Consider the following 56,064-nt stretch of genomic DNA (forward strand, 5'->3'; position numbering starts at 1 on the left):
AAATCAACGCACTCTAAAACCGGAAGGGCCGCCATAGCGGGCGCTGATGTGGCTGATTGATTCCTCGGAGTGCCGCGGGTCCACGAGCTCTCGGCGGATGTGCTCGAGGCGCCTGGTTCTGATGTAGCTGCCTACAGAAAGGCCCTGTTCGGAGAACTTGGCGTGGAGGTGGCGCACCGACACGAAGAGTGCTTGGGCGATGGTGCTGGGGCCTAGATCCGGGTCGCCCAAGTGCTTTTCGATGTAGGCGGTGGCCTGGTTGAACAGAAGTGTGCCCGCTGAGGGTTCATCGGCTACGTCGGAGGCGAGGACCGAAACCAGCATGGTGAGTGCGGAGCGGACTAAGGCTGTGGCGTGCGGGCCCTTGAGTAGATCCAAGTTCTTGGCCAGCTGTTCAAAGAGGGGAACCGCCACTGCGCCCAAGCCGTGTGAGCGTGAGATGGGGTTCGCCGTGAGGCGTTGGATCTGCGCTGGTGAAATATCGAGGAAGCTCTGCGGGAAGTGCACGATGAGTGTGTTCTGCTCCTCCGGATAGCACAGCGTGTAGGGCCGCTGGGTCACGTACAGAGCTAGGTCCCCTGGGTGCAGTTCACATGTTCGCCCGTCCTGGCTCATGGTTGAAGAGCCGGTGATTTGCAGGCTGAGCTTGCAAAAGGGAGCCTCGTCGGTAGAAATCTTGTATCGGTTCACCGTGTGGGGCGACGTGCACATATCGAAGAGGGAAATATCCCCCACCTTCGTGGATCGCAGCGTGGCGTGAAAGGAAGCGGGGTCTTCGGTGTCCACGTCGAGTTGGCCAAAAGACTCGGATGACGCGGTGCGCCATGACGCGATATCGAAATGCTCAACGGCTGAAGCAGACATAGCTGGAATCATATCGTGAGAGCTCACACATTTGTGGACAAATTGTATGCACGCAGAGTCAAGCGGCATCGTGTGGTGCAGGTAACATGCCGAATAAAAGTTTCTTCGGGCTTTGTTCGCGGGGCCCACGACTTCTTCACAAGGAGATCTCATGACTCAGTTCGCCACCTACGCTGATCTGCTCAACGCCATCACGGACGAGAACGGACGCGACATCCTCAACCCCGCTACCGGAGAGGTTGTTGGCCGCGCGCCAGAGGACACCGTTGAGGACCTCAACGCTGCGGTTGAGACCGCACGTACAGCGCAGAAGGACTTTGCCAAGCTTAGCGACGAAGAACGCTGCGAGCTTCTCACCAAGGCAGCCGCCGCCATCGACGCTAATGCAGAGGCACTCGTTGAGCTTCTCTCCCGTGAGCAGGGCAAGCCGCTCAATGGCCCGAACGCCCGCTTCGAGGTCGGTGCCTGCTCCGGCTGGCTGAATGCCACCGCCTCCTTCGAGCACCCGAACTACACTGCCGTGGATGATGACATCACCGCCACCGTCAACTACCGCCCACTCGGCGTCGTCGGTGCTATTGGCCCGTGGAACTGGCCGATGATGATCACCATCTGGCAGATTGCGCCGGCACTGCGTATGGGCAACGCGGTCGTCGTCAAGCCCTCCGAGTACACCCCGCTGTCCGTACTGGGCCTGCTCAAGGTCGTGAACTCCGTGCTGCCGGAGGGTGTTCTCCAGGTTGTGAGTGGAGCCGGTGAGGTTGGCGCGGCGCTGACCACTCACGAGGGAATCGACAAGATCATGTTCACCGGCTCCACAGCCACCGGCAAGAAGATCGTGGAGGCCAGCGCCGACAACCTCACCCGCCTTACGCTGGAGCTTGGCGGCAATGACGCGGGCATCGTGCTGGATGACGCTGACCCGAAGGAGATTGCCGGCGACCTCTTCTGGGGCGCGTTCATCAACACTGGTCAGACCTGCGCGGCGATGAAGCGCGTGTACGTGCCGGAGTCGCTATACGACGCCGTCTGCGAAGCCCTCGTCGAGGTGGCCAAGGCCTCCCCGATGGGCGTGGGCCTGGAGGAGGAAAACGTGCTCGGCCCGCTGCAGAATAAGCAGCAGTTCGACATCGTGGACAAGCTCGTCAACGCTGCTAAGGACTCGGGTGCCCGCGTACTGCTGGGCGGCGACCCGGACTATGACGCGCCGGGCTACTTCTACCCCACCACCCTGGTGGCGGACATCGACCCGGATAACCCGCTGGTCGTCGAGGAGCAGTTCGGGCCTGCCCTGCCGATTGTGAAGTACACAGACCTGGATTGGGCCATCGAGCAGGCCAACAAGCTTGACGTGGGCTTGGGCTCCTCCGTGTGGTCCTCCAACCGTGAGCGCGCTCTGGACGTCGCTGCGCAGCTGGAGGCAGGCACTACCTGGATCAATGCCCACGGTGCTGTGGATCCGCGCGTGCCTTTCGGTGGCATCAAGTCCTCCGGCTACGGTGTGGAGTTCGGTACCGAGGGCCTCAAGGGCCTGGCGTACCCGCAGATCATCAACGGCTAGCTCCTGCATGGCGCTGCTATTCTTAGCGCCATGAGCACCGCCAAAGTCCCGGAGATCGAGTACGCAGCCTTCGACGCCATGAAGGAGGTTGCGTCCTCGCTGAAAGCCGCCTACCTCACTAGGGCTGCTGAAGCAGGCAACGATGTAGAATCACAATGGTGGATTCGTCAGAATTGGCTGGTAGAGGACATAGTCAGTGGTGTTGATTCAACCGACATTGAAGCCATCCGCGCCGCTGCGGCTCTCTTTGCGCAGCGGCTTGAAGCCCTCTCCTCCGAGCACAAAGCGGCATAGCTTATGCTTTCCGCCGCTGATTTCCCCGTTGATCCACAAGTTATGGAGCAACGGCTAAAGACTCTGCAAGCCAGCTACTTTGGCCGATCGAATACTCACAGTCCGTCTGTTCCAGAAGTCATTTATGTGGCGGGGCAGCCAGCGTCAGGCAAATCAACGGCTATTGAATCTGTAAAGAATGGTCACGCGGTCCTTGATTCCGATGAGGTTCGGAAGCTGCACCCCGCCCTCGACGAGATCATGGAGCGCGACCCCCTGCGCATGGACGTGCTCACCAATGGACCGGTCCCCTTTTGGATGTCTTCGCTGATTGAGTATGGCCGGCAGCACGGGCACTCCCTCATCATTGAGAACACGCTGTCTAACCCGGAATTCATCGCGGGTGAGATAGCCAAGTTTCGCTCCGCGGGTTTCCGCGTGAAGGTCGTGGGCCTGGCGGTGGCGCAGGAGGTCTCCAGGCTGGGCGTCGTCCAGCGCTATCTGGAGGCGCAGCGCGTGAGCCGCTATCCGCGCTGGACTAACGAGGTCTCCCACACGTCGGGTTTTAAGGCCATCGTGCCGGGGCTTCAGGCTATTGCGCCGCTTGTCGACGACCTCGAGATCCGCACCCGCGACGGCCGTACCTTAAACGGCATCGAAGATATTGAAAGCGAGCGCGCAACCTGGTTCGACTCCCCCGCCATTCGTGCTGACTGGCTGGCCCGCTTCGACAGCTGTGACTTGGCTGGCCTTGAAGCGGAGAAGCTTACGCAGAACCTCGTGGCTGATGCAGAGCGTATCCGCAAACTTTAAGGCTGTGCCCGTGGAACTGCGCGCCCGGTAGGCGGTGAGAGCTTCGTGTCAAAGCGGCTGCTGGCGAGCTGGCGTTCTGCGAGGTCGAGCAGGCTGAGGATGTCGTCTGCGTTGAAGTTAAGTTCAATGTGTAGGTTAGCCGAATAAGAAGCTCTGGCAGATGGTGGGGTAATCCTGCTCTGGCATCTGGATCTAGCTTGGATGTGCTGGGATTAAGACTGGTCACGTGTGAGAAGGTTTCGTGTACAACTAGTGACATGAACTTTTTATTGCTTGGTGGTACCGGTTTCCTTGGAGGACACATAGCGGCTGCAGCAGTCGAGCGAGGACATGAAGTTACTTGCCTTGCACGGGGTAACGGGAAGGTTCCCAACGGAGCCGAATTTGTGAGTTCAGACCGTGACCGTGACGGTGCGTACGATGAGGTTGCGGGGAAAACTTGGGACACCATTGTGGATCTGACGAGTCAGCCGAAGCATGCGCGGGATGCGGCGACGAAACTCCAGGCCAAGCATCGTATATTTGTGTCTTCGAGCAGCGTATATGAGGACCAAGGAAGTATTTCTTCCGAGTCTGATTCCGTAGTCACTCCGCTTGAAATTGACTACATGGAGAACATGGGGCAGTACCCGGCCGCAAAGTCTGCTTGCGAAACGATTTATCGCAACATAAATAGGTCGGTAATGGTAGTTCGACCCGGTCTGATCGCCGGCTACGGCGACGAAACAGGGCGCAGTGGTTACTATCCGTGGCGCTTCGCGCATCCCACGGGTGAGAACGTGATCGTCCCAGACCCGGCGTTTCCCGTCGCTATGATTGATGTGAAAGACCTTGCAGACTGGATAGTTGAGTCTGCAGAAGTTGGAACTTTCGGAACCTTTAACGCCACGGGGTTTGCTACTTCCTTGTCCGAAGTGTTCAAGATTTCGCGTGAGTTAACCGCATCGGAGGCTACGGAGCGACCTTGCTCTGATGAACTGCTTCTCGCTAATGATGTAACCCCGTGGATGGGCCCAAAATCGTTGCCATTGTGGGTACCAGGTGAACAGTTTCGCAACATCGCGCTACTCGATTGCGCCACAGCCTACGAAGCTGGCCTGCAGATTCGCCCGTTGAAAGAAACATTGGCGGATGCGCTGCGATTCGAAGAAGAACAGCAGGGGGAAAGACTCGCTGGGCTCAGCGATGAAGAGGAAGTCGTGCTTCGCCAGCGGTTAGAAGATGGCATTTAGTTTCGGCAGGAACAGTTTTAGTTGCAGTCGGGACCGTACTAAGTTGGTTTTCGTTCCGCGACTGACTGTGAGAATGAGTCCGAATCTGACTTGAGGGGGACTTCGGCGGTGCTAGCTCTTCATGACGCGGAACGATCTAGCCTGCGGAGGCTGCCTTTCCGAGCAGGAAACGCCTTGCGGCACACTTTTCGGCTTCTCGAATCGCTTGCAACTGAGTGAGGTAGCCTTCTTTCGCCACTCCGTCGAGTTTAAGTTCAATTTGTAGCTAGGCCCCGAGGTTGCCCACGCAGAACTCGTTGCCTTCCGGATCCTGCATGACGGTCCACACCAATCCCGGCGCCTCGTGGGTGGTGAGTTCGGTAGCGCCTAGGTCTTTGAGGCGCTCTACCAAGGATTCGCGCTCCGCCCCGCCAACGTCGATATGCATGCGGTTCTTGCCAGGCGTGGGATCCTCAACGCGCTGAAACCCTAGCGCCGGGGTCGAATCGACCATCACGAAATCGCCGTAATCCGCGGCGATTTCGCAGCCGGTTGCGACCGCCCAGAACTCGGCGAGCCTAGACGGATCGTGGCAGTCGAAGGTGATTTGGCGGATGATGAAGTTGGCGTCGCTCATGGTTTCCATTGTGGGCGCGCGTTAGCGCGCCTGCAATAACGAGGGGTGTTTCTGGATGGGGTATCAGAACAGTTCTCTCCGGCCATGTCAGCCCCATACGTCATAATGGAGGCATGGCCGAGCTAGACCCCGAGTGGGCGATCAATGAGATAGACGCGTTCCTGCAAGTCACAGAGAAGGTAGTCCCCGACATGGGCCCGGGCATCGCCTACCTTGGAACCGTTATGAGCGGATCGCCGACTGAGGCTGCGGCACGTGCCCACGTCGTTGAAATGATCCTTGACCGAGCGCTTCCCGGGTGGAGACAAGGACTCCCAGTCCAGGACAAGGAGTATAACTGGCTGAGGGACCAAGCCTCCCGGGCCAAGACAGTGCTTGAACGTAGGTCTGAACTCGCTGAAAAGCTCGGAGACAACACGCCAGACTTAGACGCAGCCAATCTGCATCCGTGGGCGTGGGAGAATGGCAAGGGTTACTGGAATCATGGGCACTACCATCAAGCCGTGATGCAGGCTGCCATCCGCATCAATGCAGAGACCCAAGCGAAACTGAACCGCCTAGACATATCTGAAACAGCACTTTTCAATGAGGCGTTTTCACTCCATGATCCGAAGCGTAATGTGCCGCGCCTTCGGCTTATGGAAAATGATGGCAGTAAGACGTTTGAGAACCTACATCGGGGCGCCCGCGCCTTTGCAGAGGGCTTGTACGCGGCTATCCGCAATCCCGGGATGCATGTTCCACACGACGGTGGTGAGGAGCAAGTCGCGTTGGAGCAGCTCGCGGCTTTCAGTCTATTGGCTCGCTGGGTTGATAAGGCTACCGTCCTGGAGGGGTGACTACATCGGTTTACGGAATAGCAGTCTGCTTTGAGCGAAGGATGTGGAGCACGAACGTCTGTGATGGGGGTGCCGGGCGCTCAGTCGGCAAGGCCGTACCGGGACCATCGCCGTGGCTGTGTGCAAGGTTCATGCCAGCGAGTGGGGTGGGGTCCAGAAATGATCCTCGCACACGTTAAATAGCGACGACACTCCCTCGAGTTCAAGTTCAACGTGTAACGCGAGGCGTTAATGACGTTTCGCGTTATTGGGGGTATGTTGAAGAGCACTGTCTCTAACTCCGGTTTTCGTTCGGCCTCGGTCCATTCCGCTACCTCGTGTGAAGAATCTGCAAGCGTTATCGGGCCGTTGAACTATTAGGTTCACCCACAGTTCCCGTGCCTGCACGCATCGAGAAGGACCAGGTGGTGAACTCGAATGACTCGCCTGGTCCAACGTGTGTGCGCTCGGCGCGTGGTTTAACCCTTATAAGACTTGCCGGTTACAGCCTCAGCGTTTCGCTCGTGCAGCCCGCAGGCCGTTCAAGATCACGATGACTTCGGCGACTTCGTGTACCAAGACGACGGCGGCCAGGCCCAGTACACCGCTGATCGCCAGTGGCATCAACACGATGATGATGGCCAGAGACAGCACGATGTTTTGGTTGATGATCCTGCTGCCTCGGCGGGCGTGCTGCAGCGCCTGCGGGATCAGCCGGAGGTCGTGGCCAGTGAAGGCGACGTCAGCGGACTCGATCGCGGCGTCAGAGCCGGTTGCTCCCATCGCAATGCCCACCGTTGCGCCCGCCAGTGCCGGCGCGTCGTTGATGCCGTCGCCGATCATCGCCGTCGGCGTCTTGGAGGAGAGTTCGGCGACGATGCTTGCCTTGTCCTCCGGTCGCAGCTCGGCGCGCACGTCGTCGATTCCGGCGATTTCAGCTAGCGCCCGGGCGGTGCGAGTGTTATCGCCGGTAAGCATGCTCACTTCTACGTCGTTGTCGTGCAGGGACTGCACGGCATCGGGCACCTCGGGCCGCAACTCGTCGCGCACCCCGATCGCCCCGGCGAGAGCGTCATCGACGGTGACTAGGACGCAGGTCTGGCCTTCGGACTCCATGCGCTCAACGTCCGCCTTCAGTGGCCCGGCGTCGATCCATCGGGGGCTGCCGACCAGCACCCGTCGGCCTTCGACGGTGCCGCCGATGCCTTGACCGGCTTCCTCGCTGATATCCAAGGCGGTGGGCGCTTCGGGCTCCGCTGCCACGATCGCCGCGGCGAGGGGGTGCGTCGATTGCTGCTCAACCGCCGCCGCGAAGGAAAGCACCTGCGCCCGATCGAATCCGTCTGCCGGGACCACTCCGGTAACCTCGGGCTGGTTGCGGGTAAGGGTTCCGGTTTTGTCTACCGCTAGGTGACGGATGCCGCCGAGTCGCTCGAACGCCGCGCCGGACTTGATGACTACTCCGAACTGGCTGGCCGCGCCGATAGCGGCCACGACCGTCAGCGGCACGGAGATTGCCAGCGCGCACGGCGACGCTGCGACCAGGACCACCAGCGCACGGGTGATCCACGTCTCGGGGTCGCCCAACAGCGAGCCGATCACGCCGACCAGCACCGCCAGGATCATCACCCCGGGCACGAGGGGTCGGGCAATCCGGTCGGCGATCCGGGCGCGGTCACCCTTCTCCGCCTGCGCTTGCTCGACGAGGTCGACGAGTGTGGTCAGCGAGTTGTCCGTTCCAGCTGCGGTCGTCTCGACCTCCAGCACACCGGCGGAGTTGATCGCTCCCGCGGGTACCTCGTCGCCGGGCGCAACCTCCTCCGGAATGGATTCTCCGGTGATCGCTGAGGTGTCAAGGCTGGAGCGTCCGGACCGAATGATGCCGTCCGTGGCGATCCGCTCCCCGGGGCGTACGACCATTAGCTCGCCAACCTCAAGGTCCTTCGCAGTGACCTCGGCCGTCGTACCGTCGCGCAGCACGGTCGCGGTTTGCGGTACCAGCTTCAACAGTGCCCGCAGTCCGCCTTGGGCTCGGTCCATCGCCTTGTCTTCAAGCGCCTCGGCGATCGAGTACAGGAACGCCAGCGCCGCGGCCTCTCCGACGAAACCAAGGATCACCGCGCCGACCGCGCTGATCGTCATAAGCAAGCCAATGCCGAGCTTGCGCTTCGTGACAAGGTTCCGGATCGCTCCAGGTGCGAACGTGTAAGCGCCCAACAGCAGGCCAAGCCAATACAGTACCGTTGCGGGCGTCTCCAAGTCGGACCAGTCCAGCGCCAGTCCTGTAATGAGGGCTACGCCGGAGAAGATCGGTAGCAGTAGCTCGGGGTCCTTCCACCATGGCCGATCGAGCTCTTCGATCTCCGTGGCGGGTTCGTGTTCGCATCCACATGCTGAACTCATGCGTCCGTTCCTTTCTCGCCGCAGCCGGGCACCGAGCACTCAGTGTCGATGCAGGGGGCATTCTCGTCGACGGCCAGTGTCGCGTTGACCAGCGCTTCGAGCGCCGCCGCGAGGTGCGGATCGGCAATTTCGTAGCGGGTCTTGCGGCCCTCCGGCTCAGCGACGACGATGCCGCAATCGCGTAGGCAGGACAGGTGGTTCGAGACGTTCGAGCGAGTCAGATCCAACCTTTGCGAAATCTCGGCCGGGTAGCCCGGACCGTCGAGTAGGGTCATCAGGATTCGGGAACGCGTCGGATCAGCCATGGCCCGGCCGAGCCGGTTCATAACGTCGAGGCGTGAAGCAATAGTCAGCATGTGCTGAACAGTACAACGTGTGCTGAACTATTCAAAATGCACTGAACTGACGGTTACGCGAAGGTCCTGCGACCTGCAGGAATTAGTCGATGGGATAGCAGATGACTGGTCCTTTGTGGTTCGGCTGCCACCCAACGCGGGAGCGACGTGCGCGGCGAGGTTCTCCAGAATCTTCACGTTGACGTCCACGCCATCCCGCACAACCTTTACGTGTTTCCATGCGCCCATATGTTCTCTGTGTGCTGACGTAATTACAGTTTTCTGATTGTTGCAGGCTAACGAGAAAGTAACTTTGCAACTACATACCGTGGAGTTCAAATTTAACGCGTAGCGTTATTGACGCTTCGCGTTATGGGGGATAAGGTGAAGCATGATCCAGTCGTTCGCTGACAAGGACACTGAGCGTCTGTGGAATCGAGAGCGGATTCCCCCGGGAAACCGGCTCGAGGCGTTGAAAGGTGATCGGCGGGGCCAGAGGAGGTTGAGATCGTTGACTACCACTGACAAGCTCCCTCCGGTTCACCCCGGTGAGATCCTCATGAAGGACTTCCTCAAAGGAATGGGGATCACCCAGCACAAGCTCGCCGTCTCCATCGGCGTTCCGCCCCGCCGGATCAACGAAATTGTTCACGGTAAGCGCGCTGTAACCGCTGACACGGCCCTTCGTCTAGCGAAGTTTTTCGAGATGAGCCCCCAGTTCTGGCTCGGGTTACAGGCTCAATATGACTTGGACGTGGCGGAAGACAAGATCCTCTCGGAAATCGAGTGGATTCAACCGGTCCAAGCTGTCTCAGCGTAGCGGTTACCCAAACCAGGTCCGTCAGCGTGAGGATATGCATGCGGATGGTTCGAACTAGGGAATTTGGGGCCGCCGTCGCGTGGACTTGAGTTCCGAGCGCCGCTTTTTCGCTTCGAGACGGCGTCGCACCGAGCTCCGCGTCGGCTTGGTCCTGCGCCGCGGGGGAGGAGGCGGAGCGAGCGCCTCGCGCAAGAGGGCGGCCATGCGTTCGCGTGCCTCGGCGCGGTTGCGTACCTGCAATCGCTGGGTCGATGCGGTAACGGTAAGGACGGTGCCGTCTAGGCGGTGCTCGTGGTTGTGGAGGACGCGGCGACGCTGGGCGTCGGAAAGCGATGAGCACGTAGCGATATCGACGGAAAGCTGCACTTTGCTGTCCGTAGTATTGACGCCTTGGCCGCCTGGTCCCGACGACTTCGCGAACCGCTCCGTCAGGTCGGCGGCGACGATGACCAGACCCCCGGGGATCCCTGGGCCAGGCGCGATGGTCAGGTCGTTCATACCGCCCAGCTTAGTTAGAGTTGTTTCCGGATCAGACCCGCCGTGCGAGATCAGGGTAGTGTACGACCACGCCGTCACCGTCGACCTCCAACTCGACGTCGACTCCCCGTGTTCCGCTTTTGTATCGGACAGTTTCAGCATCGACGGAGCTGTAGTACTGGTCTGATGCGATCACCTGGAGGGACGGTATATCAATCCAAGCCATGATCAGCTGCGTTTTCGGGACCTGAGTCTCAAGCAGCGTCAAGCGACGAATAGGCATTGTGTTGGTGAGAGGGCACAGACCGAGATCGCAATCGAGTGCGGCTTTCAGGTCGGCTGACTGGACGATACCGGGGGAGGGCAGATCTTCAGGCTGGGCGCCCTCTTCATTGGTTTCCGCCGACCACACGCCTTGCTCGGACCTAAACAGCTCGAGGCTTCGTCCCCATCCGTCGCCTTCAACGTTCACCGACACACGTTCGGTCACCCAGTTCTCCGCGGCGCGCAGCTCCCACGTGGCCTTGTATCCATCGCCGTATTGCACTCCGGAAGCGGTCAAACCGGCTCCTAAAAAATGAACTGCGGCCTCGTTCCGGATGAGGGGAGTCTCGACATGCTCCCACTTATACGTGCGCTCCATGGTGAGGATTTTACCACGCTTGATGGTGCGAAAAGGCAGGTAGCTTTCGATTTGGACCACGTATCGAGGACGAGGCTTACCGGCAGAATGGTGTATTCAGTAGGTCCGCGACGCAGAAGAATCCCATGAATGAGAGCACGGCCCACACGGCCGTTGCCATCTGCAAATGGGTGAATCGTTTCGAATTGAGCGTGAGCAATCGCGGCCTGGATGAGAGCACCGTGCGAAGCGCCATCGAGGTAAAGACATAAGTCGTCCACGAGGTCATGGACTAGACGTGGGGGCGCTGGGATGAACTCGGCCCCAAAGGGTGTGTGGTTACTTCCACCAATCCAGTTTTGAATAGTGCGGAGACCAGTGGGGATAGAGCCCTTCTCCCCCATCAACTCTCTTTGGAGCTTTTCAAGAAGGCCGATGGAGATGTTGGTTCGGTGGCAAAGCTCTTCTCAATGGAACACAGAACGGTGAGGTTACGCGCAACCTCTTCCGCGCTTTCCTTAAAGCCGCGGACTTCCTTAAAGCCGCGGACTTCCTCCTTTTGGGCGAGTTCCGCGAGGACAACCTTGTCGACGTTGGGCGCAATACCTTCAATGCGTGAGGAAGAAATCGCCTCAGAACGCATGAGTAAGCGGGCCACAGACTCCAACTGGCCAGAAGCAGCATGACGGTTGAGATTCAAGATCTCTCGCTCGATACGTGCTGCCCGGCTGGTGAGCTCTGGGGAAAACTCCATGCCTTACTTACAAAATGGTCAGGGACATAGACCTAAAAAGGGCCTCCGGCCTTATCGCGCCGGGGAATGCCGGAGCCTGATTCGGGGATCCAGCTCTCGGTAACGTAGTGAGGCTTGTAGAGGCTATCCATTCGTCAGACAGCAAATGAGTGGTTGGATAACTCTTATCCAACCACTCATTGCGGTTTATGCGCTAGATAAAGCTTAAACATACGGGGTTTCAGGGCCATAATTTGGCCTCAATGAGAATGTCAATGACACCTCAATGGGAAGATCAATGAGAACTCTTGTCATTGAAGAGGAATGAAGTTAGCATTGAGCCGTCATTGTTAACATTGAGGGCGGGTATTCATCGTGAACAATTGGTCCGAGAATCAGCTGAGAGAGCTATTGGCTGAGCTTGAGTTGCGCGGCGGTGATTCAACAACAGTCGAGGTCAAAACCGCTCAAGGGGGCATTCCGGACTCTCTACCGCAGACATTGTGCGCGTTCGCAAACATGCCGAGTGGCGGTCTTATCATTCTCGGTGTCAATGAGAAAGAAGGCTTCATTGTCACTGGCATTGAGAATCCTTCGGAGATGGAGGCTGCTCTGGCCTCGCAAGCTCGTCATGCCATCACTCCCCCAGTCACAGTGCATACCGACAGTGTGGCAATAGATGGCACGCATGTCGTGATTGCGGAGGTTACGGGTCTTCCGATCATTGATAAGCCTGCTATCTACAGGGGAGAAGCGTATCTTCGAATGGCTGATGGGGATTATCGTATGAGTGCCTCCGAGCTACGCATGATGGACGTAGCGAAGCTGCATGCCGAGGAGGCAGTGTCCTATGACACGACGATTGTGGAAGGCACGAGTATCGCAGACTTGGACCGCGCCGTGGTGGAAGATTTCTTGGTTCAGGCGCGGAGAAAGAATCGGCGACTATCGGGACTTACTCAAGATGAGGACGTCTTACGGGCACTAGCGGTGACGACCGCGACTGGAGAGCTGACGCTTGCTGGCCTGTATGCGCTGGGTTTCTATCCCCAAGGGCATTTTCCCTCCTTAGCAGTAACGGTGGCGCAAAGGCTACCAAATGGTTCGAAGCACGGGCGAGTGTTGGGGTTGGAGACCTTTGAGGGGCCCGTTCCGGTGCTGTTGAACTCGGTAATGGGATGGGTAAGGCAACGTTTAGCCGCCGTACGGCGATATCGAGAGGACGGATCAATGGTGGAAGTTCCTGAACTTCCCCTTCCGGCCATTCGAGAGGCCGTGGCTAATGCATTGGTGCACCGTGATCTTGGGCCAAATACGTTGGGTGCGGGTAAATCGATTGATGTCCGCCTATTACCGGACAAGATGGTTATCTCCAGTCCAGGAGGCCTACGGGATCTGACGGTTGAACAGCTCAAGTCGAGAGATCTGGCGCGCCAGGAGATTAACCAGCGGCTCTATAGACTGTGCCGATATCTCAAAGCAGACGATGGCTCTTTTGTTATTGAGGGCGAAGGCGGCGGCGTGCAGCTCATGCTGGATGCCGCGCGAGAGCAAGGACTACCGGAGCCTGACCTGATAGATTCTGGCGTGCAATTTACGGTGAAAATGTGGCGGCCGGACACTCGTGGAGAGGCCCGTATCTGGGAGCCACTACGCAAGGAGGAATCAGGCACCGGCCCGGAACGACGAGTGGATGCACCAGTGACCTTGGAACGCCTGGGTGTTAACGCCCCGCGCGTAGCGGAGGCGCTGCGTACGGCGGCACAACCGCTGTCTATCGGCGAAATAGAAACAGCCACAAACCTTACTCGAGCGCAGGTCCGATATGCGCTGAAGTCACTGGTGAAGGCACGATTCGTGCGTATGGATGGCACGCGCGGTTCACAAGCGACAACCTATGAATGGCTAGCTAACCGCGGGGCTGCAGGCGCTTAACCAGCTGATCGTGGTGGACTGGGGCCAGGCAGCCGGCGTCGACGACGCGCCGGGCTAGCTCCTTGTCCCCCATCTTGGCGGCGAAGGCCATGCCCATGGTGATGTCATGGTCGGGGCGGCCGATAAGCGTAATCTCATCGCCGGGATTGATGCGGCCCGGCTCGATGATGCGAAGGTAGGAGCCGCAATCGCCGCGCTCAGTGAAGGACTTGAGCCAGCCGGGCTCGTCCATCCAGCCGGAGAAGGTGGCACAGGGCGTGCGCGGGATGGAGACCTCGAGCACGCACTCCCCTACCTGAATGCGCTGGTTGATGAGTATATTCGGCCAGGAAATACCCTCGGTGGTGAGGTTCTCCCCAAAGTAGCCGTCACGCAGCACGCGGTTGAGCGTGCCCTCCCAGTAGTCAAGCTCCTCGCGGGCATAGGCGTAGACGGCTTTCTCGGCTCCGCCGTGGTGGGCGTGGTCACCGATGGAATCCCCCACCACGCCGGAGCCGTCACCGTAGTTGGGCCCGGGGACCTCTAGGTCGAGGAAGGGGCGCGGCTGCTTATCGATGCCCGTGTACTCGTGCCGCCCGTGCGGCTCGGGGCGGCGGACAGCGACGTTCGTGGAGATAACCTTCATGCTCACTCATTGTGGCACACCTCACGCGCTTACACGTCGCGATCGCGGAAGAGAGCTTCGGCGGTCACGAGGTCGTAGAAAAAGAGGCGGGGGGCGAGAGGGAGGACGTCGGCAAGCATGGGCATGTCCTCCTTGAGCAGGGGGCTTTCCATGATGATGTCGTTCGCCGCGGCGCGAGACGCCAGTGCGAAGGCATAAGAGATGTAGGGCATCCACGCAGCGGCATTGAGCTCATCAGCCGTGTTTCCGCTGGCAAAGGCGCCCAGCGCGATAAGGGTATGGCTGACGGACATGTCAACGCCCGCGTTTTGCACCAGGGATGCGAGTGCGGTGGCGTCCTTGCGCAGGTGCTCGATGGTGCCCAGCGCATCGAGTGCGCCGTTGTTGGCAAAGCACTCGCGCAGAGCGGCGACGCGGCCAGCCTCCCCCATCAGGTCATCGACGGGCGGTGTGGGGCTGTGAATGGTCGCAGCATTCAGCAGCATCGGGCGGGTTAGGCCATCGGCGCCGGATTCACGCACGGCGTTCAGCTCCGCGTTCTCGCTGGCGGAAGGATCGAGCAGGAGATCCAGGTAGCTATCGGCGCTGGACTCGGCGGTGGGCTCCAGCGGCGAGTGGAACAAGCGCGTGCGCGCGAGCGAGCGGGCCTGCTGGTTCACGCTAACGCCAGTGCGCGCCAAGGCGTGGAGCGCGTCCTCCGGTCGGGCGCGCAGGCGATCAATCGTGCTGTCGAACATCGCCTGCAGCTTCGGGTTCGGGCTGCGCTGCGAGAGCACGTGAAGGGCGCGGAAGGTGCCCCACAGTTGCTCCGGAGTCCAGTCCTTTGAGGCCAGAGCTGCGGGCGAGCCTTCCGGCGTGATCACGATGGAGGCGCTGGAGGGGCGAGCGGGGGCGGCGAGGTTGGAGTCGGCGCGGAGCTCGCGGACGTCGACAAGCAATGAGCCCTGCTCAGCGAGGTCTACGGGTAGTTCGAAGCCGTCCTCGGTTGCGGTGAGCTGGGTCGGTGCAACTGTTGGTTCAGTCAATGGCCAGGCCCATCCCACTACTTCTGCCGGCGGTTCTGCGTTCTGCTCGATGATAATCTCATCGCCGTTGAGCAGACCGCGGCTGACGAAGGGAGACTTGCGGATAGTTGCCAGCGCCGCATAAATCAGGCTGGTGGACGCGGACGCTTCATACTCCACGATGCGCCGCTCCAAGCTGCGGGCCTGGTGGGCTGCGCGCTCCTCCGCCGGAAGGGAGTCCAGGTAGTCCTCATAGGACAGCGTGGACCACATGAGGAAAAGCTCCGCCGTTGGCTGCTTGCGCACGGCGTTGGCCAGTGCGGCATTGGGCACGGCGAGGCTGGTGACCGCTTGGGTCGTCTTCGACGTGCGGGCCAGCTCCTTGATCTTTTGGCGGCCGTCAATGGTGACGAACTTGGCCAGTGGGAGCGGGCGCGGGGAGTGGACGGTGAACATGTCATCTTGATCAAGCTGGCCCGCAAAAATCACCGGCTTATCGGAGTGCTCGGTGGGCTCCAAGCCGATGCGCTTGACGCGGCTGAACAGGGCCTCGGGCCAGACATCGAATTCCAGCTCATAGCCAGCTTCACTGGCCACTACCTCGCGGCGAGAGACCTCGGTGTCCTCGAGGGTGCGAAGGCCCTTCTCCAGCGCGATGGGCTTCTTCGGCGGAGAGGCCAGCGTGTAGCTGAAGCGCGAGTGCGCGCCGAGGGCGTCGATGATGCGGAAGTCCATGCCGCGCGGACCGTCGTTGGTGGCGCGCATGTGGAGGCCCTCGGCGAGGGAGATGAAGCGGACGTCGACAAGCTCCTCGTCGTGCCACAGCGACACCTTGTAGCGGCCCACCCACGGGTCTTCGTAGAGATCGCCCGGGAAGGGCTCGGCGATGCCCGGGTCGAAGGTCTGCTCTGAAATCTCCTCCTGCTCGCCGCCGAGGGGAGCGTAGGTGAGATCGATGCGCCACTCCCCTTCCGCGATAAGGTGCACGCGCGGGGACTTGGTGAATACCGGCTCGTTGTCGAGGCCCCGGGCATTGGGCAGCGTGGCAACGTTAAAGTCCCACTCGAAATCGCTGTGCTTGGCGACGTCCACCGGTTCCCTCTGCGGCACCTCCACCCGCTCCGGCAGCGGGCCTACTTCCCAGCCGGCCCAGATGCCGAGCGGCTTAGCGTCCTTGAGGGTGCCCTGCGGCGCGATAAGCGTGGTGCGGTCATAGACGATGAAAGGCGCGTCCTCGGTGATGCCGGTGAAGGTGATGGTTTCGATGAGGACCTCATCGCCATCGTGCAGGGTGACCTCGATGCGGGTGAACGGCCCAGGGATGCCGACTTCCAGCGGCTCTTCGGTGGCGAATTCACGCACCGAGTGGGGGCGATCGATGAAATGGGACTTGACCACCCACCGCGGATCCGTCAGTTCCGCTTCGGGGTACGTGGCGGGCAGTTGAAGCATGAGGATGTTGCTTCCCCGGCGCAGTGAAATCCGGGGGCCCTGTTCGATGAAATCAGTGGTGACCAACGGCGTTGTGGGAAGTGAATAGATCTCCGCGCTCATTTTTTTCATCATAGGACACCGTGGGGTGCTGTTGCCATGTCGCTGGTAGAAGTATCACCTGTCCTATGCGTAGGACAGGTGTCCTATCTATAGGACAGCTAGCTATAGTAGGGCCATGGACCCAGTACAACTCCTCAAGAAAAGCCCACTGAGCCTTAGTGAAGTGTCGCGGCGTTCGGGGGTCTCACGAAATACGCTCAATCTGTGGTTGCGTGGGACAGCTCAACCAAGCCTGGCCGGGTTGGAGAAGGTAATGCGCGTGCTCGGATACGAGGTTTCCGTCTCTGTACACCGCACCAGTGATGCCGCGGCCGCGACAGCCGCCCGAGTGCTTTGTGGGGACCTCAAGAGTGAGGAACCGGACGTTAAAGCCTGGATTGACCGCTTTGTGCAGTGGGGTGACGCCCCGGCCGGCGGCGGTAGCTACCAGGCTCTCATAGAACGGGCCGCGTGGGCCTCCAATCCTTATGGCCGCCACGGGTCTCTCCACTTTTTGCCGTCGAATCCCATAACGGTTGCCTCAGCGGTTGATGCGACCGGGCAACCATGGGCGATGTCGGGTGCTTTTGCAGCTCAACGAGTCGCGGGGCAGATCGCTGGTGCAGGAGAACCTCAGTCAACGTTGATCTGGTGCACAAATCCAGCAGAGATCGTGGCTTCGTTGCCCACGCGGATTCGTGCCAGTGCTGAGCCCGTATCCGGAGGGATCACGCTCGTGCCAGCGGCTGGTGAGGAGATAACGGGCGCAACAAAAGAATCAGGAATACACTACGTGTCACCGCACCAGCTTGCTATCGATGCGTGCGCAGAAAACTATGTGGGAGGGGCATAGGTGATGAGAAGAGCGACGAGCCGAGTCAGCTGGGAGCACCATGAGCGACCTCTCATTGTGGAGTTGGGGACCGAGCGCGCGTTATTCCGACTAACCAAGCAACTTCCTGACTTGGTGTGGAATGCCGCTGCGCTGGAAGGAAACACGTTTACCCTCCCGGAAGTCCGTACGTTGCTCGATGGCGTCACTGTGGGTGGGAAAGCACTTGCTGAACAGCAACAGATCTTGGACTTGTCGGAGGCTTTCAACTTGCTCCATGAGCTGGTTAGCCAACAAGAATTCGCGGTGGACAAAGGCATCAGTGATGCACTCCATGCCGTGCTTGCAAGGAACGAGGCCCTGGACGCTGGTCTTTTCCGTGGTGAAGGGCACGTGGAGGGAGATGGCGGTGGAGTGCGGCTCATGGATGGCGGGTTCATCCCTTTCGACCCTGCTGATGAATTGGGTGAAGCTCATGCCGATTTGCTGGTCTCCCTTCAAGGGCTTGAAAACCCAGTCGAGCAAGCGTTGGCCTATTTCTGCTCTGCCACGCGTAGCCAGTTTTACTTCGATGGAAACAAGCGAACCGCACGGCTTGTGGCGTCAGGCCTCTTGCTGAGTCATGGATACAGCGCATTGAATATCCCCTACGCGCGGCGACTGGAGTTCAACCTTGCCCTCGATGAGCTTTTTCGTGCAGACGACGCCACAACGCTGATGGATTTCCTGTACGACTGCCTAATGGAGTCCTCCCAGTAAGCGCAGTCGGCCCTCCGCTTCCGAAGCGGAGGGCCGACGTGGGGGGCTGAATGCTCAGCGCATCCTTTAGTGCATAGTGCTGTAGTGCTTAGCGGAACATCTTCTGCAGAGCGGAGAAGTCAGCCTTGACCACGCCGACAGACTGCAGGAATGCGGCGATGGCGCCGAGCAGGGCAGCCACAACGCCTGCGCCTAAGAAGCCGGCGCCGACGGGGTGGCGTGGCTAAAAGGAACAGAGTTGACGACACCAGCGGACTTGTTGTGGTCAATTGCCTGCTCGGAGATTTCTTCAGGGAGTGGCCGTATGGGGACTTGCCCAGAACACTGTTGACGTCGGCAAGCACTGCGTGGACACCATAAAACGACAAACGGTGAACCCCAGGAGGTGGGATTCACCGTGGTGAGTGAATGGGCAGATTATGCCATCTGCAGCGTGGTCACGCAGGTACCGCCTTCGTCAGAGGTATCCAGGGGAACCTCGCCGGTCTTGCCGTCCTGCTCGATGGTGATGGTGCCCTTCTTGTCGGCCGGCAGCCAGTAGCCAATGAAGCCGTTGTCGAACGTCGTCGTGTCCTCGTTGACCAGCTCGTTTCCGGCGTCATCGGTGATGGTGACGTGGATGTCTTCCTTGCCGAGCTCACCAGTGCAGGTGGTCAGGGAGTGGTTGAAGCAGTCATGGGTCTGGGTCATGTACGGCGCGATGGAGACGTAGAACTTGTCCTCCGGCAGCGGCAGGGAGGCCTGACCCTGTTCAGTAGCGAGGATTAGCTCGTTCGGGCGCACGGAAGCGTGAAGATCGCTATTGCGCTCCTCCTTGGGCATGTGGTCCAGTTTGTCGATGATCTCCGGGCCATCCAACCCTTCGAGATCGAACTCGGCGAGGATCTCCTCGGCAGGCACCTGTTCGATGTCGGTGCTGGAAGCGGCGCTCTTCGAGGCTTCGCTCGGGACGGGGCTCTCCGTGGAGCAGGCGGACAGGGCGATGGCTGCGGCGCACACAGCCGCAAGAGAAATGAGGCGTTTCATAAGTCTTCCGAATGGGTCCGATTGTGTTTACTCAAGCCTATACCCCACCCGGGTATCCATCAATGGAATGAGAGAAGAATCATCTTTTCGTGCTACGCAGGCTAAACTCTCCCCTATGTCTGATACTTCGGCCGCAACTCTGCCGCCCTGCCCCGAATGCTCCTCTGAGTACACCTACGAAATGCCGCCGCTCATCGTCTGCCCTGAGTGCGCGCATGAGTTCTCCGCCGACGCTGCCGAAGCCTCGTCCGCGGAAGGAAGCGAACCGACCATCGTCGACTCCGTGGGCAATGCGCTTGCCGACGGCGACACGGTCACCGTTACCAAGACCCTTAAGGTCAAGGGCGCTCAGCAGCCGCTCAAGGCCGGCACCAAGGTGCGCGGCATCCGCCTCAACTTCGATGCTGGAACGGGCCAGGAAGACCACAATATTGATTGCCGGATTGATGGTTTTGGCGCGATGAAGCTCAAGCCTGCTGTGGTGAAGAAGGTTTAGTGTAAAAACCTGCGTGGGGGAGATTCGGAGGTACTCCCCTACCGCGAGCTAATAGCCGGCATGGCTCCGCACGACAGCTACCCTGAGTTACATGATTACCGGCGCGCTCAAAAACAACGTCGACCGCATCTGGGACACCTTCTGGTCCGGCGGCATTTCTAACCCCGTTTCCGTCATTGAGCAGTTCACCTACCTGCTCTTTATCAAGGATTTGGACGAGCGTCAGGTCCAGATTGATAAGCGCCGGGCGTTAGGAGATCCCACCGCGACGGAAGACATCTTTGATGCCAGCCAACAGGATCTGCGGTGGCGCAATCTCATCGAGGACCGTGATATCGCCCGCCGCAAGGCCACCATCATCACCAAGGTCTTCCCCTTCCTCAAGGAGATGGGCGGCACAGGCTTCCAGGGACACATGGCTAACGCCTCCTTCGAGATTGAATCTGAGGCCACGCTCTCGCGAGTCATGGAGCTCATTGACCAGTTGCGCTTTCCGAACAAAGACATGAAGGGCGACTTGTATGAGTACATGCTGGACAAGCTGTCCACCTCGGGCACGAATGGTCAGTTCCGTACACCCAGCCACATCATTGAGCTCCTCGTCGCACTCATGGAGCCGACGCCAACGCAGCGGATCATCGACCCGGCTTGTGGCACCGCGGGCTTCCTGGTGGCCGCCAACGATTGGGTTGCTCAGCATCACCGCGAAGACCTCTACAACAAGGACACGCGCTCTAAGTTCATCAAGAAGGGCCTGACGGGTTTTGACTTTGACAAAACCATGGTCCGCATTGCTGCGATGAACATGTTTATGCACGGTTTTGAAGAGCCCAACATCTCGCACCACGATTCCTTGCAGAAGCTACCCACAACGTTTGATGAGGCCTTCGACCTCGTGTTGGCCAACCCGCCTTTCGCGGGCAGCCTGGATAAGGACTCCATCGATCCCAAACTCAAGTCCGTGACCGCGGCCAAGAAGACGGAGATCCTCTTTGTTCACCGCTTCCTGCAGTTGCTCAAGCCGGGCGGCCGTGCCGCAGTGATTGTCCCTGAAGGTGTCCTCTTCGGCTCCACCAAGGCGCACAAGGCTCTTCGCAAAACCTTGGTTGAGGATCAGCGCTTGGATGCTGTCATCAAGCTTCCTTCCGGCGTATTCAAGCCCTACTCGGGTGTGTCCACCGCAGTCCTATGCTTCACCCGGACGGATTCCGGCGGCACCGACGAGGTGTGGTTCTATGACGTCACGGCGGATGGCTACTCCCTGGATGACAAGCGCACCCCGCTTCTCGAGCGCCCCTTGCTCGGCCCCTCCCCTACCTCCCACATCCAGGACTTAAGCGATCCCGCGTTTGCCGACGCCCCCACTCCCGTCACCCTCACCGACGAACAGCTGAAGCTCAACAACCTTCCGGACGTGGTTGCCCGCTGGCACTCCCGCACCACCGACGAGCGCGAGCGCGCCCGCACGGACTACTCCTTCACCGTGCCCAAGGAGGAGATTGCCCAAGCCGACTATGACCTCTCCATGAACCGCTACAAGGAAATCGTCCTCGAAGCACAAGAAACCCGAGACCCCATGGACATCATCGCCGAAATCGAAGAACTCGACCGCGACATCACCCAAGGCCTTGCCAACCTCAAGGCCATGCTCAGCGAGGGGAAATAACATGGCTAGCACTGCAAAGCATGATTGGCCGATGGTGCGGTTGGGGGATGTGCTCCGGGCTGCTGGAGTCCCGGAAAAGATTGCATCCCCAGAGACGGAGTCCTTTGTAACAGTCAAAATGCATGGCGAGGGTGCCGTGCTGCGAAATATTGGAGCAGGTAAGACACCGGCTGTTTTCACTGGCTATCGAGTGAAAGAAGGACAGTTCATTTACTCGCGTATCGACGCCCGTAACGGTGCCTTCGCGCTTATTCCTAAATCTCTTGATGGAGCAGTCGTTTCTAAAGATTTCCCGATTTTCGAAATCGATGAGTCGAGGTGCATGCCAAAGTATCTTCACTACTTTGCTACTAGTGGCATTTTGGCTGCAAAAGCGAAGGCGCTTAGTTTTGGCGCAACTAACCGACAGCGAGTCAAGGAAGAAGCGTTCCTACGATTTGAGATTCCCCTCCCTCCCCTCGACGAGCAGCGCCGCATCGCGGCGATTTTGGACACTGTTCGTCATTCACTTGATGCGGAACAGTATCAGATTCAACTGCTATTGCGTTTGCCTACTTACCTGCTTAGTGAATTCTCCAAGCTCTCGGACAACCGTCGATTGGATGAAATAGCTGTGGTCGGAACAGGTGCTACCCCGAGCAGGAAAAATGCGGCGTTCTACCAAGGCGATATTCCATGGGTGAAGACGACCGAAGTGAAAGGAACCATAATTCTCGGAACAGAAGAGAAAATCAGTGTAGACGCCTTGGAAAGCTCGACTTGCAAACTTAATCGAGCAGGGTCGAGCGTAGTGGCGATGTACGGGCAGGGTGCGACCCGAGGTCGGGTTGGCTATTTGGGGATAGAGGCAGCTACCAATCAAGCGTGCGCGGTAGTCGCACCGAGGGATCCTAATGATGATTATTTTGTCTATCAGTGTCTCTTGAATAGTTACGAAGAACTCAGAGGCTTGGGCCGAGGTGGGACTCAGCCTAATTTGAACCTCTCATTGGTGAGGGGCTTTGAAATCCCTTATCCGCCGGCAGAGTTACGTGCAAAAATCAGTAAAAATTTGCGTTCGATAGAGAATGTCATACGGAACTTACGAAAGCGCCGGGATTTGTTCAATGAATTGTTTGAATCCCTATCCACCCGCGCTTTCCAAGGAGAACTCTAATGGCAATTTTGAAGTGGCATGGATACATGGTTCCGGTGCTTCACGTATTGGCGTCAAATGGAGAGGTTTTAAGCGCAGCGTGCTCATCGAGGAGGCTGCGGTGCGCGTTGGCATCACGGATGAGGAACGCCTTGAGACCATTGCATCGGGGCAGCCGCTCTATGAAAACCGTATTGGATGGGCGTTGACATTCCTCAAGAAGGCGAACGCCATTACTTCACCGGCGCGGGCGCGCTTTCAAATTACAGACTTTGGCCGTGACCTTTTAGCGCGCGATCCATCCGGCTTAACGGAAAAGCAGCTGTTGGGAGAGATTGCGGGCACGGAAGCGGCGCTAACGTGGCGGGGCCGGAATCCTGGGTGTAAGGCTGGGGACGAGGTAAGCGCTGATAAGCAAAGCGTACTTCCAGAGGCTGAGAGCGAGCTCGATCCGGTAGAGCAGGCGGAAACTGGTGTATCTCGCAACAACGAATTCGTGGCTGGTGAGCTGCTGACTCGGTTGCACGAGAATGAGCCGGCGTTCTTTGAACAGGCAGTGCTGGACTTGCTCATGGCTATGGGATATGGCGGAACGCAGGGCAAGGCCACGCGTACGCAGTTATCCAATGATGGTGGAATCGACGGGATTATTGACCAGGATACGCTGGGCTTGTCGCGGATTTACGTGCAGGCTAAGCGGTATGCGTTGGATAAGAGCATCGGCCGACCGGCTATTCAGGGATTCGTGGGTGCGCTGCAGGGTGCGCAGGCGGATCGAGGGGTGTTCCTGACTACAGCGACGTTTTCGGATAAGGCGCAGGAGTATGCGGATGCGGTGTCGTCACGCGTCGTTTTAATCGACGGGGACAGGTTGGCGAAACTGATGATTCGTTACGGCGTGGGCGTGCAGGTCAAGAGGACCGTGGCCCTGGTCGAGGTGGACGAGGATTACTTCGAGTAGATAGAGGCGGATTCTTGCGATTGCGGGAGCGAGTACAGCCTTTCGCTGCGTTTAAAAAAGGACAGGCGCCCAGCTCAACGAAATGGAGCTGGGCGCCTGTCATTAGTCGGGTCAGGGAAACTATTTCCGCCCTTTTGTCTTAAAAGAGTTAATGGCGATGACCTAAGAAGCCAATCTCTAGAAAGGGAGCTTGAACCCTAGTTGCGGCAGGAAGGCCACAACACCAATACCTGCGGCGGCAAGAATTGCCAAGACGATGGCGATGATTCCGCCAGTGGAGGAACCGCTGTCATTGGTCTTATTGGGCTTCGGCGCTGGAGTGGTTGTGGTCGGCTTTGCGGGCGCGGTGGACGTAGGCGCAGAGGTGGACTTGGTCGTGGTCGGCTTGGGCTTGGTTGTAGTTGGCTTTGCCGTGGTCGGCTTCGCGGGTGCAGTAGGAGTAGCTGCCGGGGTGGTCTTAGCCGGACGGGTTGTGGTTGGTTTCGTCGAAGAAGGAGGCACAACGGAAGTGGTCGGTGCCGTGGTTGTGCTAGTGGACGGAACTGGTTCAGAGGTCGGCGGCGTAGTAGAGGCCTCAGCGTCGGATTGTTCCTTCGCGAGGTAGGCGTTTTCGCAAGCACCAGCAAGGGTGACAGTGGAGCTGAAGGGCAAGGTAAAGCCCATGACCTCGAGGCCTGCTACGGCTTCGAATTCATCCTCGAGAGGTTGCAGACGAAGCTCCCCTGGCTTCATGAGGTTGGTCAGCTTTTGAGAAGTAGTGGGGAAACCAGCCTGTAGACCTGTGGAGTACGAGGGCACCTGTGCCCGAAGATCCATGGCAGAATCCTCGACTTCACCGTTCTGTGAGTTCACTACGGGGAGATCGCCGTAGGGATACTCAGCGAGTTCGCTGGGAGTCCAATTGCGTGCCACTTCCCAATTGAAGGGATATCCGTTGGCCGCCCACTCCTTGTATTCGGCCTCAGTGTCAGAATTGGTGAATACGAGGTAGGAAGCGTCCAAGCGGTCGTAGCCCTGAGCCACAAGCTCAGCCTCAGTGGGGAGCGCAAAGCGGCTGATAGACCAGAAACTTAGCATGTTGTGGGTCTGAGGGGCGGAGTCTAGGCGGGCAAAGCTGTCCGCATACTGCGGGAAGTCCTGGCGCATGCGGTTCTGCAGTTTGGTTTGTTCCTCGAGTTTCGCAGCGAAGTACTTCTTAGAGATTTCCTTTTCCGCGGAGTCGAGGGAGACCACACAAATCTCTTTGCCGTTGCGAGTGTCCAGCTGAGCTTCGAGAGCAGTAGCGGAAGGGACAGAAACCAAGGAGAGCGAAACGGCGATGGAGACTCCAAGTCCGAGCCGAGAGTATGTCATGGGAGAGTTCAACTTTCAGAGAAGAGAAATAGTGACCTTGTAGTTATAGCTCAAGATTGTGTCTGAAGTCTTGGTTATTAGTAATCAAAATTATTTTTATGGATCTGCTTGTTTGTTGGCCTGCTGCCTTGAAGAAACGATGCATGCCGCAGCATGAAATTGAGCAGGTTTTAGAGCAGCAGTCGGGACCTACTGCGCTAGTGGGGCCCGACGGGCAGGCGGTAGATCTGCCCGAGGAGGCATTGAGCGTGTTGTTAGACGCAGTTCACGCGATGCAGCAAGGAAAGGCCGCGACTGTTGCGCCCGTAGACCAGTTGCTTACAACGCAGCAAGCGGCAGATTTTCTGGGCATTAGTAGGCCGACTCTGGTGAAGAAGCTTGAGGATGGATCGATAGCATTTGAGCGCACTACCGGAGGAAGACATAGGAGAGTGCGGCTCGTTGACCTATTGCGGTATCGAGATGGGTTGCGGAGTGAACGCCGCAAAGCACTGCGAGAGCTGGCGTCCGAGGCCCAGCGTGCTGGTGCCTATGACGTAGATACTCTAGATAACACTGACGGCGCTCTTGACATTACGCAGATCTTTAAGAACGTCCGCAAGGAAGCGGCGCAGAAGGCTCGGCGTGGATAGTCTGTCAGCGCATCTGGATGGGGTCATGCAACGAGCTGTCCGCTTAAGCCATCACAAGCGGTCGTCACGGTCCAGTAGCGAAATAATGTCGGTTCCAGGACGCAGATTGTCTGTGTGCCTTGGCTGCGGGGCTGTGGCGGCTGGCTGTGAATAAGGCTCTGGAGCGTGGCTCAAAATTCCGGCAGCCACTAACTGCTTCACGGGGCTATCTGGGGATGAGATGGGGACAATTCGAACGATGGCTTGATCGCGGTCAGTGATGACCACGTTGTGACCCGTAGCGGCCACTGCACGCACTATGTGGTCAGAACGCTGGGTGAGTTCGCGCAAAGAAATACTGGTCATCGTTTTAGCTGCCTTGTCTGAACATCCGGTGGACGGGTGTTTTGTCCTTCTCTATTGGTGTCCTTGTTTTGATTGGTGGACCTTGGAACAGCCAACTGTAGAACTGCAGGACAACGGTGATTTTAGTGGCGTATTTAGGCAAGGACAAGGGGCGAATGCAGTGATTAACCAGGGAGGACGGCGATAGGTCAGGGAAGAGAGAGGCTGAAGAGATTGACCCGGGAACGGAGTAATTCTGGTAGCTAGGTATAGGGCGGTGACTTAGAATTACTGGAATCAAGCTGTATTCGATACGACACCACGTCCCTGGTGATGTGAAAACTTGTCCCTGGAGAACTCTATGGTGACCACTACTCCCCCGACTGCTGGGCGCAACGGTGTGCCAGGTGGGCCTGCACGCAGCAACTTCAGCTTTGTACGTTACGTCTGGCCCACGGCGTATGAGGAATGCCTGAAGGTAGAGCGGTTCGTCGATGCGGACCCGGTGATTTCCTGCTTCTATGCGCGCAAGGTGCTGGAGCGAGTGGTCAGCCACATCTGGGTGCTCCGAAATTTGGGTGACACTCAGTACCGCAGCTTGGCGGAGATGACCCGAGACCGCGCCTTCACTGACTGCGTGGATAACCAGACCATGTTGCGCAAGATGACTCTCTTGCGCAAGAGCGGCAACGACGCCGCACACGCCGACGACATGGAAGGCAAGCAAGCGCCGACCTCCCCGCAGAGGGCGCGGAAGGCGGCGGCGCACCTCTATGACCTCATGGCCTGGGCGGTGCGGTACCACTCGGCCAACCCTCAGGCCGCACCGGGTCCGCAGGCGGCTTTTGATACTAACCTGCTGGGCCAAGCCACAGCTGACTCTTCAGGCATTCACGTTGCTGGGCGCTCCCAAGCGCAGACCGCCGCGTACCTCAAGAAGCTAGCGCAGCAGGATGAGGAGCTAAAGAAGAACCGGCTGCTGCTCGATGAGGCCAAGGAAGCCGCGCGTGAAGCGGAGGAGAAGCGCCTTCGTGAGGCCGCCCAGTTCGAGCTTAAGCGGCGGAGCACGGAGATTAAGGCGAAGGCGGAGATCGCCGATGCCCAGGAGCAAGCCGAAGCGGAGCGCGAAGCTGCACGGCAGGTGAAAGACGAACTTGCTGCCAAGATTGAGGCCCTCCAGGAGCAGTTGGCTGAGCAACAAGCAGCCGCTGCAGAGCGCGCCGGGGTGGCAGCACCGTCGGCTGCGCCTTTGGCGATCAGCGAGGCCGAGACCCGCCGACAGCTCATTGACCCGATGCTCGAAGCAGCAGGGTTTAGTGATGATTCAATCACTCGAGAGCTCGAGCTGCGCGGCATGCCCAATCCCTCCGGCGTTGGCTACGCAGATTATGTCTTGTGGGATGATGACCGCACACCGCTGGCCGTCATCGAAGCGAAGAAATCGATGGAGTCTATGAGCGTGGGCGCCCAACAGGTGAAGCTGTACGCGGACTGCATCGAGCGCGAATACGGCACACGGCCGGTCATGTTGTGTACCAACGGCTATCACATTGACCTGATCGATGATGCCGCTAACCTTCCTGGCTCCGGTGTGGGCTATCCCGCCCGAGAGGTCGAAGGTTTCCCCACCGCGCAGCAATTGCGACGCATGATCGGGCGGCGCACCATGCGTGCCCTATTGAGTGAGACGGCGGTCGATACGGAGATTGCTGGCGGCGGCGCCCGCACGTATCAGCTCGAGGCCATCCGTGCGGTGACGGAGACGTTGGAGAGGCGGAGGCGTCGCCAAGCATTGCTGGTCATGGCGACGGGAACTGGTAAGACGCGTGTGGCCGTGGCCACCGCCAAGCTGTTGCGTCAGGCCGGCTGGGTGGGCAAGGTGCTGTTCCTGGCGGACCGCACCGCCTTGGTCAATCAGGCACACAAGGCCTTTGTGAGCATGTACGCGGAGTCCACGCCCGTGAACCTCATCAAAAATCCTGAGCAGGTGGGTGACGTGTACGTCACTACCTACAACACCATGATGAACCTGATTGGGGATGACGGAGACAAGCCAGCAAAATTCGGACCCTTCGACTTCGACCTCATCATCGTGGATGAGGCCCACCGCTCCGTGTACAACCGCTTCAAGCGCATCTTGGAGTACTTCGATGCCTACGTGGTGGGGCTGACGGCGACGCCGAAGAGCGAAATCGACCATGACACATATGCGCTCTTTGAGATGGAAGATAAAACCCCGTCCTTCGAGTACGGCCTCGATGAAGCCGTGGCAGATGGAAACCTCGTTCCCTTCAAGACGGCTCGTCAGGACTCACTCTTCCTGCGTCGTGGTATGTCCTATGACGAGCTCTCCCCCGAGGAACAGCTGGCGTGGGACACGTCCGATTGGGGTACCGACGAGGACGGTGGGCGCCTAGATCCGCCCGGGCAGATTTCCTCGGCGGAGATCAACCGCTACCTGTTCAACAAGGACACCATACGCAAGGTGTTGAAAACCGTGGTGGAGAACGGGATTCGCGTGGGCGGCGACCAATTGGGAAAGACCATCATCTTCGCCCGGACCCAACGCCACGCGGAGCTTATTAAGGAAGTCTTTGACGCGACGTTCCCGGAGTATTCGCGCACTGGTGCTTCCGTGATCACCACGCACACAAAGTATGCGCAGTCGGCCTTAGACGAGTTTGCAAATCCGGACGGGGACGTCAACATCGCGATTTCCGTGGACATGCTGGACACTGGCGTCGACGTACCCGAGGTGGTTAACCTCGTCTTCTTCAAACCCATCTACTCCCCCACCAAGTTCTGGCAGATGGTGGGCCGAGGGACGCGATTGCGCCCGGACCTCTTCGGACCAGGGATGGATAAGACCCACTTCCTCATCTTTGACTTCTGCGGCAACGTGGATGAGTTCTACAAGGGTGAAGCCCGTGATTCGGCCACGGGCCGCCCACGATCGCTGTCGGAAAAGCTTTTTGATGCCCGCGTGGGATTGCTCGCGCAGCTGGACAAGCACTCCGATGCCCCAGACCTGCGCGCCGAGCTTGCCGACTCCCTCCACGCCTCAACGGCGTCTGTGCCGCTAGGCCACATCATGGTCCGGCCCGGCGACAAAGAAACCCTGATGCGCTACCGCGAGCGCTCCGCCTGGGACGACGTGAATGAGGAAAAGGCTGAGCAGCTGCGCCGCCATCTCGCACACCTGCCGCTGAACACAATGAAAGAGCCAGAGACAGCTAAGCGCTTTGATTTGGTGATTCTGAAGCTCCAAGTGGGGTTGCTCGACCACAGCCCCGAGTTTGCGGCACTGCGCCAACGCGTGGAGGGTATGGCGAATGATCTCATGGCCGTGAGCTCCACAATCCCCATGGTGGCCGAGCGGCGGTCCTTCCTCGAGCGCGCGCTGGATCCGGAGTGGTGGAAGAACGTTACGGTCGAGGACCTCGAGACCATCCGCATCGGCATGCGTTCGCTCATCCAGTTCGTGCCCAAGGGAAAGCGCAACGCCGTGACCCTCGACATCCAGGATGAGATGGGTGAACTCACGATCGATGATGAGATGCCTGTGCGGCTGCCCGGAACAGGCTCTTACCCCTCTCAGGCCGAACAACAGCTGCGTGATGTGCTGCAGGAACACGGCAACGACCTTGCGATGATCAAGTTGCGCAGTGCACGGGCGCTTAACGCAGAGGATGTTGCCGCGTTGGAAGCCATGGTGGCTCAGGCTGGCGGGGGAAGTGCTGGCTTCGAAGAAAGCATTGACAAGCTGCGGGAACGCATGGGTGGAGACAGTATTCCTGCCTTCATCCGCCGCTTGGTAGGTCTTGATGAGGCGGCAGTCCGGGAACAATTTGCAGACCTTCTCAGCAACACTTCGTTCAGCGCCGCCCAAATTCGTTTCGTCAAGATACTGGTGGACGTGCTGGTTCACAACGGTGGCGTGGCCTACGAGGAAATTTTCCAGCCGCCCTTTGATGAAGAGGGCTCTGTCGTCGATATCTTCCACAACAAGACCGACGTCATCGTGGATTTGCGCAAGCGCCTTGAACGGATTGAAGCAACGGCACAGGCCAACTAAGCGCCGCCGCGCTGCGGGAAAGGACGCGGTCTAGCTGGGTCTAACTGGGGTGATGTCCGTGCGGTGACTACACTGTCAAAGCATGACTAACCCGAGCGATAACACCACCCACCGCTACACGCCGGAGCTCGCCGCGCAGATTGAAAAGGCCTGGCAGCAGTACTGGAAGGACAACGGCACGTTCAACGCGCCGAACCCAGTCGGTCCGCTCGCGGAGGAGGGCAAGGAGCTTCCCGCGGAGAAGCTGAACATCCAGGACATGTTCCCCTACCCTTCGGGCGCAGGCCTGCATGTGGGCCACCCGCTGGGCTATATCGCTACGGATACCTATGCGCGTTATCAACGCATGCTGGGCAAGAACGTCCTGCACACGTTGGGCTATGACGCCTTCGGCCTGCCGGCGGAGCAGTACGCCATCCAGACGGGTACGCACCCGCGCACCACGACGGAGGCGAATATCAAGAATATGCGCCGCCAGCTGGGCATTCTGGGCTTGGGCCACGATCCGCGCCGCTCCGTGGAGTCCACCGACCCTTCCTTCTTCAAGTGGACGCAGTGGATCTTCCTGCAGATTTATAACTCCTGGTTTGATGAGGAGCAGCAGAAGGCGCGCCCGATCTCTGAGCTCATCAAGGAGCTTGAGGTGGGCAAGCGCACCACCAAGGACGGCCGCTACTACGCGGATCTCAGCAAGGAAGAGCAGCGCCACGCGCTCGACGAATTCCGTCTAGTGTACCTATCCAACTCCACCGTGAACTGGTGCCCGGGCCTGGGCACGGTGCTGGCTAATGAGGAGGTCACCGCGGAGGGCAAGTCCGAGCGCGGTAACTTCCCGGTCTTCCGCAAGAACCTGCGCCAGTGGATGATGCGCATTACCGCCTACTCCGATCGCCTGCTCGATGACCTGGAGCTTCTGGATTGGCCGGAGAAGGTCAAGTCCATGCAGCGCAACTGGATTGGCCGCTCCCGCGGCGCGGAGGTCACCTTCCACGCTGAGGGCTACAACATCGACGTCTTCACCACCCGCCCGGATACCCTCTTCGGCGCGGAGTATGTGGTGCTGGCCCCGGAGCACGAGCTTGTCGACGCCCTCCTCTCCCCCATCCCCTACGAGGATGACGTCGACGAGCGCTGGACCTTTGGCCACGATGATCCGAAGGAGGCCGTGGAGGCCTACCGCGCTTCCATCGCCGCGAAGTCCGACCTGGAGCGCCAGGAGAACAAGGAAAAGACCGGTGTCTTCCTGGGCACTTATGCCACTAACCCGGTCAACGGCAAGAAGGTCCCGATCTTCATCGCGGACTACGTCCTGACCGGCTACGGCACCGGCGCCATCATGGCGGTCCCGGCGCACGATACCCGTGACTACGAGTTCGCCACCGTCTTTGGCCTGCCCATTACGGAGGTCGTCGCTGGCGGCGACATCACCAAGGAGGCGTATACCGAGTCCGGCAAGGCCGTAAACTCCGCTAACGATTCCCTGGACATCAACGGCATGTCCAAGGATGAGGCCATCGCCGCCGTCATCCCGTGGCTGGAGGAGCAGGGCGTGGGTCGCGAGAAGATCCAGTACAAGCTGCGTGACTGGCTGTTTGCCCGCCAGCGCTACTGGGGCGAGCCCTTCCCCATCGTCTACGATGAGGCCGGCCAGGCCTACCCGCTGCCGGAGTCGATGCTGCCCATCGAGCTGCCTGAGGTGGAAGATTACAAGCCGGTGTCCTTCGACCCGGATGATGCCGAGTCCTCCCCGCAGCCGCCGCTTGCTAAGGCCCGCGAGTGGGTCGAGGTGGAGCTGGACCTGGGTCTTGGGGATGGCCCCAAGACGTACTACCGCGATACCAACGTCATGCCGCAGTGGGCAGGTTCGTCCTGGTACCAGCTGCGCTACATCGATCCGACGAACGATGAGGTGTTCTGCGATCTGGAGAATGAGCGCTACTGGACGGGCCCGCGCCCAGAAGAGCACGGCGCCAACGATCCGGGCGGCGTTGACCTCTACGTCGGTGGCGTTGAGCACGCTGTTCTGCACCTGCTCTACTCCCGCTTCTGGCATAAGGTCCTCTTCGACCTGGGCTACGTGAGCTCCAAGGAGCCCTACCGCCGCCTGTACAACCAGGGATATATCCAGGCCTACGCCTACACCGATTCCCGCGGCGTCTACGTCCCGGCCGCTGAGGTAGTAGAACGCGATGGCGCGTTCTACTACGGGGATGAAGAGGTCAACCAGGAGTACGGCAAGATGGGCAAGTCCCTGAAGAACGCCGTGGCCCCGGATGACATCTGCAACGAGTACGGTGCCGATACCCTGCGCGTGTACGAGATGTCCATGGGCCCGCTGGACACTTCGCGCCCGTGGGCGACCAAGGACGTGGTGGGTGCGCAGCGCTTCCTGCAGCGCCTGTGGCGCTTGGCTATTGACGAGAACTCTGGCGAGCTGTCCACAACGGACGCCGAGCTTTCCGAGGATGACCTGAAGCAGCTCAACCGCACCATCGCCGGCGTGCGCGATGACTACGAGAACCTGCGCCTGAACACCGTGGTGGCCAAGCTCATCGAGTACGTGAACTACCTGACCAAGGCCTACCCGAAGGGCGCCCCGCGTGCCGCGGTGGAGCCCTTGGCCCAGCTGGTCTCCCCTGTTGCCCCGCACATTGCGGAGGAGCTGTGGAAGCGCTTCGGTCACGAGGAGACGATTACTTACGAGTCCTTCCCGGAGTTCGATGAGAAGTACCTCGTCGACGATGAGATTGAGGTACCTGTGCAGATCAACGGCAAGGTCAAGGCACGCGTGATGGTGCCTGCCGACGCTGACCAAGCCACCGTCGTGGGCGTGGCAAAGAGCGATGAGCGCATCGCCGAGCTGACCGCTGGCAAGAACGTGGTCAAGGAGATCTACGTCCCGGGCCGCATGGTCAACCTGGTGGTGAAGTAAAACCAACGCGGCCCCGATCTCGGGGCTGGGGCTGGGCCAGAGCTAATCCAGCTCTTGGTTCAGCTCCTCGCGCACCTTGGTGATGATCGCGCCAAGGAAGCCCTCGCAGCCATCGGTAATCATGGGAAACGTGGAGTCATCCTCAAGGACGCCCAGCGTGAAGAGCAGGTCGCGGGTGATGGCGTGCGTGTAGTCGTATTCCGGGTTGAACTCCCACTCGCCGCGGAATAAATGGACTAGTTCAAAGGAGAGCTGAGGGATGCCCTCCGGTTCGGCGTAGGCATAGGGGATGTTGTTCAGGACGACTTGCGTTGCCCAGAGCGGATCGCTCATGGCCTTGCGGCCATACTTGGTGAGCTTGATGTGCGTCGTCGTGGTCTTGATCCAATCCAAGTCCGTCAAGAAACCCCGCAAGTTCAGCAACGGCTGGTGGTAGTCCTCGCGCTTGACCTCATCAAAATCATTGGGGCTATTCAGTCCCTCCTTGAGGCGCGCGACGGCCGCCTGCTTGAGGTAGCCGGCCCCGGTCAGGCGTGGATATTCCTCGATGACCTCGAGGTATTCGCGTATATGCTGGCCTACGTGGAGGGCGGTGGCGTCGTCAAGCGCCGGCAGCTCATAGTCGGGGCGCAGCTCCGGGTAGGCCTCGTGGATGTCCGCGCGCCATTGTTTCAGCAGCTCCGGGGAGGGCACGGGGATGTCTTCGAAGGGTGTGGAGCGGAAGGGATCGAGCGGGAGATCCCCAGGAAGCGCGGGCTTGGTGCCGCCCTCGAGGTTGGCGGCCTCCGTGCCCATGGTGGCCAGGCGCTGCGCCACTGCTGGCGGGAAGAACGTGGTGAGGCGTTGGTGGATTTGGTCCAGTGTGTAGTTGGGGAAGAGCGCGAAGATGCGCTCCATACTATCCGTGGGCACGGCCATGTAGGCCATGGTGGCCTGGACGTCGAGGACCACCTTGAACATCGCCTCGGCGCTGCCCAGCTCACTCATCAGATCGGGACCCTCACCAGCGATAAGCGCGGGAAGGCCCATGACGACGCGCGAGCTATCGGCCACGCTGATGCTGATATTCCAGGCGCCGTCCGAGGGGTGGTAGTGCGCCACCTCCCGGAAAGTCTCGAAAAAGTCCTGATCGATGATGCTGAGGACGTCGATTGGCGTGCCTTCCTCACCCACGAGGATTCCCGGATGAGAGGGCTCGAGGCCGAGTGCGGCGTGAACGATGATCATCATCTCGCCCACGGTGAGTTCCGCGGGGGCGGCGACGAAGCGGGACGTGGTGAAGAAGGGATTCTCCACGTCGATGCGGACGTTCCTAGCGAGGTTCATAGTGACCGACAGTATTAGAAAACCGTGCTAGCTGCGCGCCAACGCTTCGCCCACACGCTTGCCCGAGTGGATGCATCCGCCGAGGAAGGTGCCCTCCAGCGCATTCTTGCCGTGCATGCCGCCGCCACCGAAACCGGAGGCCTCACCGCAGGCATAGAGGCCGGGGAGTACCGTGCCGTCGGGATTGAGGCACTGGCCATCGAGGTTGGTCTCCAGGCCACCGAGCGTCTTGCGGGTCAGGAACTTCAGGCGCACCGCGATGAGCGGGCCCTTGGATTCATCGAGGATGCGGTGCGGGGGAGCCACGCGGATGAGTTTGTCGCCGAGGAAGCCGCGGGCCACGCGCAGGTAGTTGACTTGGGCGTCCTTGCTGAAGGGGTTGTGCAGCTGAGAATCGCGGTCTTCCAGGACTTTTCGAAGTTGGGTCACATCAATGGTGGGGGAGCCCTCCGGAGAGATTTCGTTCATTCCAACGACGAGATCCTCCAGGTTGTCTTCCACGACCCAGTCGATACCGTTGTCCATGAAGGCCTTGACGGCTACGTGCGTGCCCGGGCCCAGCTTGCCGGCGAGCTTCTTGAATTCCTTATCCGTCAGATCCGGGTTCTGCTCCGAGCCGGAGAAGATGAACTCCTTGTCCACGATGGCCTTGTTGAGCACGAACCAGGAATAGCCGTGGCCGGTCTGGCCAATGTGGGCGAGTGCGGCCAGGTTATCGGTGCCGGGGAAGAGGGTGGTGGGCAGGCGGTTGCCTTCGGCGTCGAGCCACAGCGCCGAGGGCCCAGGGATGATGCGGATGCCGTGGCCGGGCCAAATGGAGTTCCAGTTGGTCATGCCCTCGGTGTAGGCCCACATGCGGTCGGTGTTGACCACGGAGGCGCCGGCCTGTTGGGCGATGTCGATGCCGCGGCCGTCGACATGCGCGGGAACACCCGTGACCAGTTCCTTCGGGCATTCGCCCCAACGCTCAGTGGGCCACATCTTGCGTACCTTCTCCAGGTTGCCGCCGATGCCGCCGGTGGCGATGACCACGGCGGAGCCGCGCAGCTCGAAGTGCTTGACGACGTCCCTCGGGCTCGCCTCACCACGCGCCTGGCTGGTGGGGGAGAGGACGCTGCCGCGCACGCCGACGACGCGGGGACTACCAGTGTCGTCGTTGTCGACGACGAGCTCGTCCACCCTGTGGCGGAAGTGGAATTCTACTTGGCCCTTTTCTTCTGCTTTAAGGAGCGGTTCGCGGAAGACGCGCACGACCTCTGGGCCCGTGCCCCAGGTGAGGTGGAAGCGCGGCACGGAGTTGCCGTGGCCGGAGGCATCCCCGGAACCGCGCTCGGCCCAGCCGATGGTGGGGAGGACGTTGAGGCCCAATGACTTGAGGTAGCCGCGCTTTTCATTGGCGGCGAAGCGCACGTATTCGCGGCCCCATTTCTCGCCCCAGTAGTCGTGCCGGTCCTCCTCGGTCACGGGGTCATAGTCGGCAGAGTTGGCCCAGTCCCGCCAGGCCAACTCTTCGGAGTCCTTGACCCGCATCATGGATTGTTCGGGGGAGTTGACATAGAACAGCCCGCCGAGTGACCAGAAGGCCTGGCCGCCGAGGTTGTTGCGGTTTTCCTGCTCCAGGAAGATGACGTGCTTGCCGCCCTTGAGGGCCTCGTATCCGGCGACCATGCCGGCGAGGCCGCTGCCGACGATGATGACGGAGCCAGTGGTCGAGGTAGTTTCTTTCATGACAGTAATGATAAAAGAAACTCGCCCGAGTCGTGTGACTTGGCTCGCAATTCAGTGGTGCAACTTAGCCGTCGGCCCCGCATGATTTAAGTCTTCATCGCTTAGCTTCCTCCCGGACCCCATCGTTTCGGGCAGGGGATAGGCGTTGAGGGGTAGTGGTGGTTTTGGGGCTCTGGCCATGGGGTTTAGGCAGGGATAAAGATCTAGAAATAAAAATTCAAAACGGTACCTATAGGTCGGCAGGTAGGCGAAGATTCTCGCTAATACTCGTCGTACGCGGCCCGTATAAACAATTCCTGCGGTCTTTTGTGTGCGCGATATTTGCTCAAGAAGAAAGTTCTCTCATGACCACAACAACCCCGCACAAGACTCGCTCAACGCGCGATACCTTCAATACGCGCTTTGTCTTCCTCATGGCTGCTATCGGCTCCGCCGTCGGCCTGGGTAACATCTGGCGCTTCCCGTATGTTGCCTATGACAACGGCGGCGGTGCCTTCCTCATCCCGTACATGGTTGCCCTGCTCACCGCCGGTATTCCCATCCTGTGGTTCGACCTGGCTATTGGTCACCGCTTCCGTGGTTCCGCGCCGCTGGCTTTCCGTCGCATCAGCAGCCGCTGGGAGGGAATCGGCTGGTTCAAGGTCGGCGTGAACTTCTTCATCGCCATCTACTACGCCGCCATCATTGCCTGGGCGGCGCTCTACACCATCAAGTCTGTGACCCAGGCGTGGGGCGATGATCCTGCGGAGTACTTCATGGGTGACTTCCTCCAAGCAGAGCCGGAGGCGACCTACTCAGGGCACATCGTCCCGTCCATCCTTGGCGTCATGGTCCTCGTGTGGATCGTCTGCATTGCCACGTTGGCCACGAGCATCAATGAGGGCATCGGCAAGCTGACCTCCATCTTCCTGCCTGTCCTGGCCGTCATGTTCATCATCCTGGTCATCCGTGCCTTCTTCCTCGACGGCGCCGCCGAGGGCCTCAACGCCTTCTTCACCCCGGATTGGTCCGTGCTGAGCAACCCGTCGGTGTGGATCGCCGCCTACGGTCAGATCTTCTTCTCCCTGTCCATTGGCTTCGGCATCATGATTACCTACGCCTCCTACCTCAAGCCGCGCACCAACCTCACCAACACCGGCCTGGTTACGGCCTTTGCTAACTCTTCCTTCGAGGTGCTGGCCGGCATCGGCGTCTTCGCCACCCTGGGCTACATGGCCGCCCAGCAGGGCGTGGCGGTGGATGAGGTGGCATCCTCCGGCATCGGCCTGGCCTTCATCGCTTTCCCGACGATCATCAACCTCATGCCGCTCGGCGGACTGTTCGGGGTCCTCTTCTTCGGCTCTCTCTTCCTGGCCGGCGTGACCTCGCTGATTTCCATCATGGAGGTCGTCGTCTCCGCCGTGGCAGATAAGTTCAACATCTCTCGCCGCGTTTCCGCCATCACCGTAGGCGGCACCATGGCTGTGGTGTCGTGTGTTCTTTTCTCCACGTCCTCGGGCCTGGTCACGCTGGACATTATGGATAAGTTCACCAACAACCTGGGCATCGTCTTCGGCTCCATCTGCGCTCTGGTGGTCGTCGGCTGGGTCACCGGCCGCCGTCGCGAGATCCAGCAGCACCTCAATGCTGTATCGCAGTTCAAGGTCGGTGGCTTCTGGCAGTTCCTGACCTTCATCGCCACCCCGCTGCTGCTGGTCTACTTCCTGGTCAACGAAATCCTCACCATCGCCCGCGAGGGCTATGAAGGCTACTCCTCCACCCAGATTGGCCTCTTTGGCTGGGCGGTGTTGGGCATCATCTTGCTCGCCAGTTTCCTCATGCCGCTGGTGGCCTTCCGCGGGAACAAGTACCTGGATGGCATGGAGACCTCGGACTACGGCGTCCCCGTAGGTGGGCGCCCAGCCGGCACCCCGAACCCGCTTGCCACGGGTACTACAGCCGCACCGAACACTGACGACAAGTAACGAGTATTAGGAAAGGTCAACGACAATGACTACAAGCGCAATCCTGCTCTTCATCCTCTTCGTCGTCGTCATCTGGGGCGGGCTGGTGCTCTCCTCCATCTGGCTGGCCCGCAGCGACGATGACACCACGGGCGAGCTGGGCAATGCCCTCGGCACTGACGACGAATCCCTGTCCCACCGCGTGCACTAAACAGCGGGACGCGGTGCGCTCTGTGCCCGCTTAAATCTCAACCACCGTGCGCCCGTGGCGCGAGCCGGCGCGCAGCTCGGTGGCTGCGGTGGCGACGTCGGAAAGCGGCACCGTTTCCGTGATCGAGTTCAGCATGTTGAGGTCGAGGTGTTCGTCGAGAAGCTGCCAGGCCGCCTCGCGCACCTCGCGGGGCGCGTCGACCGAATTGCCGCCGGCCAGCACGATGCCGCGCAAAATGAACGGCAGCACCGAGGCAGGAAGGTCCGGGCCAGCCGCCATGCCGGTGGCCGCAACCACGCCACCCCAGCGCACCTGCGCCAACACGTTGGCCAGGACGGTGGAGCCGGCGGTGTCAATGGCGCCGTCGTACAGCGCCTTCTGTAGCGGGCGGCCGGTCTCAGATAACGCTGCGCGGTCCAGAACGTGATCCGCGCCGAGTGCGGTGAGGTAGTCCGACTGGGAATCTACACGGCCGGTCACGGCGGTGACCTCGTAGCCAGCGGACTTGAGCAGCTGGACCGCGACGGAGCCCACGCCTCCGGTGGCGCCGGTCACCAAGACATGGCCCTGCGTGGTGCCGTGCGTGCGCAGCTGGTTCACGCAGATAGCGGCGGTGTATCCGGCCGTGCCAATCGCGGCGGCATCGCGCGCGCTGAAGCGCTGGGGCACAGGGATGGTGGTCTCTGCATTGACGCGCTGGCGCGTGGTGTAGCCGCCGTGGCGGAATTCGCCCAAGCCATCGCCGCAGGCGACCACAAGTTGGCCAGGGCTCAAGCGAGAATCGGAGGTCTCCGCCACGGTGCCCACCACATCGATACCGGGAACGAGGGGATCGATGCGCATGACGCCCTTATTGCCCTCCAGGGCCATAGCGTCCTTGTAATTGAGGGAAGAAAATTGCACATCTACAACCGTGTCACCTTCCCCGAGCAGGGGCTGCTCCTGGAAGGAATGGGTTACTCCGGACTCCGTGCGAGTGACAATGAGTGTGCTCATGGGCACTATCGTACAGAGGATGTGAAGCAGCGTTTTCTGGCCAATGCTTCAGCCAGCGTCCAGAGAACATCGTTAGGGTGAAGCGCATGACTGGGATAGAAGCTCAACACCCGCGCAATAGGCTGCGGCCCGCGCCGGATCCGTATCGGCACCTGCTTCGTGATTCCTTCCTGGTCGCGGCCCTGTCCTTGGTGGTCGTGATGCTGGCGACCGTGGGCAAGCCATTCATGGACATCCCCGGCGTGGTTGATGGATCCGCGCATGCGGTGCGCCAAGTGAACACTCAGCTCTTTGGCGGTTTTGAGAATTCTTCCGTGTGGTACGGCGCGTGGACTGATCTCGTGGGAAACATCGCTCTCTTCATGCCGCTGGGCGCGGCGCTCTACGTAGCGGGACGCAACCTGTCGGGTATTAAATGGGGCCTGGGCGGGGCGATGCTCATCGGCCTGATGGTCAGCCTGTGCATAGAAAGCGCCCAGTATATCTTTGCCCTGGGCTTTAGCGATGTCGATGACCTTCTATACAACACCGTGGGTTCTGTTCTCGGCGCCGTACTCATGGCGCGCTTGGGGCGCGAAGGGCAGACAAAGATTCTGCGGCGCCTGGGATTCCTCCTTGCGCTGGCAGCGGTGGTGCTCCTCGCTTTGGTGGTGCTGTAGTACTTAGCTGGGCGTACGCACGAGCTTGGCGACGTCCCCCGCCACCCGCCGCGCATAGGGTGAGACACCAGTAATCGTGGCCGAGCCCGGGCCCGTCCACGAGCCATAGCCCACGGGGAAGAAACCTTCCACCGTGGGCTTTCCTTCTGCCAGCAGCCCGGGGAAGGGGCGCAAGGCCGGCCGGAAGCCGGTGGCCCAGATGAGATCGCTAAAGCCCTCGCGGTTGAGCTCCTCGAGTGAGGAGAACATGCCGGTGGCGTTCAGAATCCCACTATCGCGGGCTTTGAGCACTGGCGGGACCATGACGATATCCCCCAGTTCTGTTTCGGGGCCCGGGTCCGGCTCGCCCCGCAGCTTGGCCAGCATTCGCTGACGGTTGCGGCTAAAGAGCACGCGCCCGTCTACATCATCCGGCATCCAGCGCGGAGGGTGCGCGGTAAACCACGTGGTGTCCACGCCGGCGAGGGAGAGCTCGGCGGCGATCTGCGCGCCGGAATTACCAGCACCGACAACGGCTACAGGATTGTTGTGGCCGCGCTCTAAGAAAGGACCACACCCCGGGTAGCTCGCCGTGTGCCATTGGCGCCCCTGAAAATCACCGGGGTAGAAGGGGATAAAGGGCGCGGACCATGTGCCCGTTGCGGCCACGACGGTGCGGGCACGGAACTCACCGTGGGTGGTGAGGAGGCGGAAGCGGGAGGCGTCGTCAAGCACGCGCTCCACCGCCACCCCGTGCCGGACCGGCAGGTCATAGCGCTGCTCATAGCGGGTGAGGTAGTCCACCACGTGGGAAGCCGGCGGGAAGCCCGGGTAGGCGGGCATGGGCCAGCCGGGCAGGGTGGAGGACTGGGCGTCGCTGAAGAGTGTGAGTGAATCCCACACGTGCTGCCAGGCCCCGCCGGGGGAAGAGTTGGCGTCGAGGATGAGGAAATCGAGTTTCTGGCGGCGCAGGTAGTAGCCGGTGGCCAGGCCGGATTGGCCGCCACCCACCACGATGCAATCGTAGGTATGCATCTATTGGATGAGCTTTCGTTCGCGGGCGGCGGAGACGGCTGCGGTGCGGGTTTCCACGCCGAGCTTCTGATAGACGTGGATGAGGTGGGTTTTGACCGTGGCCTCGGAGATGAAGAGCCGCTGGGCAATTTGCTTGTTGGAGGCCCCCGTGGCCAGCGCTTGCAGGATCTCCAGCTCGCGGGGAGACAGCGCGGTTTCCGGCTGCGCCAAGCGCTCCGCCAGGAGGTTCGTGACTTCAGGCGCCAAGGTCCGCTTGCCCGCGGCGGTGTCGAGCACCGCGGCGTGCAGGGTGTCCTCGGGGGCGTCCTTGAGCAGGTAGCCCAGCGCGCCCGCCTCCACGGCGGCCAGGATATCCGCCTGCGTGTCATAGGTGGTCAGGATGAGCACCGGGGGCCCATCGAGCTCGCGCACGCGCCGGGTGGCGGCGATGCCGTCGACATCCGGCATTTGGATATCGCAGACGACGACATCGATATGGGGAGCATCAGCATCCGCCAGCTTTTCGACGGCCGAGCCATCGGAGCCTTCCAACACCACCTCGATATCGGGGAAGGCGTTTAGAATCGCGCGCAGCCCGGCGCGGACCACGGGGTGATCATCGATGAGCATCACGTTGACCATTGCTGCTGCCTCCTGTTGGGATTCGCACCGCGAGCGCGGTGCCGGCGGGTGAAGATTCTACTTGGACGCTGCCACCGACGCTGCGAACACGCTGCTCCAGGCCGGTGAGCCCGAAGCCGCGTGGGCCCTCGATGCCGCGGCCGTTATCGACGACATCCAGGGTGATCTCATCTGTGAAGGAGCCGAGGGTGACCACGGCTTGGTCGGCGTCGGCGTGTTTCATGACATTGGTCAGCCCTTCGCGCGCGGCGCGCAGAATGACATGGGAAAACTCGGCGGGGACGTCGGCGCTGCCGGTGAGCTTGAGCCCGAAGCGGGTGCGCAGCCCGAGCCCTTTGGCCTGGGCTTGGAGCTCATCCACGAGTGCGCGCAGTTCCTTATCGATGGAGGAGGCGGGGGCCGCGAGCTCCTTGACGAAGCGCCGGGCCTCGGCCAGGTTGTCCTGGGCCACCTTCTCAATGAGTGCGAGCTGTTCGGTGACGTCCTGCTGCGTGGACGTGTTCTTGGCGGCGCGGCTGAGCAGGACGATGGAGGAAAGACCCTGCGCCACGGTGTCGTGGATTTCGCGGGAGAGTCGCTCCCGCTCCTCGAGGCGCCCGGCTTGGTGCTCGCTGGCGGCGAGCTCTTCTTGGGTCTCACGCAGCTGCTTGGCGACGGCCTCGTGGTGCGCCGCCTCCGCCTGAACCCGGCGGGCGGCGTGGTAGACGGCCACGGCGAAGCAGGTGCCGATGAACGGGCCGATGGCCGCGGCGGCGGTCCAGAATTGCGGGTGGATCCATGCGGGGACGAAGGCGGCCACGGCCCACAGGACCACGCTGGCGAGAATGCCCGGCCAGAAGGGCAGTGCATGGATGAAGACGAAGACCAGCGGGAACTCGAGCCACATGAAGTCTTGGGCGTGCACCATGAGGCCGATCCACAACAAGCACAAAGCGGCGAGCCACAGCGTGGTGGGGACGGGGCGGGTAATGGTGCGGGAACCGAAGATGACGAAACACGTGTAGACCACTGCGAGTGCGATGGAGAGGCCGAGGACGCGGGCGTCGAGGCGCTCATCGGCCCAGGCGCGGAGCACTCCGAACACGAGGAGGAAGCCGAACATGGCATGCAGTCCCACGGTCCACAGTTTGTTGCTCATCATCACGAGGCACCAGCCTATCGCCTAGGTAGGGGAGCGCGAATCAACCAACTGGTTGAGTAGAGGTTCAACTGGCTACCCGATTACTTTCGGCGTCCGCACACGCAGGATAAATAGTATGTTCCTGGCATTGAGAGAGATAGTCACCGCCCGCGGTCGGTTCTTCCTGATCGGCGGCGTCGTGGCTCTAATTACGTTGTTGCTCGTTATGTTGTCCGGCCTGACCCAAGGCCTGTCCAAGCAAAATACCTCCGCGCTTGAGGCACTCGGGGAGCAGAATCCTTATGTGACCTTCTCGACGGAAGATCCCTCCTTTACCGAGTCGGAGATCTTCGCCGAGGATGTCCCCGCTTCTGGTATTCCGCTGGGTACCTCCCAAACCAAGCTGGAGGGCCACGGCGGCGTGGCGGTTATCGGTTTGCCCGCCGGCACCCAGATCCCCGGCTCCAGCACCGTGATTCCGGAGGAAGGCATGGTCTTGAGCCAATCCATCGACGAGGCCCTGAACGCGCCGTCCCGGGGCACCCTCGGCGGCGTGGACCTGGACGTGAACGCGGTGGTTGAGGATGAGTATTACTCCCACTCCCCGGTGGTGTGGGTCGCTACCGAAACCTGGCAGAAGGTCTCCCATTCCCCCGAGGACATGGTGGGCGTGGCCGTGCTTTCCCAGGAGCCGACCGACACCTCCGTGTCCATGGGCAAGGCCCTGTCCGGCCTGCCGGCCTATAGCTCGGAGCGCGGTTCCCTGCTGACCATGCAGGCCTTCCTCTACGGTATCTCCGCGCTGGTCACCATCGCCTTCCTGAGCATCTGGACCATCCAGCGCACCCGTGACCTGTCCATCCTGCGCGCCCTTGGTGCCAGCGTGAAGTACCTGCTCAAGGACGCTATCGCTCAGGCAGCCATCATCTTGGCGATTGGCGTTGGGGTGGGCGCGCTCGTCGGCTGGCTGCTGGGCCTTGCCGCCCAAGGTGCCGTGCCCTTCGAGGTCTCCGCCATGACCGTCATCGTCCCCGCGCTCGGCATCTGGCTGCTCGGCATCGCCGGTGCCTTCCTGGCCACCCGCCGCGTTTCCAAGATCAACCCGCTCGACGCCCTAGGAGGCAACGCCTAATGACTACCACCGTTACTCCCGCCCTGTCCCTCCGCGACATCGTGGTGACCTACCCCGACGGCCAGTCCCGCACAACTGCACTCGACGGCGTGAGCCTGGACATCAAGCCCGGCGAGCTCACCGCCGTGATCGGCGAATCCGGTTCCGGTAAATCCACCCTGCTCTCCGTGGCCGCTGGACTTATCGAGCCGGATTCCGGAACTGTTGAGATGCACGGCACCCGCGGGCTCATCTTCCAGCAGGCCAACCTGTTGGCAGCCCTGACTGCGCGCGAACAGCTGCTCATCATTGACCACATGGAAGGCCGCAAGCCCCGCGGTGACCGCGCTGACGAGCTGCTCAGCTTCGTGGGTCTGGAAGGCTTTGGCAACCGCCGCATGAACCAGCTCTCCGGTGGCCAGCGCCAGCGCGTCAACATTGCGCGCGCGCTGATGGGCCAGCCTTCCGTGCTGCTTGCCGACGAACCCACTTCCGCCCTCGACTCCAAGCTCTCCCGCGAGATTGCCAAGCTCCTGCGCGGTGTCACCGATGACTTCGACACCGCCACGCTGTTCATCACACACGACCGCAGCCTGCTGGACTATGCCGATACCGTGGTCGAGGTCAAGGATGGAAAGCTCTCCGAATATTCCGAGCTAGCCGCGTAGGAACCCGCTCATCTCTCACATGTTCATACAAAGGGGTAAATTATTACCCCGTTATGATTCGACCCCGCAAACCCCGAGTAAGCCCGACTGACTACCCGCGCATGCAGCAGTGGACCGCATTGCATGCGCTTATGTTGAGCATCACCGTGGTGGCCTGCGGGGTCTTTATCGTCGCTGCCCGCAGAATCAAGGGAACCTCCCGCGAGACCTTCATCCGCCGGATGGTGGGCTGGGCCTTGCTGGTGGCGGGTACTGCGTGGACGGTTATCTCCCTGGATCCGAAGCAATTCGATATCCGCGAGTCTTTGCCTTTGCATCTGTGCGATGTGCTGCGCCCCATTTTGGCTCTGGGCCTTATCACCGGCAATGAACATGCCCTGACCTTGACCTACTTCTGGGGCATCATCCTCAACCCGCAGGCGATTATCACCCCGGACGTCATCTACTACTTCTCCCCGCGCTGGCTGCGGTTTGGTACCTATTGGTTCTTCCACATCGTGGCCCTTGCTGTTCCGCTAGCGCTGACCTTTGGCTTGGGTTACCGGCCGACGTGGAAGGGCTATCGCTTCGCCGTGAAGGTCACACCTGTATGGATGGCCACTGCCATGGCGGTCAATGCGAAGACCGACGGCAATTATGGCTTCCTTAACCACGCGCCGGGAAGCCCCTCCATCATCAACCTGCTGGGACCCTGGCCCGGCTACATCGCGGCAGAGACTCTTGCCGTCGCAGCAGCATGGGCCGGGATGACGTGGCCGTGGGAGAACACCTCGCTGCGCCGCGGCACCGTGGCGGTGGGCCCGCGCGGGCTCATGCGCAAGTCCGTCGGTACCGCGTCCGGGATCCTGCGCCGCGCCACGGTACGTTTTCGTAAATAGCGGTCCGAAAACCGCGGAATTTTAGGGCGTGTGTGCGAAAAACCTCCCAACCCGGTGGTGGCTAGGTACGGATCGATCAAATAAGGTCCCAGATCTTCGAATTTTTGGGGTGCTATTTGATCGAAACGTACTTAGCGGCGGAGCTAGCGCCGGGCCACGGAGCTAGCGCTGCGCGTTGAGAAGCCGAGCGATGGCCCGCGGGATGGCCGCCGCGATCTGGGACGCAGAACAGGGCGCGAAGCCCTCGGGGGTCTCGGCCGCGATGGCCGCCGCATGCGCGTGGATGGCGCCGGCGTGGAGAACCTCGGTGATGGCTCGGGCGGTGGTCGCGGCGGCGGTTTCGGTGGAGGTTTCGGCGAAGAGCTGGGCCATGACCGCGCCCAGAATGCCGGAGAGCACGTCCCCGGAGCCCGGGGTCGCGGCAAAAGAGTGACCGGCATTGAAGGAATAGAGCGGCTGGCCCGGGGCGGTAACTCGGGTGAGACGGCCTTTGAGCAGGATGATGCTGTCTAGCTCTTCGGCAAGCTCGTGGAGGGCGCGGCCCCAGCCGGCTGACGCATCAGGAGCTGTGCCGAAGGTGGCCTCATAGAGGCGGCGGAACTCGCCTTCATGCGGGGTGAGGATGGTCATCGGGTGCTCGGTAGCTTTCTGGCGCAGGGAGGTGTTGCGCGCCAAAAGTGTCAGGGCGTCGGCATCGAGAACGGTGGGCAGGTCCTGCGCCAGTACCTTTCGTAGTTCGGCGGCCGCCGCTGCATCGGTACCGCGGCCGGGGCCCACGACCCAGGCCTGGGCCTGACCGGCGGAGGACACATCGGGATGGCAGACCAGCTCGGGCAGAAGAGAAGTGATCGAGTTATCGCCGATGAAGCGCACCATCGAGGGCGTGGCGCGCACCGCCGCGGTGGCACAGAGGATTCCCGCACCCGGGTAGGTGCCGCTGCCGGCGGCTAGGGCGACGACCCCGCCGGAGTACTTATCGGAGCGCGCGCCTGGTGTGGGATCAACGATGGGGCCGGTGCAGCCAACCGGTCGGGGGCGGGAAGCGCGCCCGCCCGGCAGATCGAGTTCGCCCGATTGCCACGCAAAGGGCGTCGGCACGGAGGGCTCGTGGGCGATGAATGCCGCTGGTTCATCGAGTTCGGCGAGGGTCTCAGCGAAAGAAGGTGCGCCGGGCAAGAAGAGATCGGAGACCACAACCTGCCCGCATTCGGCGGCCAGCGCGTGGCCGAGGCGTGGCGAGCCAAAGGTGACGGTGACGTCGGCGTGGACGGCATCCGCGGCGCACACTCCCGTGTCGGCATCGATGCCGGTAGGCATGTCGACGGTCAAGACAGTCGCCCCAGCAGAAGTGGCGCAGCGGTAGAGGGACAGGGCTGTACCGGAGAGACCGCGGGCGGAGCCGAGGCCGGCGATGGCGTCGATAAGCAGCGCGCTTCCTAAGGGCGCGCTGCCGTTAGGCAGCGCGTCGGAAGGAAGTACCGTGCCACCGGCGGCACGGAACGCAGCGAGGGCCTCCTCGCGGCAGCGTTCCGGAACCAGAGCATGGACCGTGACACCGCGCGAAGCCAGCTCCGCCCCGGCAAAGAGCCCGTCCCCGCCGTTGCCGCCGGAACCAGCGAGAACGAGCACCGCACCGGGGCGTGCCTCCAGCATCACTGAAGCAGCGTCTGCCACCGCCGCGGCGGCCAGCTTCATGAGCTGATCCTCATGAGATTGCTGTTCTAACAGGTGCTTCTCAGCGGCACGGACAGTGGCAACGGTATAAGCGGGGCGCATAACCCACACCCTAGCGCGCGGGTTGGCAGGTGGGGCACCAAAAGAGGTTGCGGCCCTGCATGACCTGCTCCCGGATCTCGGTGCCGCACACATGGCACGGCAGCCCGGCGCGGCGGTAGACGTAGACCTCGCCGCCGTGGTCATCCTTGCGCGGCTCGCGGCCCATGGCCTCCGGTGTGTGCGCGGGGCGAACCGTGTCGATGCGGCCGTGCTCCACGCCGTAGTCCATGAGATCGACCAGGTCAGACCAGATGGCATCGAACTCCGCGCGGTCGAGCTGGTTGCCCGGGATGAAGGGGGAGAGTTCTTGCCGGAATAGGGCTTCTGCGCGGTAGATATTGCCCACCCCGGCGAAGAGTCCTTGGTCCATGAGCATCGAGCCGATGCTGCGCCGCGAGGCATGCACGCGGGCCCACAGCGCATCAGAGTCGGCATCTGTGCGGAGCGGATCCTGGCCCACCTTCGCCACCTTGGCCTGGTATTCCTCCTCCGTAATGAGCGTGCAGAACTGCGGGCCGCGCAGGTTCGCGGCCATCGTTCCGTTATCGATGCGCAGCCGGATTTGCCCCCACACATCAGCGGAAGGCTCAAAGCGCAGGGACCCAATGAGCCCCAAATGGATGTAAATCACGTGGCGCGGGTTATCCGCATCGAAGTGGAGGAAGAGGTGCTTGCCAAAGGCTTCGGCGAGGGAGAGGGGTGAGGCGTCGACAAGCGCGGCCTCCGCAGCAAACCTGCCCTGGGGGCTGCTCACAGCCAGCGGCGCGCCGCGAAAGTCCGCATTGAGTGTCCGAGCAAGGCGGTGAATAACGTGTCCCTCAGGCATGTCAGGAAGTCTACGCGGGGGCAGTGCTGCTGTAGACTTTCCGGGTACTACCCGTTGAACGGAAGGGCCTAAATACTATGGGGCGCGCAATCGGTTTTGACCGTGAAAAATACATTGAGCTGCAGTCGGAGCACATCAACGCTCGACGCAAAGAAATCGGTGGGAAGCTTTACCTGGAAATGGGTGGCAAGCTTTTCGATGACATGCATGCCTCCCGCGTGCTGCCCGGTTTCACCCCGGATAACAAGATTGCGATGCTCGAGCGCATCAAAGATGACGTAGAAATCCTCGTCTGCATCAACGCCAAGGACATCGAGCGCCAAAAGATGCGCGGTGACCTGGGGATCCTCTACGAAGACGATGTGCTGCGGCTTGTCGACGTCTTCCGGGGCCGCGGCTTCCTTGTCAATAACATCGTCATGACGCAGCTCGAGGACGGCAACAGCCAGGCGGAGGCCTTCATCGAGCGCCTCGAGCGCCTGGGGCTGACGGTGGCGCGCCACCGCGTCATCCCGGGCTACCCCGCCAACATCGACCTCATCGTCTCCGAGGAGGGGTTGGGCAAGAACGACTACGTGGAGACCACCCGTGACCTCGTGGTGGTCACCGCGCCGGGGCCGGGCTCCGGTAAGTTGGCTACCGCACTATCGCAGGTCTACCACGAGAACGTGCGCGGCGTGCAGGCGGGCTACGCCAAGTTTGAGACCTTCCCCATCTGGAACCTGCCGCTCGACCACCCGGTGAACCTGGCATACGAGGCAGCCACGGTGGACCTTAACGACGCCAACGTCATCGACCACTTCCACCTCTCCGCGCACGGCGAGTCCACGGTGAACTACAACCGCGACGTCGAGGCCTTCCCGCTGCTGAAGTCCCTGCTTGAGCGCCTGACCGGCACCGTTCCCTACCAGTCCCCGACGGACATGGGCGTGAACATGGTGGGCTTCTGCATCACCGACGACGAGGTCTGCCGCGAGGCCTCCCGGCAGGAAATCATCCGCCGCTATTTCAAGACTTTGGTGGAGGAGGCCCGCAACGGCCTCGACTCCACGCAGTCCGAGCGTGCCGCCGTGGTCATGGCGAAGGCCGGCATCAAGTCCACCGACCGCCCGGTGGTGCTCCCGGCGCGTCAGAAGGCGGAGGAGACCGACGGCCCGGCGTCCGCGCTGCAGCTTCACGACGGCACCATCATCACCGGCCGCACCTCCCCACTTCTGGGCTGCTCGGCGGCCACCTTGCTCAATGCGCTCAAGCACCTGGCGGGCATCGACGATGACCTGCACCTGCTCTCGCCGGAATCCATCGAGCCGATCCAGACGCTGAAGACCAAGCATCTGGGTTCGCAGAACCCGCGCCTGCACACCGACGAGGTGCTCATCGCACTCTCTGTCTCCGCGGCCAAGGACGAGAACGCCCGCCGCGCGCTCGACGCACTGAAGGAACTCGAGGGCTGCGATGTCCACACCACCACCATCTTGGGTTCCGTGGATGAGGGCATCTTCCGCAACCTAGGTGTCCTGGTGACCTCCGATCCGGTCTTTGCCCGCAAGAGCGCGCTGTACCAGAAGCGCTGAGACTCCACCGAAAAATTGGGGATCTTGCCATTAGCAGGCCTAGACTTGCGGGCGTGACTATTGGCAAGATTCTCCTCTACTACTGCTTTACTCCCATTGAGGACCCCACCGCGATCATGCTGTGGCAGCGTAACCTCTGCGAGAAGCTCGGGCTGAAGGGCCGCATCCTCATTTCGGAGCACGGCATCAACGGCACCGTGGGCGGGGACATGGAGGCCTGCAAGCGCTACGTGCGCGAAACCCGCGAGTACCCGGGCTTCAAGAAGATGGAGTTCAAGTGGTCCGAAGGCGGTGCGGAGGATTTCCCGCGCCTCTCGGTTAAGGTGCGCGATGAGATCGTGGCCTTCGGCGCGCCGGGTGAGCTCAAGGTGGATGAGAATGGCGTCATCGGCGGCGGCGTTCACCTCAAACCCGAAGAGGTCAACAAGCTAGTAGAAGAGCGCGGCGAGGAGGTCGTCTTCTTCGACGGACGCAATGCCATGGAGGCGGAAATCGGCAAGTTTAAGAATGCCGTGGTGCCGGACGTGCGCACGACGCATGACTTCATCGCCGAAATCGAGTCCGGAAAATATGACTGGATGAAGGACAAGCCCGTGGTCTCCTACTGCACGGGCGGCATCCGTTGCGAAATCCTCTCAGCGCTGATGAAGAACAGAGGCTTCAACGAGGTCTATCAAATCGACGGCGGCATTGTGCGCTACGGCGAAAAGTACGGCAACGATGGCCTGTGGGAAGGCTCGATGTACGTCTTTGATAAGCGCATGCACCACGAGTTTGGCCAGGGCCTAGAGGATCCGGGCTTCATTCAGCTGGGCCACTGCGTGCATTGCGGGGCGGGAACCAACACGTTCCATAACTGCATCAACGAGGACACGTGCCGTAAGCAGGTGCTCATCTGCGATGACTGCATTCAGCATGTGGAAACACAGCACTGCGGCCGGCCGGATTGCGCCGAGGTGGCAGCTGCCCAGGCGCAGAGCTAGTTTTCGATAACCGGGGCGAGCAGGATCTGGATATCGTTGATGCACCAGATCATGAAGTTGCCGGCCATGACCCAGAAGATGGCCATCCAACCGCGCCAGCGCACATAGGCCTTGAGCTTGCGCACCATGATGACGGCGCAGCCGATCATGCCGATGAAGGGGATGATTAGCGTCGTCGTGGCGAACACCGTGCGCTGGGTCCTCGTGCAAAGCCAGGCGGCGTACTCGGCGCGGAGGCAGTCAGTCGTGGTTCCGGCGACTTTAAAGATCCCCGCGAGGAGGAGCGCATACAGCACTGAGCCGGTAAGGATGGCGACCATAAACCACAGCGCTTGGCGCGAGGAGCGGCGGTTGGCTTCGGCGACGGCGAGGGGATCGGGTTCGTCGGCAAGCTCGTCAAATGTGCGGGGCTCGGGGCGAGGCAGGTTCGTATAGTCCGCGTCGGACGTGAGATCGTTTTCGGGGTGCTCGGCTGCCATGGTCTGCCAGTCTAACGCGCTTCGGCGGTGTAGGTGCTGGGGCAGACCAGCACGGGCACGCCCAGATGCGGGAGCAGCTCGGTGGCGGTGCTGCCGATGAAGACGCGCTCGATGGGGCCCATGGGGTCGGAGCCTAAGCAGAGGAGGTCGCCCTTCTTCCACTTCAGCGAGTCCACCGCGCCGGACCAGCCATGGCCGCTGCCGATGGCCGTCGTGACCGAAAGCTCGGGGTAGGCATCCGCGATGAAATCGTGTGCCCGGTCCAACAGCGAGAGCGAGTGCTCGCGCCAATTGGGCGCATCGGAAGGAAAGGTGGGGGAGTATTCGAGGGGGACGTCGACAAGCCCCTTGGCTGAAAACGCCAGGATGCGCAGGGGGATACCGCCGCGCTGCGCAATGCAGGCCGCGTGCATGAGAGCGGGATCATCGGCGCTGCCAAGATCGGTGAAAGCAAAATTAATGCGGGTGATGCCGTGCTTAGACAGCTTGATGCCGCGCGGAGTCAAGCCCACTGGGAGCGGCGCATAGTGCAAAAGCGCATCGGCGGTAGAGCCGGAGAAGAAACGGCCCTTGGGTGCGGATTGGTTTGCGCCGAGGAGGATGACGCTTGCGTTGAATTCCTTGGCCGCCTCCTCCAAGAGCTGCGGGCGCGAGGGCCCTGCGATGAGAACGGAGACGTTCTTATCGAGCTGGGACTTGTCTACCCCAGCCGCGTTCAACGCCTGTTTGACGGCCCGCTCGCAGGCGGCGCGCTCCTTCTTGAACCACTTTTTATAGGAACCGGTGAGCTTGCTGAGCGACGTCACGGTGAGTGGTTGCGAAATAGTAGATACCACGCGGATCTGAACGGGCGTGGAACGCGCGATCCACGCGGCAAACTCGATAGCTTCCGTGCCGGTGGAGCTGGGGCTCCACGAAACAAGGACGCGGAGCGGAGGGACCGTGGCGTCTGGGGAGCACTGTCCCTCCGCGGGGTGTGAAGAATTCTTAGCCATTCATCAAAAGGTTCGGGGTCGTTTTATTCATTATCGGCCCTTCACGCCTTAAAATAAAAATCCGCTCTACCGGCGCTTTTGGTCTATTTTCCTTCCATGATTGGCCGGTAGACATCGGCCAGCTTGGAGATCAGGTTAACCAGGGAGTTGGCATCCTTGATGTCGTCCGGATCGAGCCAACGCAGGATCTCTGCCAAAGCCGCCGCACGCTGGCGAGAGACGATGGTCAGCTCGGATTCACCGAGCTGGGTAAGGGCGACGAGCACACCGCGGCGGTCCTTCTCGTCGCGGTGGCGTTCCACGAAACCTTGGCGTTCCAATTGGTACAGCGCATTGGAGGCGGTAGGCATCCGGATGAGCTCTGCCTGGGCGATGGTGCTCACGCGCGAAGGGCCGCGCATGCGCAGCTGGTTCATGATGGAGACCTGCGACGTGGTGAGGGATGTGCCCTCTGTCGTGCGCTGGAAAATGAGCATGAGTTTGTTGAGCGCGGGCTGGATCTGGCGGGCGACTTCCAGGGCATCCTCGTAAGGGATCGGGGATTCGATAGTTTCTTCACTCATGGAAAATAAGTGTAGCTAGTAATCCCACGGAGCGGTAGTTAGCCGATTAAAAAATTTGGTTTCGCACCGCGAAGTACTATGAAAGGGTCTAGATTGTTGACGCCGCCGGCACTACACTGTCCGGCGTGAATTCTCCGTCAAAGGCAGAGTCTGCAAAGACAAGGCTAGAAGTGGCCTACCGCAACGAAGTCTCTTATGAATGGGAGCGTGCACAGCATCTGCGTGAGCTTCGCGCGGGAAAGGTGACGCGGGAAGAGCTATGTGATGCCGACTTTCTCCTTCGCGCGGCGGCGGAACACCATGGCGTCGACATGCGCAAGCCGTGCCCGGTGTGTGAATCAGACATGCGGCTGACCCGTTGGGTTTATGGAGATGCTTTAAAACGCCGGGCGGGAAGTGCGCGGAGCGCTGCGGAAATTGCGGACATGGCCGCAGAAGGGCTGGAATTTACCGTGCATTTTGTGGAAGTGTGTCCGGCGTGCCGCTGGAATCATCTGCTTCGAGCTGCCACGGTCTATGCTCTAGGGTAGTTTTGGCTTCCCAGTTCACGCCGGTAAGCTGCATGTATTTACAGTTTCTGTACAGGATTGATGAGGACACGGATCAGTGACCGAAAAGGAAACCTCCGGGCGAAAGTCAGGTAATCGCAGGAAGAGCACCTCACAGAGCGCTCAGCGTTCGTCCGGCCGCAAGCGCCGCTGGCCGTGGATCGTGCTGGCTGTTTTGTTTGTACTAGTGGGCATTCCTGCCCTGCTCTTCGGCTACGCGTATACGCAATACGACGTCCCCGGGCCCAAGGAGCTGCAGCCGAGCCAGATCTCCACCATCGTCGCCGGCGATGGTGAAACTCAGCTGGCCAAGCTCGTTCCACCGGAAGGCAACCGCCGTCAGGTGACGTTGGATGAGATCCCGGATTACGTAGAGGACTCGGTCCTCGCCGCCGAGGACCGTGAGTTCTGGACGAACTCGGGCTTTTCCTTCACTGGTCTGGGCCGCGCCGTCTTGGGCAAGCTCACGGGTGATAGCACCGCCGGTGGTGGTTCCACCATCACCCAGCAATACGTGAAGAACACTCTGGTGGGTGACGAATACTCCTACGTCCGCAAGATCCGTGAGCTCATCTACTCGGTGAAGATGACCAATGAGTGGGCCAAAGAGGACATCCTGAACGCCTACCTCAACACCGTGTACTTCGGCCGCAATGCCTACGGCATCGAGGCTGCCTCCAATGCCTACTTCAATAAGGACGCCAAGGACCTCACCGTGGAGGAAGGTGCCATGCTCGCCGGCCTCATCCAGTCTCCATCGGTCTTGGATCCGTGGGTGGATGAGGAACGCTCGCAGAACCGCTGGAACTACGTCATGGACGGCCTGGTTGAGATGGGCGATCTGGATGCGGCTGAGCGTTCCCAGATGGCTTTCCCGGAGACCCGTGATCCAAGCGAATACTCCGCCTACACCGAGGCGCCCGGCGCTTACGGCCACATCAAGAACCAGGTCATCGATGAGCTGTCCCGTGTGGGCATCACTGAGGATCAGCTGGCCACTGGTGGCCTCAAGGTGACCACCACCATTGACATGACTGTGCAAAACGCGTCGACAGACGCGGCCCACGAGCAGCTTGCGGTGCTGCAGGAGGACGCCCGTGCTGCAGCCGTGACCATCGACCCAGCTACGGGTGCAGTGCGCGGTTACTTCGGCGGGGATGATGCCAATGGTTGGGATTACGCCAACTCCCCGCTGCAGACCGGTTCGGTCTTCAAGATCATGGCGTTGGCAGCAGCCCTCCAGCAGGGCATCGATCTCAATACCTATTACTCCTCGGCGCCCTACCAGCTGCCCGGATCGCAGATCGTGACCAACGTGGGCGGCGGATGTGGCAGCTGCAGCATCGCCGAGGCGCTGAAGAATTCCTATAACACCTCCTTCTTGCGCCTCCAGGACGACCTGGAAAACAAGATGCAGGACACCGCAGACATGGCGCACGCATTGGGCGTTGCGCGCAGCCTGCCGGGGATTGAAAAGACCCTGACAGAGAACGGCGGTGCGCCGTACGAAGGCATCGTGCTGGGTCAGTACCAATCGCGCCCGCTCGACATGGCGACGGCAATGGCTACCTTGACCAACCAGGGTGTGTGGCACCAACCGCACTTCGTGCAGAAGGTTGAAAACGCGAACGGCGAGGTTCTTTATGAGAACCCGACCGACGGCGGTGAGCGCCGTGTCTCCGCCAACGTGGCCAACAACGTGATCTCCGCGATGCAGCCAATTGCCGCATGGTCCAATGGTGCGCTAGCTGGCGGACGCCCGTCTGCCTCCAAGACTGGTACGACGCAGCTGGGCGATACGGGCCAGAACAAGGATGCGTGGATGGTCGGTTCCACGCCGCAGCTGGCTACAGCAGTGTGGGTAGGCACGGCCGACAACACCTCCGCAATCTTTAATCAGTGGGGCGGCATCATGTACGGCTCCAACTCGCCGACGAAGATCTGGAAGTCCATCTTGGACACCTCTCTGGCTAATGCTGAGCAGCAGACCTTCCCGCAGGCCTATCCGATCAACTACGGCGTCGGCAGCTGGGGTTCGGGCTATGTCTATGACCCGAGCCAGACCACGACGTGGGACCAGACCCCGGCAAGCCCGGAGGGCGAAGCCGCTGAGGGCGAGGGCGAGGCAAAACCAGAGGAAGGCCAACACCATGAGGAGGGGCATGGTGATGCCCCGGCGCAGCCGGCCCAGCCTGAGCAACCGGCTCAGCCCGCCGACCCTGAGGTCCCCTCGCTGGATGAGATTCTCAATGGAGATGGCCTCGACCAACTACTTGGCCAATAGGAGACTGATCCCTGGTGAGCCAACACATGACTTCTCAGCTAGTCCCTCTCTCTTCTGAGTCGATGGCCCGCGGCGCCGTCGACGCCCTGGGCGGGTCGACGGGGCGTTTTGCTCGCTCGGCCCACTCCGGGTGGTGGACTCCACTGCGAGTGATCATCACGCTGGCGTGGACATTCCTGGCGTTTGGGTTCTTGAGTAAGGCCAACTGTGCGGTTAGCACCCGGGGTGAGGATGGCCTCATCAGCCTGAACTGGGCTGGCAACCGCCAGTACGCGTCCTTCTGTTACAACGACATCATCCCGCTCTATGGGGGCCGTGGACTAGACCAGCCGGGCTTCCCCTACGCCTATTCCTGGGTTGAGGGGGATATCACGCGCTACATGGAGTACCCCGTATTGGCGGGTATGTTCCAGGGCGCCGTCGCTTGGCTGGCGCGCACCACCTACCCGGCCGTCGAGTGGATTGGGATTGCCGATGTCAGTTGGTACTTCGGGTTGACCGCGCTCATCATGTCCCTCGTGTGGGTAGGCACCGTGGTTATGGTTTTCCAGCTCACGGGTAACCGGGCGTGGGACACCGTCCTCATGGCAGCTAGCCCCCTCGTGGTCATGCATGCCTTTACCAATTGGGACATCCCGTCGGTGGCGTTCATGGTCGGCGCTCTGCTTGCGGTGACCAAGGGCAAGAACTGGCTCGCCGGCATTCTCATTGGGCTTGGCACGGCCTTTAAGCTGTGGCCCCTGTTTATTCTGGGTGCCTTTCTGGTGCTGGCCATCCGCAACAAGCGCTGGGCACCTTTCATCAAGATGTTCGTGGCAACCATTGTGACGTGGCTCGTGGTGAACCTTCCCGTGGCGGTGGCCTACCCCGAAGCTTGGCGCGAATTCTTCCGGCTCAACCAAGAGC

The 56,064-nt window shown here is 60.7% G+C and carries 51 protein-coding genes (1 of these 51 only partly in view); 27 read left to right on the plus strand and 24 right to left on the minus strand.

What is annotated here, in order from left to right:
* Window positions 1–3 precede the first annotated feature (3 nt).
* The gene (locus HMPREF2822_RS09645) at window positions 4–864 is read right to left on the minus strand and encodes an AraC-like ligand-binding domain-containing protein (RefSeq protein ID WP_070524129.1); all 861 of its coding nucleotides are present in this window, start codon (window positions 862–864) and stop codon (window positions 4–6) included.
* A gap of 151 nt (window positions 865–1,015) precedes the next feature.
* Here HMPREF2822_RS09645 and HMPREF2822_RS09650 point away from each other — a divergent pair, with 151 nt between their 5' ends.
* From HMPREF2822_RS09650 to HMPREF2822_RS09665, 4 genes are all read left to right on the plus strand, one after another.
* Window positions 1,016–2,425, plus strand: a complete 1,410-nt coding sequence (locus HMPREF2822_RS09650; RefSeq protein WP_070524131.1) for an aldehyde dehydrogenase family protein — start codon at window positions 1,016–1,018, stop codon at window positions 2,423–2,425.
* 30 nt (window positions 2,426–2,455) lie between these two features.
* Complete coding sequence (locus HMPREF2822_RS09655) at window positions 2,456–2,719, plus strand: hypothetical protein (RefSeq protein WP_070524133.1); 264 nt, start codon at window positions 2,456–2,458, stop codon at window positions 2,717–2,719.
* 3 nt (window positions 2,720–2,722) lie between these two features.
* Complete coding sequence (locus HMPREF2822_RS09660; protein WP_070524135.1) at window positions 2,723–3,511, plus strand: zeta toxin family protein; 789 nt, start codon at window positions 2,723–2,725, stop codon at window positions 3,509–3,511.
* A 257-nt stretch (window positions 3,512–3,768) separates the two neighbouring features.
* Window positions 3,769–4,743: an NAD-dependent epimerase/dehydratase family protein gene (locus tag HMPREF2822_RS09665; protein WP_070524137.1), complete on the plus strand. Its 975-nt coding sequence runs from the start codon at window positions 3,769–3,771 to the stop codon at window positions 4,741–4,743.
* A gap of 265 nt (window positions 4,744–5,008) precedes the next feature.
* Here the strand turns inward: HMPREF2822_RS09665 and HMPREF2822_RS09670 are convergent, their stop codons facing one another.
* Window positions 5,009–5,368: a VOC family protein gene (locus HMPREF2822_RS09670; RefSeq protein ID WP_198530976.1), complete on the minus strand. Its 360-nt coding sequence runs from the start codon at window positions 5,366–5,368 to the stop codon at window positions 5,009–5,011.
* A 104-nt stretch (window positions 5,369–5,472) separates the two neighbouring features.
* On the opposite strand from HMPREF2822_RS09670, the gene HMPREF2822_RS09675 reads away from it, so the two are divergent.
* Window positions 5,473–6,198 carry a TIGR02391 family protein gene (locus HMPREF2822_RS09675; protein ID WP_070524139.1) on the plus strand — a complete coding sequence of 242 codons (726 nt, stop codon included), beginning with the start codon at window positions 5,473–5,475 and terminating at the stop codon, window positions 6,196–6,198.
* Between the two features lie 489 nt (window positions 6,199–6,687).
* On the opposite strand, the gene HMPREF2822_RS09680 is transcribed toward HMPREF2822_RS09675, so the two are convergent.
* Together HMPREF2822_RS09680 and HMPREF2822_RS09685 are read right to left on the minus strand one after the other, a co-directional pair.
* On the minus strand, window positions 6,688–8,580 hold the full coding sequence (locus HMPREF2822_RS09680; RefSeq protein ID WP_070524141.1) for a heavy metal translocating P-type ATPase: 1,893 nt from the start codon (window positions 8,578–8,580) through the stop codon (window positions 6,688–6,690).
* The gene (locus HMPREF2822_RS09685; RefSeq protein WP_070524143.1) at window positions 8,577–8,936 is read right to left on the minus strand and encodes a Cd(II)/Pb(II)-sensing metalloregulatory transcriptional regulator CmtR; all 360 of its coding nucleotides are present in this window, start codon (window positions 8,934–8,936) and stop codon (window positions 8,577–8,579) included. The genes HMPREF2822_RS09680 and HMPREF2822_RS09685 overlap by 4 nt, the downstream gene beginning before the upstream one ends.
* Before the next feature lie 490 nt (window positions 8,937–9,426).
* Between HMPREF2822_RS09685 and HMPREF2822_RS09690 the strand changes: the two genes are divergently transcribed.
* On the plus strand, window positions 9,427–9,735 hold the full coding sequence (locus tag HMPREF2822_RS09690) for a HigA family addiction module antitoxin (protein ID WP_083306840.1): 309 nt from the start codon (window positions 9,427–9,429) through the stop codon (window positions 9,733–9,735).
* Window positions 9,736–9,789: 54 nt separating this feature from the next.
* Here HMPREF2822_RS09690 and arfB read toward each other — a convergent pair whose 3' ends face one another.
* From arfB to HMPREF2822_RS13720, 4 genes are read right to left on the minus strand one after another with little or no spacing between them, the layout of a single operon-like run.
* On the minus strand, window positions 9,790–10,233 hold the full coding sequence (gene arfB, locus HMPREF2822_RS09695) for an alternative ribosome rescue aminoacyl-tRNA hydrolase ArfB (RefSeq protein WP_010187974.1): 444 nt from the start codon (window positions 10,231–10,233) through the stop codon (window positions 9,790–9,792).
* Between the two features lie 31 nt (window positions 10,234–10,264).
* Window positions 10,265–10,855, minus strand: coding sequence for a putative glycolipid-binding domain-containing protein (locus tag HMPREF2822_RS09700; RefSeq protein ID WP_198530977.1), 591 nt, complete (start codon window positions 10,853–10,855; stop codon window positions 10,265–10,267).
* Window positions 10,783–11,238 carry a Fic family protein gene (locus HMPREF2822_RS13715; protein WP_083306836.1) on the minus strand — a complete coding sequence of 152 codons (456 nt, stop codon included), beginning with the start codon at window positions 11,236–11,238 and terminating at the stop codon, window positions 10,783–10,785. Before HMPREF2822_RS13715 ends, HMPREF2822_RS09700 begins: the two co-directional genes overlap by 73 nt.
* Window positions 11,238–11,588, minus strand: coding sequence for a Fic/DOC family N-terminal domain-containing protein (locus HMPREF2822_RS13720; protein WP_070524145.1), 351 nt, complete (start codon window positions 11,586–11,588; stop codon window positions 11,238–11,240). The genes HMPREF2822_RS13715 and HMPREF2822_RS13720 overlap by 1 nt, the downstream gene beginning before the upstream one ends.
* A gap of 354 nt (window positions 11,589–11,942) precedes the next feature.
* Here HMPREF2822_RS13720 and HMPREF2822_RS09710 point away from each other — a divergent pair, with 354 nt between their 5' ends.
* Window positions 11,943–13,502 (plus strand): ATP-binding protein, encoded by a 1,560-nt coding sequence (locus tag HMPREF2822_RS09710; protein WP_070524147.1) that lies wholly within the window; start codon window positions 11,943–11,945, stop codon window positions 13,500–13,502.
* Here the strand turns inward: HMPREF2822_RS09710 and HMPREF2822_RS09715 are convergent.
* Window positions 13,477–14,127 carry an MOSC domain-containing protein gene (locus HMPREF2822_RS09715; protein ID WP_070524149.1) on the minus strand — a complete coding sequence of 217 codons (651 nt, stop codon included), beginning with the start codon at window positions 14,125–14,127 and terminating at the stop codon, window positions 13,477–13,479. The two genes, HMPREF2822_RS09710 and HMPREF2822_RS09715, sit on opposite strands and share 26 nt — an antisense overlap.
* 29 nt (window positions 14,128–14,156) lie before the next feature.
* A complete protein-coding gene (locus HMPREF2822_RS09720) occupies window positions 14,157–16,685 on the minus strand; it encodes a hypothetical protein (protein WP_232755669.1) in 2,529 nt (842 codons plus the stop codon).
* 115 nt (window positions 16,686–16,800) lie between these two features.
* On the opposite strand from HMPREF2822_RS09720, the gene HMPREF2822_RS09725 reads away from it, so the two are divergent.
* Complete coding sequence (locus HMPREF2822_RS09725) at window positions 16,801–17,517, plus strand: helix-turn-helix domain-containing protein (protein ID WP_070708084.1); 717 nt, start codon at window positions 16,801–16,803, stop codon at window positions 17,515–17,517.
* 3 nt (window positions 17,518–17,520) lie between these two features.
* A complete protein-coding gene (locus HMPREF2822_RS09730) occupies window positions 17,521–18,255 on the plus strand; it encodes a Fic family protein (RefSeq protein WP_070524239.1) in 735 nt (244 codons plus the stop codon).
* A 417-nt stretch (window positions 18,256–18,672) separates the two neighbouring features.
* On the opposite strand, the gene HMPREF2822_RS09735 is transcribed toward HMPREF2822_RS09730, so the two are convergent.
* Complete coding sequence (locus HMPREF2822_RS09735) at window positions 18,673–19,281, minus strand: CueP family metal-binding protein (protein ID WP_070524155.1); 609 nt, start codon at window positions 19,279–19,281, stop codon at window positions 18,673–18,675.
* A 115-nt stretch (window positions 19,282–19,396) separates the two neighbouring features.
* Between HMPREF2822_RS09735 and HMPREF2822_RS09740 the strand changes: the two genes are divergently transcribed.
* From HMPREF2822_RS09740 to HMPREF2822_RS09755, 4 genes are all read left to right on the plus strand, one after another.
* Entirely contained in the window at window positions 19,397–19,777 is a 381-nt protein-coding gene (locus tag HMPREF2822_RS09740; protein ID WP_070524158.1) for a zinc ribbon domain-containing protein YjdM, read from the plus strand.
* A gap of 91 nt (window positions 19,778–19,868) precedes the next feature.
* Entirely contained in the window at window positions 19,869–21,443 is a 1,575-nt protein-coding gene (locus HMPREF2822_RS09745; RefSeq protein ID WP_070524160.1) for a type I restriction-modification system subunit M, read from the plus strand.
* Between the two features lies 1 nt (window position 21,444).
* On the plus strand, window positions 21,445–22,599 hold the full coding sequence (locus tag HMPREF2822_RS09750) for a restriction endonuclease subunit S (protein ID WP_070524163.1): 1,155 nt from the start codon (window positions 21,445–21,447) through the stop codon (window positions 22,597–22,599).
* 13 nt (window positions 22,600–22,612) lie between these two features.
* On the plus strand, window positions 22,613–23,539 hold the full coding sequence (locus tag HMPREF2822_RS09755; RefSeq protein WP_232755670.1) for a restriction endonuclease: 927 nt from the start codon (window positions 22,613–22,615) through the stop codon (window positions 23,537–23,539).
* Window positions 23,540–23,716: 177 nt separating this feature from the next.
* On the opposite strand, the gene HMPREF2822_RS13225 is transcribed toward HMPREF2822_RS09755, so the two are convergent.
* Entirely contained in the window at window positions 23,717–24,892 is a 1,176-nt protein-coding gene (locus HMPREF2822_RS13225) for a hypothetical protein (RefSeq protein ID WP_070524165.1), read from the minus strand.
* 143 nt (window positions 24,893–25,035) lie between these two features.
* Between HMPREF2822_RS13225 and HMPREF2822_RS09765 the strand changes: the two genes are divergently transcribed.
* Window positions 25,036–25,524 carry an excisionase family DNA-binding protein gene (locus tag HMPREF2822_RS09765; RefSeq protein ID WP_070524166.1) on the plus strand — a complete coding sequence of 163 codons (489 nt, stop codon included), beginning with the start codon at window positions 25,036–25,038 and terminating at the stop codon, window positions 25,522–25,524.
* Between the two features lie 51 nt (window positions 25,525–25,575).
* Here HMPREF2822_RS09765 and HMPREF2822_RS13875 read toward each other — a convergent pair whose 3' ends face one another.
* Complete coding sequence (locus tag HMPREF2822_RS13875) at window positions 25,576–25,869, minus strand: type II toxin-antitoxin system Phd/YefM family antitoxin (RefSeq protein WP_070524168.1); 294 nt, start codon at window positions 25,867–25,869, stop codon at window positions 25,576–25,578.
* A 340-nt stretch (window positions 25,870–26,209) separates the two neighbouring features.
* On the opposite strand from HMPREF2822_RS13875, the gene HMPREF2822_RS09775 reads away from it, so the two are divergent.
* The gene (locus tag HMPREF2822_RS09775) at window positions 26,210–29,923 is read left to right on the plus strand and encodes a type I restriction endonuclease subunit R (RefSeq protein ID WP_070524170.1); all 3,714 of its coding nucleotides are present in this window, start codon (window positions 26,210–26,212) and stop codon (window positions 29,921–29,923) included.
* Between the two features lie 82 nt (window positions 29,924–30,005).
* Complete coding sequence (gene leuS, locus HMPREF2822_RS09780; RefSeq protein ID WP_070524172.1) at window positions 30,006–32,855, plus strand: leucine--tRNA ligase; 2,850 nt, start codon at window positions 30,006–30,008, stop codon at window positions 32,853–32,855.
* Window positions 32,856–32,897: 42 nt separating this feature from the next.
* On the opposite strand, the gene HMPREF2822_RS09785 is transcribed toward leuS, so the two are convergent.
* Entirely contained in the window at window positions 32,898–34,181 is a 1,284-nt protein-coding gene (locus HMPREF2822_RS09785; protein ID WP_070524174.1) for a hypothetical protein, read from the minus strand.
* Between the two features lie 27 nt (window positions 34,182–34,208).
* The gene (locus HMPREF2822_RS09790; RefSeq protein ID WP_070524176.1) at window positions 34,209–35,909 is read right to left on the minus strand and encodes an FAD-binding dehydrogenase; all 1,701 of its coding nucleotides are present in this window, start codon (window positions 35,907–35,909) and stop codon (window positions 34,209–34,211) included.
* A gap of 344 nt (window positions 35,910–36,253) precedes the next feature.
* Between HMPREF2822_RS09790 and HMPREF2822_RS09795 the strand changes: the two genes are divergently transcribed.
* Window positions 36,254–37,873 carry a sodium-dependent transporter gene (locus tag HMPREF2822_RS09795; RefSeq protein WP_070524178.1) on the plus strand — a complete coding sequence of 540 codons (1,620 nt, stop codon included), beginning with the start codon at window positions 36,254–36,256 and terminating at the stop codon, window positions 37,871–37,873.
* A gap of 25 nt (window positions 37,874–37,898) precedes the next feature.
* Window positions 37,899–38,063, plus strand: a complete 165-nt coding sequence (gene metS / locus HMPREF2822_RS09800) for a methionine/alanine import NSS transporter subunit MetS (protein WP_070524180.1) — start codon at window positions 37,899–37,901, stop codon at window positions 38,061–38,063.
* Window positions 38,064–38,093: 30 nt separating this feature from the next.
* Here the strand turns inward: metS and HMPREF2822_RS09805 are convergent, their stop codons facing one another.
* A complete protein-coding gene (locus HMPREF2822_RS09805; RefSeq protein ID WP_070524182.1) occupies window positions 38,094–39,059 on the minus strand; it encodes an MDR family oxidoreductase in 966 nt (321 codons plus the stop codon).
* Between the two features lie 86 nt (window positions 39,060–39,145).
* Here HMPREF2822_RS09805 and HMPREF2822_RS09810 point away from each other — a divergent pair, with 86 nt between their 5' ends.
* Entirely contained in the window at window positions 39,146–39,718 is a 573-nt protein-coding gene (locus tag HMPREF2822_RS09810; protein ID WP_167595613.1) for a VanZ family protein, read from the plus strand.
* A 3-nt stretch (window positions 39,719–39,721) separates the two neighbouring features.
* Here HMPREF2822_RS09810 and HMPREF2822_RS09815 read toward each other — a convergent pair whose 3' ends face one another.
* From HMPREF2822_RS09815 to HMPREF2822_RS09825, 3 genes are read right to left on the minus strand one after another with little or no spacing between them, the layout of a single operon-like run.
* Complete coding sequence (locus HMPREF2822_RS09815) at window positions 39,722–40,732, minus strand: NAD(P)-binding domain-containing protein (RefSeq protein ID WP_070524183.1); 1,011 nt, start codon at window positions 40,730–40,732, stop codon at window positions 39,722–39,724.
* A complete protein-coding gene (locus HMPREF2822_RS09820) occupies window positions 40,733–41,353 on the minus strand; it encodes a response regulator (protein ID WP_070524185.1) in 621 nt (206 codons plus the stop codon). It abuts the gene before it with no gap.
* Window positions 41,328–42,494, minus strand: a complete 1,167-nt coding sequence (locus tag HMPREF2822_RS09825; protein ID WP_070524187.1) for a sensor histidine kinase — start codon at window positions 42,492–42,494, stop codon at window positions 41,328–41,330. The genes HMPREF2822_RS09820 and HMPREF2822_RS09825 overlap by 26 nt, the downstream gene beginning before the upstream one ends.
* Before the next feature lie 115 nt (window positions 42,495–42,609).
* Between HMPREF2822_RS09825 and HMPREF2822_RS09830 the strand changes: the two genes are divergently transcribed.
* From HMPREF2822_RS09830 to HMPREF2822_RS09840, 3 genes are read left to right on the plus strand one after another with little or no spacing between them, the layout of a single operon-like run.
* The gene (locus tag HMPREF2822_RS09830; protein ID WP_070524189.1) at window positions 42,610–43,605 is read left to right on the plus strand and encodes an ABC transporter permease; all 996 of its coding nucleotides are present in this window, start codon (window positions 42,610–42,612) and stop codon (window positions 43,603–43,605) included.
* Window positions 43,605–44,252: an ABC transporter ATP-binding protein gene (locus HMPREF2822_RS09835; RefSeq protein ID WP_070524191.1), complete on the plus strand. Its 648-nt coding sequence runs from the start codon at window positions 43,605–43,607 to the stop codon at window positions 44,250–44,252. The genes HMPREF2822_RS09830 and HMPREF2822_RS09835 overlap by 1 nt, the downstream gene beginning before the upstream one ends.
* A 53-nt stretch (window positions 44,253–44,305) precedes the next feature.
* Window positions 44,306–45,130, plus strand: a complete 825-nt coding sequence (locus tag HMPREF2822_RS09840) for a YwaF family protein (RefSeq protein ID WP_070524193.1) — start codon at window positions 44,306–44,308, stop codon at window positions 45,128–45,130.
* Between the two features lie 162 nt (window positions 45,131–45,292).
* On the opposite strand, the gene HMPREF2822_RS09845 is transcribed toward HMPREF2822_RS09840, so the two are convergent.
* Window positions 45,293–46,906, minus strand: coding sequence for an NAD(P)H-hydrate epimerase (locus HMPREF2822_RS09845; protein WP_070524196.1), 1,614 nt, complete (start codon window positions 46,904–46,906; stop codon window positions 45,293–45,295).
* A 10-nt stretch (window positions 46,907–46,916) separates the two neighbouring features.
* A complete protein-coding gene (locus HMPREF2822_RS09850; RefSeq protein WP_070524198.1) occupies window positions 46,917–47,732 on the minus strand; it encodes an Fpg/Nei family DNA glycosylase in 816 nt (271 codons plus the stop codon).
* Between the two features lie 77 nt (window positions 47,733–47,809).
* On the opposite strand from HMPREF2822_RS09850, the gene HMPREF2822_RS09855 reads away from it, so the two are divergent.
* Window positions 47,810–49,306 (plus strand): DUF1846 domain-containing protein, encoded by a 1,497-nt coding sequence (locus HMPREF2822_RS09855; protein WP_070524200.1) that lies wholly within the window; start codon window positions 47,810–47,812, stop codon window positions 49,304–49,306.
* Window positions 49,307–49,359: 53 nt separating this feature from the next.
* The gene (locus tag HMPREF2822_RS09860; RefSeq protein ID WP_070524202.1) at window positions 49,360–50,289 is read left to right on the plus strand and encodes an oxygen-dependent tRNA uridine(34) hydroxylase TrhO; all 930 of its coding nucleotides are present in this window, start codon (window positions 49,360–49,362) and stop codon (window positions 50,287–50,289) included.
* Here the strand turns inward: HMPREF2822_RS09860 and HMPREF2822_RS09865 are convergent.
* From HMPREF2822_RS09865 to HMPREF2822_RS09875, 3 genes are all read right to left on the minus strand, one after another.
* Window positions 50,286–50,768, minus strand: a complete 483-nt coding sequence (locus HMPREF2822_RS09865; protein ID WP_070524204.1) for a hypothetical protein — start codon at window positions 50,766–50,768, stop codon at window positions 50,286–50,288. The two genes, HMPREF2822_RS09860 and HMPREF2822_RS09865, sit on opposite strands and share 4 nt — an antisense overlap.
* A gap of 11 nt (window positions 50,769–50,779) precedes the next feature.
* Window positions 50,780–51,763 carry a universal stress protein gene (locus HMPREF2822_RS09870; protein ID WP_070524206.1) on the minus strand — a complete coding sequence of 328 codons (984 nt, stop codon included), beginning with the start codon at window positions 51,761–51,763 and terminating at the stop codon, window positions 50,780–50,782.
* 83 nt (window positions 51,764–51,846) lie between these two features.
* A complete protein-coding gene (locus tag HMPREF2822_RS09875; protein ID WP_070524207.1) occupies window positions 51,847–52,326 on the minus strand; it encodes a MarR family winged helix-turn-helix transcriptional regulator in 480 nt (159 codons plus the stop codon).
* Between the two features lie 170 nt (window positions 52,327–52,496).
* Here HMPREF2822_RS09875 and HMPREF2822_RS13070 point away from each other — a divergent pair, with 170 nt between their 5' ends.
* The 3 genes from HMPREF2822_RS13070 to HMPREF2822_RS09885 all read left to right on the plus strand — a co-directional run.
* On the plus strand, window positions 52,497–52,856 hold the full coding sequence (locus HMPREF2822_RS13070) for a DUF5318 family protein (protein WP_070644730.1): 360 nt from the start codon (window positions 52,497–52,499) through the stop codon (window positions 52,854–52,856).
* A gap of 76 nt (window positions 52,857–52,932) precedes the next feature.
* A complete protein-coding gene (locus HMPREF2822_RS09880) occupies window positions 52,933–55,158 on the plus strand; it encodes a transglycosylase domain-containing protein (protein ID WP_070524209.1) in 2,226 nt (741 codons plus the stop codon).
* A 26-nt stretch (window positions 55,159–55,184) separates the two neighbouring features.
* On the plus strand, window positions 55,185–56,064 hold the 5' portion of the coding sequence (locus tag HMPREF2822_RS09885; protein ID WP_070524212.1) for a glycosyltransferase family 87 protein. It continues 512 nt past the right edge of the window; 880 of the gene's 1,392 nt are visible here — the first part of the coding sequence; the start codon lies at window positions 55,185–55,187; its stop codon lies off the right edge, out of view.

Origin of the sequence: Corynebacterium sp. HMSC062E11 (assembly GCF_001811845.1) — a bacterium.
Lineage (GTDB): Bacteria > Actinomycetota > Actinomycetes > Mycobacteriales > Mycobacteriaceae > Corynebacterium > Corynebacterium hesseae.

Coding starts and splice junctions, on each gene's coding strand:
- HMPREF2822_RS09645 (WP_070524129.1), bottom strand. CDS start 864: ATGTCTGCTTCAGCCGTTGAGCATTTCGATATCGCGTCATGGCGCACC.
- HMPREF2822_RS09650 (WP_070524131.1), top strand. CDS start 1,016: ATGACTCAGTTCGCCACCTACGCTGATCTGCTCAACGCCATCACGGAC.
- HMPREF2822_RS09655 (WP_070524133.1), top strand. CDS start 2,456: ATGAGCACCGCCAAAGTCCCGGAGATCGAGTACGCAGCCTTCGACGCC.
- HMPREF2822_RS09660 (WP_070524135.1), top strand. CDS start 2,723: ATGCTTTCCGCCGCTGATTTCCCCGTTGATCCACAAGTTATGGAGCAA.
- HMPREF2822_RS09665 (WP_070524137.1), top strand. CDS start 3,769: ATGAACTTTTTATTGCTTGGTGGTACCGGTTTCCTTGGAGGACACATA.
- HMPREF2822_RS09670 (WP_198530976.1), bottom strand. CDS start 5,368: ATGGAAACCATGAGCGACGCCAACTTCATCATCCGCCAAATCACCTTC.
- HMPREF2822_RS09675 (WP_070524139.1), top strand. CDS start 5,473: ATGGCCGAGCTAGACCCCGAGTGGGCGATCAATGAGATAGACGCGTTC.
- HMPREF2822_RS09680 (WP_070524141.1), bottom strand. CDS start 8,580: ATGAGTTCAGCATGTGGATGCGAACACGAACCCGCCACGGAGATCGAA.
- HMPREF2822_RS09685 (WP_070524143.1), bottom strand. CDS start 8,936: ATGCTGACTATTGCTTCACGCCTCGACGTTATGAACCGGCTCGGCCGG.
- arfB (WP_010187974.1), bottom strand. CDS start 10,233: ATGAACGACCTGACCATCGCGCCTGGCCCAGGGATCCCCGGGGGTCTG.
- HMPREF2822_RS09700 (WP_198530977.1), bottom strand. CDS start 10,855: ATGGAGCGCACGTATAAGTGGGAGCATGTCGAGACTCCCCTCATCCGG.
- HMPREF2822_RS13715 (WP_083306836.1), bottom strand. CDS start 11,238: ATGGGGGAGAAGGGCTCTATCCCCACTGGTCTCCGCACTATTCAAAAC.
- HMPREF2822_RS13720 (WP_070524145.1), bottom strand. CDS start 11,588: ATGGAGTTTTCCCCAGAGCTCACCAGCCGGGCAGCACGTATCGAGCGA.
- HMPREF2822_RS09715 (WP_070524149.1), bottom strand. CDS start 14,127: ATGAAGGTTATCTCCACGAACGTCGCTGTCCGCCGCCCCGAGCCGCAC.
- HMPREF2822_RS09720 (WP_232755669.1), bottom strand. CDS start 16,685: ATGAGCGCGGAGATCTATTCACTTCCCACAACGCCGTTGGTCACCACT.
- HMPREF2822_RS09725 (WP_070708084.1), top strand. CDS start 16,801: ATGGACCCAGTACAACTCCTCAAGAAAAGCCCACTGAGCCTTAGTGAA.
- HMPREF2822_RS09730 (WP_070524239.1), top strand. CDS start 17,521: ATGAGAAGAGCGACGAGCCGAGTCAGCTGGGAGCACCATGAGCGACCT.
- HMPREF2822_RS09735 (WP_070524155.1), bottom strand. CDS start 19,281: ATGAAACGCCTCATTTCTCTTGCGGCTGTGTGCGCCGCAGCCATCGCC.
- HMPREF2822_RS09740 (WP_070524158.1), top strand. CDS start 19,397: ATGTCTGATACTTCGGCCGCAACTCTGCCGCCCTGCCCCGAATGCTCC.
- HMPREF2822_RS09745 (WP_070524160.1), top strand. CDS start 19,869: ATGATTACCGGCGCGCTCAAAAACAACGTCGACCGCATCTGGGACACC.
- HMPREF2822_RS09750 (WP_070524163.1), top strand. CDS start 21,445: ATGGCTAGCACTGCAAAGCATGATTGGCCGATGGTGCGGTTGGGGGAT.
- HMPREF2822_RS13225 (WP_070524165.1), bottom strand. CDS start 24,892: ATGACATACTCTCGGCTCGGACTTGGAGTCTCCATCGCCGTTTCGCTC.
- HMPREF2822_RS09765 (WP_070524166.1), top strand. CDS start 25,036: ATGCCGCAGCATGAAATTGAGCAGGTTTTAGAGCAGCAGTCGGGACCT.
- HMPREF2822_RS13875 (WP_070524168.1), bottom strand. CDS start 25,869: ATGACCAGTATTTCTTTGCGCGAACTCACCCAGCGTTCTGACCACATA.
- HMPREF2822_RS09775 (WP_070524170.1), top strand. CDS start 26,210: ATGGTGACCACTACTCCCCCGACTGCTGGGCGCAACGGTGTGCCAGGT.
- leuS (WP_070524172.1), top strand. CDS start 30,006: ATGACTAACCCGAGCGATAACACCACCCACCGCTACACGCCGGAGCTC.
- HMPREF2822_RS09785 (WP_070524174.1), bottom strand. CDS start 34,181: ATGAACCTCGCTAGGAACGTCCGCATCGACGTGGAGAATCCCTTCTTC.
- HMPREF2822_RS09790 (WP_070524176.1), bottom strand. CDS start 35,909: ATGAAAGAAACTACCTCGACCACTGGCTCCGTCATCATCGTCGGCAGC.
- HMPREF2822_RS09795 (WP_070524178.1), top strand. CDS start 36,254: ATGACCACAACAACCCCGCACAAGACTCGCTCAACGCGCGATACCTTC.
- metS (WP_070524180.1), top strand. CDS start 37,899: ATGACTACAAGCGCAATCCTGCTCTTCATCCTCTTCGTCGTCGTCATC.
- HMPREF2822_RS09805 (WP_070524182.1), bottom strand. CDS start 39,059: ATGAGCACACTCATTGTCACTCGCACGGAGTCCGGAGTAACCCATTCC.
- HMPREF2822_RS09810 (WP_167595613.1), top strand. CDS start 39,146: ATGACTGGGATAGAAGCTCAACACCCGCGCAATAGGCTGCGGCCCGCG.
- HMPREF2822_RS09815 (WP_070524183.1), bottom strand. CDS start 40,732: ATGCATACCTACGATTGCATCGTGGTGGGTGGCGGCCAATCCGGCCTG.
- HMPREF2822_RS09820 (WP_070524185.1), bottom strand. CDS start 41,353: ATGGTCAACGTGATGCTCATCGATGATCACCCCGTGGTCCGCGCCGGG.
- HMPREF2822_RS09825 (WP_070524187.1), bottom strand. CDS start 42,494: ATGATGAGCAACAAACTGTGGACCGTGGGACTGCATGCCATGTTCGGC.
- HMPREF2822_RS09830 (WP_070524189.1), top strand. CDS start 42,610: ATGTTCCTGGCATTGAGAGAGATAGTCACCGCCCGCGGTCGGTTCTTC.
- HMPREF2822_RS09835 (WP_070524191.1), top strand. CDS start 43,605: ATGACTACCACCGTTACTCCCGCCCTGTCCCTCCGCGACATCGTGGTG.
- HMPREF2822_RS09840 (WP_070524193.1), top strand. CDS start 44,306: ATGATTCGACCCCGCAAACCCCGAGTAAGCCCGACTGACTACCCGCGC.
- HMPREF2822_RS09845 (WP_070524196.1), bottom strand. CDS start 46,906: ATGCGCCCCGCTTATACCGTTGCCACTGTCCGTGCCGCTGAGAAGCAC.
- HMPREF2822_RS09850 (WP_070524198.1), bottom strand. CDS start 47,732: ATGCCTGAGGGACACGTTATTCACCGCCTTGCTCGGACACTCAATGCG.
- HMPREF2822_RS09855 (WP_070524200.1), top strand. CDS start 47,810: ATGGGGCGCGCAATCGGTTTTGACCGTGAAAAATACATTGAGCTGCAG.
- HMPREF2822_RS09865 (WP_070524204.1), bottom strand. CDS start 50,768: ATGGCAGCCGAGCACCCCGAAAACGATCTCACGTCCGACGCGGACTAT.
- HMPREF2822_RS09870 (WP_070524206.1), bottom strand. CDS start 51,763: ATGGCTAAGAATTCTTCACACCCCGCGGAGGGACAGTGCTCCCCAGAC.
- HMPREF2822_RS09875 (WP_070524207.1), bottom strand. CDS start 52,326: ATGAGTGAAGAAACTATCGAATCCCCGATCCCTTACGAGGATGCCCTG.